Source organism: Amycolatopsis sp. MtRt-6 (assembly GCF_017308975.1).
Lineage (GTDB): Bacteria > Actinomycetota > Actinomycetes > Mycobacteriales > Pseudonocardiaceae > Amycolatopsis.
The window spans coordinates 1-51,485 of record NZ_JADWPD010000012.1; the positions used below are offsets into that span (position 1 = coordinate 1).

The 51,485-nt window shown below is 72.8% G+C and carries 45 protein-coding genes and 1 pseudogene; 30 read left to right on the forward strand and 16 right to left on the reverse strand.

The genetic code is table 11. The annotated features are described in order from the left end of the window. The 8 genes and pseudogenes from I4Q55_RS21065 to I4Q55_RS21100 all read left to right on the forward strand — a co-directional run. Positions 1 to 2,684 (forward strand): annotated as a pseudogene (locus I4Q55_RS21065) (hypothetical protein); the annotation flags it as partial. Positions 2,685 to 2,687: 3 nt separating this feature from the next. Further along, positions 2,688 to 3,452 (forward strand): hypothetical protein, encoded by a 765-nt coding sequence (locus I4Q55_RS21070; protein ID WP_206789945.1) that lies wholly within the window; start codon positions 2,688 to 2,690, stop codon positions 3,450 to 3,452. 39 nt (positions 3,453 to 3,491) lie between these two features. Continuing rightward, positions 3,492 to 3,812, forward strand: a complete 321-nt coding sequence (locus I4Q55_RS21075; protein WP_091317901.1) for a helix-turn-helix transcriptional regulator — start codon at positions 3,492 to 3,494, stop codon at positions 3,810 to 3,812. Then, positions 3,794 to 4,447, forward strand: coding sequence for a cation transporter (locus I4Q55_RS21080; RefSeq protein ID WP_206789947.1), 654 nt, complete (start codon positions 3,794 to 3,796; stop codon positions 4,445 to 4,447). The genes I4Q55_RS21075 and I4Q55_RS21080 overlap by 19 nt, the downstream gene beginning before the upstream one ends. Positions 4,448 to 4,488: 41 nt before the next feature. Continuing rightward, positions 4,489 to 5,208 (forward strand): ArsR family transcriptional regulator, encoded by a 720-nt coding sequence (locus tag I4Q55_RS21085; RefSeq protein ID WP_206789949.1) that lies wholly within the window; start codon positions 4,489 to 4,491, stop codon positions 5,206 to 5,208. Continuing rightward, positions 5,205 to 6,389 (forward strand): chromate efflux transporter, encoded by a 1,185-nt coding sequence (gene chrA / locus I4Q55_RS21090; RefSeq protein ID WP_206789951.1) that lies wholly within the window; start codon positions 5,205 to 5,207, stop codon positions 6,387 to 6,389. The genes I4Q55_RS21085 and chrA overlap by 4 nt, the downstream gene beginning before the upstream one ends. Positions 6,390 to 6,424: 35 nt before the next feature. Continuing rightward, positions 6,425 to 7,975, forward strand: coding sequence for an HD domain-containing phosphohydrolase (locus I4Q55_RS21095; RefSeq protein ID WP_307793273.1), 1,551 nt, complete (start codon positions 6,425 to 6,427; stop codon positions 7,973 to 7,975). Positions 7,976 to 8,051: 76 nt separating this feature from the next. Next, the gene (locus I4Q55_RS21100) at positions 8,052 to 8,417 is read left to right on the forward strand and encodes a DsrE family protein (RefSeq protein ID WP_206789952.1); all 366 of its coding nucleotides are present in this window, start codon (positions 8,052 to 8,054) and stop codon (positions 8,415 to 8,417) included. 45 nt (positions 8,418 to 8,462) lie between these two features. Here the strand turns inward: I4Q55_RS21100 and I4Q55_RS21105 are convergent, their stop codons facing one another. The 4 genes from I4Q55_RS21105 to I4Q55_RS21120 form a co-directional block, all read right to left on the reverse strand. After that, on the reverse strand, positions 8,463 to 8,804 hold the full coding sequence (locus I4Q55_RS21105) for a hypothetical protein (RefSeq protein WP_206789953.1): 342 nt from the start codon (positions 8,802 to 8,804) through the stop codon (positions 8,463 to 8,465). Next, positions 8,801 to 9,079 (reverse strand): hypothetical protein, encoded by a 279-nt coding sequence (locus I4Q55_RS21110; protein WP_206789954.1) that lies wholly within the window; start codon positions 9,077 to 9,079, stop codon positions 8,801 to 8,803. The genes I4Q55_RS21105 and I4Q55_RS21110 overlap by 4 nt, the downstream gene beginning before the upstream one ends. 225 nt (positions 9,080 to 9,304) lie before the next feature. Further along, complete coding sequence (gene eno, locus I4Q55_RS21115; protein ID WP_206789955.1) at positions 9,305 to 10,588, reverse strand: phosphopyruvate hydratase; 1,284 nt, start codon at positions 10,586 to 10,588, stop codon at positions 9,305 to 9,307. 75 nt (positions 10,589 to 10,663) lie between these two features. Then, positions 10,664 to 11,767 (reverse strand): HAMP domain-containing sensor histidine kinase, encoded by a 1,104-nt coding sequence (locus I4Q55_RS21120; protein ID WP_206789956.1) that lies wholly within the window; start codon positions 11,765 to 11,767, stop codon positions 10,664 to 10,666. Positions 11,768 to 11,820: 53 nt separating this feature from the next. Between I4Q55_RS21120 and I4Q55_RS21125 the strand changes: the two genes are divergently transcribed. The 7 genes from I4Q55_RS21125 (at position 11,821) to I4Q55_RS21155 (ending at position 19,555) form a co-directional block, all read left to right on the forward strand. Next, entirely contained in the window at positions 11,821 to 12,726 is a 906-nt protein-coding gene (locus I4Q55_RS21125; protein WP_206789957.1) for an aminoglycoside phosphotransferase family protein, read from the forward strand. Positions 12,727 to 12,908: 182 nt separating this feature from the next. Next, a complete protein-coding gene (locus I4Q55_RS21130) occupies positions 12,909 to 14,429 on the forward strand; it encodes a cellulase family glycosylhydrolase (RefSeq protein ID WP_206789958.1) in 1,521 nt (506 codons plus the stop codon). Positions 14,430 to 14,614: 185 nt separating this feature from the next. Further along, positions 14,615 to 15,442 carry a serine hydrolase gene (locus I4Q55_RS21135; protein ID WP_206789959.1) on the forward strand — a complete coding sequence of 276 codons (828 nt, stop codon included), beginning with the start codon at positions 14,615 to 14,617 and terminating at the stop codon, positions 15,440 to 15,442. A 196-nt stretch (positions 15,443 to 15,638) separates the two neighbouring features. Then, on the forward strand, positions 15,639 to 16,787 hold the full coding sequence (locus I4Q55_RS21140; RefSeq protein WP_206789960.1) for a Cys-Gln thioester bond-forming surface protein: 1,149 nt from the start codon (positions 15,639 to 15,641) through the stop codon (positions 16,785 to 16,787). A gap of 195 nt (positions 16,788 to 16,982) precedes the next feature. Beyond that, complete coding sequence (locus I4Q55_RS21145) at positions 16,983 to 17,810, forward strand: AraC family transcriptional regulator (RefSeq protein WP_206790223.1); 828 nt, start codon at positions 16,983 to 16,985, stop codon at positions 17,808 to 17,810. 80 nt (positions 17,811 to 17,890) lie between these two features. After that, on the forward strand, positions 17,891 to 18,712 hold the full coding sequence (locus tag I4Q55_RS21150; protein ID WP_206789962.1) for a carbohydrate-binding protein: 822 nt from the start codon (positions 17,891 to 17,893) through the stop codon (positions 18,710 to 18,712). Between the two features lie 96 nt (positions 18,713 to 18,808). Then, complete coding sequence (locus I4Q55_RS21155) at positions 18,809 to 19,555, forward strand: thioesterase II family protein (protein WP_206789964.1); 747 nt, start codon at positions 18,809 to 18,811, stop codon at positions 19,553 to 19,555. A gap of 37 nt (positions 19,556 to 19,592) precedes the next feature. Here the strand turns inward: I4Q55_RS21155 and I4Q55_RS21160 are convergent, their stop codons facing one another. Together I4Q55_RS21160 and I4Q55_RS21165 are read right to left on the reverse strand one after the other, a co-directional pair. After that, positions 19,593 to 20,609: a glycoside hydrolase family 19 protein gene (locus I4Q55_RS21160; RefSeq protein WP_206790224.1), complete on the reverse strand. Its 1,017-nt coding sequence runs from the start codon at positions 20,607 to 20,609 to the stop codon at positions 19,593 to 19,595. A 295-nt stretch (positions 20,610 to 20,904) separates the two neighbouring features. Further along, complete coding sequence (locus I4Q55_RS21165) at positions 20,905 to 21,153, reverse strand: hypothetical protein (protein WP_003080179.1); 249 nt, start codon at positions 21,151 to 21,153, stop codon at positions 20,905 to 20,907. 313 nt (positions 21,154 to 21,466) lie between these two features. Here I4Q55_RS21165 and I4Q55_RS21170 point away from each other — a divergent pair, with 313 nt between their 5' ends. Then, positions 21,467 to 21,643: a zf-HC2 domain-containing protein gene (locus I4Q55_RS21170; protein WP_206789967.1), complete on the forward strand. Its 177-nt coding sequence runs from the start codon at positions 21,467 to 21,469 to the stop codon at positions 21,641 to 21,643. Between the two features lie 51 nt (positions 21,644 to 21,694). Here I4Q55_RS21170 and I4Q55_RS21175 read toward each other — a convergent pair whose 3' ends face one another. Continuing rightward, positions 21,695 to 22,642: an Lrp/AsnC family transcriptional regulator gene (locus I4Q55_RS21175; protein ID WP_206789969.1), complete on the reverse strand. Its 948-nt coding sequence runs from the start codon at positions 22,640 to 22,642 to the stop codon at positions 21,695 to 21,697. A 107-nt stretch (positions 22,643 to 22,749) separates the two neighbouring features. Between I4Q55_RS21175 and I4Q55_RS21180 the strand changes: the two genes are divergently transcribed. Beyond that, a complete protein-coding gene (locus I4Q55_RS21180; RefSeq protein WP_206789971.1) occupies positions 22,750 to 24,066 on the forward strand; it encodes an MFS transporter in 1,317 nt (438 codons plus the stop codon). Here I4Q55_RS21180 and I4Q55_RS21185 read toward each other — a convergent pair. From I4Q55_RS21185 to I4Q55_RS21195, 3 genes are read right to left on the reverse strand one after another with little or no spacing between them, the layout of a single operon-like run. After that, the gene (locus tag I4Q55_RS21185; RefSeq protein ID WP_206789973.1) at positions 24,044 to 24,451 is read right to left on the reverse strand and encodes a hypothetical protein; all 408 of its coding nucleotides are present in this window, start codon (positions 24,449 to 24,451) and stop codon (positions 24,044 to 24,046) included. The two genes, I4Q55_RS21180 and I4Q55_RS21185, sit on opposite strands and share 23 nt — an antisense overlap. 43 nt (positions 24,452 to 24,494) lie before the next feature. Then, positions 24,495 to 25,364, reverse strand: a complete 870-nt coding sequence (locus tag I4Q55_RS21190) for an oxidoreductase (RefSeq protein WP_206789974.1) — start codon at positions 25,362 to 25,364, stop codon at positions 24,495 to 24,497. 54 nt (positions 25,365 to 25,418) lie between these two features. Next, complete coding sequence (locus I4Q55_RS21195; protein WP_242546437.1) at positions 25,419 to 26,597, reverse strand: glycoside hydrolase family 3 N-terminal domain-containing protein; 1,179 nt, start codon at positions 26,595 to 26,597, stop codon at positions 25,419 to 25,421. Positions 26,598 to 26,749: 152 nt separating this feature from the next. Here I4Q55_RS21195 and I4Q55_RS21200 point away from each other — a divergent pair, with 152 nt between their 5' ends. The 6 genes from I4Q55_RS21200 to I4Q55_RS21225 all read left to right on the forward strand — a co-directional run bounded on the left by I4Q55_RS21200 (position 26,750) and on the right by I4Q55_RS21225 (position 32,210). Further along, positions 26,750 to 27,328: a LuxR C-terminal-related transcriptional regulator gene (locus I4Q55_RS21200; protein WP_206789976.1), complete on the forward strand. Its 579-nt coding sequence runs from the start codon at positions 26,750 to 26,752 to the stop codon at positions 27,326 to 27,328. A 9-nt stretch (positions 27,329 to 27,337) separates the two neighbouring features. Beyond that, complete coding sequence (locus tag I4Q55_RS21205; RefSeq protein ID WP_206789978.1) at positions 27,338 to 28,594, forward strand: ABC transporter substrate-binding protein; 1,257 nt, start codon at positions 27,338 to 27,340, stop codon at positions 28,592 to 28,594. A gap of 6 nt (positions 28,595 to 28,600) precedes the next feature. Further along, positions 28,601 to 29,497 carry a carbohydrate ABC transporter permease gene (locus I4Q55_RS21210; protein ID WP_206789980.1) on the forward strand — a complete coding sequence of 299 codons (897 nt, stop codon included), beginning with the start codon at positions 28,601 to 28,603 and terminating at the stop codon, positions 29,495 to 29,497. Beyond that, the gene (locus tag I4Q55_RS21215; protein ID WP_206789982.1) at positions 29,494 to 30,318 is read left to right on the forward strand and encodes a carbohydrate ABC transporter permease; all 825 of its coding nucleotides are present in this window, start codon (positions 29,494 to 29,496) and stop codon (positions 30,316 to 30,318) included. The genes I4Q55_RS21210 and I4Q55_RS21215 overlap by 4 nt, the downstream gene beginning before the upstream one ends. Beyond that, on the forward strand, positions 30,315 to 31,655 hold the full coding sequence (locus tag I4Q55_RS21220; RefSeq protein ID WP_206789984.1) for a GH1 family beta-glucosidase: 1,341 nt from the start codon (positions 30,315 to 30,317) through the stop codon (positions 31,653 to 31,655). The genes I4Q55_RS21215 and I4Q55_RS21220 overlap by 4 nt, the downstream gene beginning before the upstream one ends. 114 nt (positions 31,656 to 31,769) lie before the next feature. Next, positions 31,770 to 32,210: a hypothetical protein gene (locus tag I4Q55_RS21225; protein ID WP_206789987.1), complete on the forward strand. Its 441-nt coding sequence runs from the start codon at positions 31,770 to 31,772 to the stop codon at positions 32,208 to 32,210. A gap of 82 nt (positions 32,211 to 32,292) precedes the next feature. Here I4Q55_RS21225 and I4Q55_RS21230 read toward each other — a convergent pair whose 3' ends face one another. After that, positions 32,293 to 35,925, reverse strand: coding sequence for a BTAD domain-containing putative transcriptional regulator (locus I4Q55_RS21230; RefSeq protein WP_206789988.1), 3,633 nt, complete (start codon positions 35,923 to 35,925; stop codon positions 32,293 to 32,295). A 198-nt stretch (positions 35,926 to 36,123) separates the two neighbouring features. Then, complete coding sequence (locus I4Q55_RS21235; RefSeq protein ID WP_206789989.1) at positions 36,124 to 39,369, reverse strand: BTAD domain-containing putative transcriptional regulator; 3,246 nt, start codon at positions 39,367 to 39,369, stop codon at positions 36,124 to 36,126. A gap of 172 nt (positions 39,370 to 39,541) precedes the next feature. Between I4Q55_RS21235 and I4Q55_RS21240 the strand changes: the two genes are divergently transcribed. Genes I4Q55_RS21240 through I4Q55_RS21255 form a run of 4 tightly spaced genes read left to right on the forward strand, consistent with a single transcriptional unit; the run spans position 39,542 to position 42,051 of the window. Next, on the forward strand, positions 39,542 to 39,787 hold the full coding sequence (locus tag I4Q55_RS21240; protein WP_206789990.1) for a WXG100 family type VII secretion target: 246 nt from the start codon (positions 39,542 to 39,544) through the stop codon (positions 39,785 to 39,787). Then, positions 39,784 to 40,029: a WXG100 family type VII secretion target gene (locus tag I4Q55_RS21245; protein ID WP_206789991.1), complete on the forward strand. Its 246-nt coding sequence runs from the start codon at positions 39,784 to 39,786 to the stop codon at positions 40,027 to 40,029. The genes I4Q55_RS21240 and I4Q55_RS21245 overlap by 4 nt, the downstream gene beginning before the upstream one ends. 46 nt (positions 40,030 to 40,075) lie before the next feature. Next, on the forward strand, positions 40,076 to 40,678 hold the full coding sequence (locus I4Q55_RS21250; protein ID WP_091317867.1) for a response regulator transcription factor: 603 nt from the start codon (positions 40,076 to 40,078) through the stop codon (positions 40,676 to 40,678). A 47-nt stretch (positions 40,679 to 40,725) separates the two neighbouring features. Then, a complete protein-coding gene (locus tag I4Q55_RS21255; RefSeq protein ID WP_206789992.1) occupies positions 40,726 to 42,051 on the forward strand; it encodes an amidase family protein in 1,326 nt (441 codons plus the stop codon). Positions 42,052 to 42,235: 184 nt separating this feature from the next. Here I4Q55_RS21255 and I4Q55_RS21260 read toward each other — a convergent pair whose 3' ends face one another. The 4 genes from I4Q55_RS21260 to I4Q55_RS21275 all read right to left on the reverse strand — a co-directional run bounded on the left by I4Q55_RS21260 (position 42,236) and on the right by I4Q55_RS21275 (position 47,913). Beyond that, positions 42,236 to 43,429, reverse strand: coding sequence for a cell division protein DivIVA (locus I4Q55_RS21260; RefSeq protein ID WP_206789993.1), 1,194 nt, complete (start codon positions 43,427 to 43,429; stop codon positions 42,236 to 42,238). Positions 43,430 to 43,534: 105 nt separating this feature from the next. After that, the gene (locus I4Q55_RS21265; protein WP_206789994.1) at positions 43,535 to 45,529 is read right to left on the reverse strand and encodes an SDR family oxidoreductase; all 1,995 of its coding nucleotides are present in this window, start codon (positions 45,527 to 45,529) and stop codon (positions 43,535 to 43,537) included. A 103-nt stretch (positions 45,530 to 45,632) separates the two neighbouring features. Continuing rightward, complete coding sequence (locus I4Q55_RS21270; RefSeq protein ID WP_206789995.1) at positions 45,633 to 46,448, reverse strand: class F sortase; 816 nt, start codon at positions 46,446 to 46,448, stop codon at positions 45,633 to 45,635. A 4-nt stretch (positions 46,449 to 46,452) separates the two neighbouring features. Next, complete coding sequence (locus I4Q55_RS21275; protein ID WP_206789997.1) at positions 46,453 to 47,913, reverse strand: collagen binding domain-containing protein; 1,461 nt, start codon at positions 47,911 to 47,913, stop codon at positions 46,453 to 46,455. Between the two features lie 317 nt (positions 47,914 to 48,230). Between I4Q55_RS21275 and I4Q55_RS21280 the strand changes: the two genes are divergently transcribed. The 3 genes from I4Q55_RS21280 (at position 48,231) to I4Q55_RS21290 (ending at position 51,368) form a co-directional block, all read left to right on the forward strand. Beyond that, a complete protein-coding gene (locus tag I4Q55_RS21280; protein ID WP_206789998.1) occupies positions 48,231 to 49,064 on the forward strand; it encodes a Bax inhibitor-1/YccA family protein in 834 nt (277 codons plus the stop codon). Positions 49,065 to 49,258: 194 nt separating this feature from the next. Continuing rightward, positions 49,259 to 49,954 (forward strand): hypothetical protein, encoded by a 696-nt coding sequence (locus tag I4Q55_RS21285; protein WP_206790226.1) that lies wholly within the window; start codon positions 49,259 to 49,261, stop codon positions 49,952 to 49,954. A gap of 154 nt (positions 49,955 to 50,108) precedes the next feature. Further along, the gene (locus tag I4Q55_RS21290) at positions 50,109 to 51,368 is read left to right on the forward strand and encodes a YeeE/YedE family protein (protein WP_206789999.1); all 1,260 of its coding nucleotides are present in this window, start codon (positions 50,109 to 50,111) and stop codon (positions 51,366 to 51,368) included. Positions 51,369 to 51,485: the final 117 nt, after the last annotated feature.

Genomic DNA, 51,485 nt, shown 5'->3' on the forward strand with positions numbered 1-51,485 from the left:
CCGCGAAGCAGGCCGCCGACCAGGCGCACGCGGCGGCCGCGGCCGCCGCGACCCAGGCCGCGCAGGCCGCCGCCGCGGCGGCACGGGCCCGCCAGGACCGGGCGACCGCCGAACGCGCGCAGCAGACCGCCCAGGTCGCCGCCGCCGACGCGCACACCCAGCGCGGGATCGCGGAAGCCGAGCGGGCCAAGGCCGGCGCGGCCAGGACCGAGGCCGAGACCCAGCGCGCCAAGGCACGGCAAGCCGATGCCGACGCGCAGGCCCAGGCCCAGACGGCGGCCGCCAGGCGGGCCGACGCCGAAGCGGCCGCCGGCACCGCGGCGCAGAAGCGCCAGGCCGCGGAAAACGCCGAGTCCCGGGCGACGCTGGCGCGCAACAACGCGGTGGCCGCGGCCTACGCGCGGGATGCCGCGCAGTCCCGCGCGGCCGCGTGCGAGGCCTGGGCCGCGGCAGCCGAAGGCACCGATGCCGCGCAGGGCGCGCGGACCGCCGCCACCCAGGCCAGGTCGGCCGCCGACCAGGCCGCCGGTGCGGCGACGAGCGCGCAGGCGGCCGCGGACCAGGCGGGTGCGGCCGCGGTGGCGGCGCGGGCCGCGGCCACGGAGGCCGACGGGGCAGCGTCACGGGCCGAGGCGGCCGCGGACTCCGCCACGTCGTCGGCCACCACCAGCCGGGCCGCCATGATGGCCGCGCACGCCGCGGCGGCCGACGCGATCGTGGCCGCGGACCAGGCCGCGCGCAACGTCGAGGCGGCCAAGGCCGAGGCCGCGAAGGCCGACGCCGCGTCGGCGCAGGCCAAGGCCGACGCCGCCACCGCGCGCGCCGAAGCCGACCAGGCCAAGGCGGACGCGGCCACGACGGCCGGGCACGCCTTCGCCGCGGCCGAGGCGGCCACCGCCGCGCGGGACTCCGCCGCGGCGACCGCGACGGCGGCCAACGCGTCGATCCGCCTGGGCAGGCCGTTCCAGCTGACCGACTCCTCCGCCGGCATGGCGGTGCTGGTCGGCCAGACCGCGGAAACCCTTGCCCAGCAACAAGCCAACGCGGCCAAGGCACGCTCGGACGAAGCCGCCCGCGCGGCCCGTGCCGCCGCCGACGCCGCCCTGCGCGCCGACGTGTCGGCCAAGGCTGCGGCGCAGTCCGCGGCCACCGCCGCCGCCGACTCCGAATCGGCGCAGCGGTCGGTCGCGGCCGCGCAGGCGTCCGCCGCCGCCGCTGCCGAGGACGCCCAGGCGACGCAACGGGCCGCCGACGCCACCAAGGCGATCGACCAGCAGGCCCAGGACGACGCCTTCCTGGCGGGCGTGGCCGCGCGGGACGCCCGTGCCGACGCGGACGCGGCGGCGAGCGCCGCGACGGAGGCCGAAAAGGACGCGGTCTCGGCCCGCAAGGCCGCCGACGCCGCCGCGGCCGACGCCGACGCCGCGAAGAACGCCGCGGACCGGGCCGAGCGGGACGCGGCCGCCGCCGAGGCGGCCGCGGCCAACGCCCGGAACCTCGCGCAGGAAGCCGAAGACGCGGCCAAGCGCGCCGAGCAGGAGCAGCGCAACCGGGACGAGACCGCCGCGCTCGGCGAGGCCGGTCCGGGCGGGATCGACGGTGTCAACGTCCGGGTCGACCTCAGCGGGCTGTCCCGGACGTCCTACGAGCAGCTCGACCAGTGCGCGATGGACCTGAGCGATCCGAACGCGTCGTGTGACGTGCGGATGCGGGTGCACTTCTCCGGGGTCGTCTTCTACTGGGCGGTCACCTGCAAGCTGCCCGGCGTCGCGGTGCGGGACTGCGCGGGGAACGTCGACGAGGACCAGATCGATCGCCGGGAGATCGCCGACTTCCCGGTCGAGCGCACCATCCACATCACCCGTGCGGACGTCGCCCGGTACCTGTTCACCAGCGCCAAGGAGTTCATCGAGAACTTCATCCCCAACCTGGTGTTCCAGATCCTGTCCGACATGCGGGACTGCGGCAACCTCAAGGTGTCCGGCTGCCTGTGGACGGCGTCGCTGTTCATCGGGGGCGAGGAACTCCGGGCGGCCGCGCAGACCATCCGCGAACTCCGGATGGCGATCGCCGCCGGCCGGGACGTCAAGCCCGCCCTCGCCGCCCTCCAGTCGGCCCACCTCGCCCCCGAGGTGAAGGCGGTGCTGACGGAGGAAGCGGAAATCCTGGCGGCGGCTTCCGGCTGCGTGGTGGGCGGCGCCGTCCCCAACGGGGCCCGGGTGTCGGCCTTCGCCGCCGCCCCCAGCGATCGTGACTGCGCCAGGGCGCTGAAGCAGGCGCTGCGGACAAGCGAGCAGGCGAAGGCCGGGGTCATGAAATACGCCACGGGTAAGACGGGAAGGGACGGCAGGGGCTATCACGGCCGAATTCCCCCTGAAGTCGAGATCGAAATCCTGGCCAATCCGGACGCGATCTACCTGTCGACGGGCCGAGAAGGGTTTTTCCTGTTCAGGAAGGGCGGCGACCTCGTCGTCACGACCGGCATCGGGTCCGACCGCGGACGGGTGTTCACCAGTTACGGGCCGTCCGGGCCGCAAGGCAAGAGCGGGAAAGAGATCTTCGGTGGGAAGGAGTCGGACCCCGGTCCGGCGATCACCCATGACATGCTGGTGAAGGGCCAGGTCCGCGACACCAATGGCGGGTTCCTGCCTGTCGCCATAACGTTGTGGGAAAAAGGGAAGTGACCGGTGCTGTACCTCGCCGAGGGCGCTAGGGCCGAAGTGGTTCCCGGCAGCCGGCTGCGCGAGCCGGTCAGGCTGGCCCTGGACGGGCTCGTCGTCTCCGCCTGGGCGGGCGAAGGCCCAGGCGGATACGAGAACTACCTGATGCGGACGCACGGCAATGCGTGGGGGCTGTGGACCGAGGGGGACGAGTTCCGCTTCGACACCGCGACCGGGCTCCTGGAAAGCTTGTCGATGCGGCTGCCCGAGGACAACCTCGCCGACCCCGGCGTCCTCGCTCCGTGGCTGGCGGTGACGCCCGTGGCGGGTCTGCCACGCCGCGCGGACAAGAAGGCGTTCGGCACCGACGTGGCCGCCGTCCGGTGGTGTGCCGAGGACGGCAGCGTGCTCGCGGGTCTGTACGGCTCGGCCGCGGGGCCGGTGGCCGAGCCCCTGCGGCTTCGGGTGACCGGCGAGTTCGACCTGTTGTTCGCCGGCGGCCGGCTGGCCGGCTGGTTGCTCGAAAACCCGGAGCGGCACCTCGTCGGCCCGGCGGACGAGACGCTCGACGCCCACCCGCCCGATCCCGAATTCGCCGTGCTGCTCAAGCAGTACTTCGACCTCATCGACCACCCGCACATGGCGGAGCTGTTCGAGGAGGAGGCCCCCGAGGGACGGCAGCTGCTGGCAAGCCTGCGGGAGCGCATCGCCCTCGACCGCGGTGCCGTCCACCGCCGGTCGGTGCTGGTGGAGAAGATCAAGGATCTCGATACCCAGTGGTACTGCGCCTGATCGCCGAAACGGTTCAGTTGGTGCTGTACTATTCCCTGCATGCTGACCTGTGAGACCCGCGAATCGGCCCTCGCCCGGCTGGGGCGCGCGCTGGCGGATCCGACGCGCTGCCGCATCCTGGTGGCGCTGCTGGACGGCGTCCAGTACCCCGCCCGGCTCGCCGAGCAGCTCGGCCTGACGCGGTCGAACGTGTCGAACCACCTGTCCTGCCTGCGAGGCTGCGGCCTGGTCGTCGCGACCTACGAAGGCCGTCAGGTGCGGTACGCGCTGGCCGATCCGCACCTCGCCCGCGCCCTCGGCGAGCTCGTGCAGGTCGTCCTGGCCGTCGAGCCCCGCGAGGAATGCGAGGTGCCGCGGTGACCTGCGCGGACGGCTGCTGCGCGGCTCCCGCCGAGGTCGAGCCGCGACGGCGTGCGGTGCTCACGCGCCGGGTGCGGTGGCTGGTCGCCGCCACCATCACCTACAACGTCGTCGAAGCCGTCATCGCCATCTCCGCGGGCACGGTCGCGGATTCCACCGCGCTGATCGGCTTCGGGCTCGACTCGGTGATCGAGGTCGCGTCCGCGGCGGCCGTGGCGTGGCAGTTCTCCGGGAAGGACCCCGAAGCGCGCGAGCGGACGGCGCTGAAGGTCATCGCGGTGTCGTTCTTCGCCTTGGCCGCCTACGTGACGGTCGAGTCGGTCCGCGCGCTGTTCGGTGGCGCGCCGGCCGAAGAATCCACCATTGGGATCGTGCTGGCCGCCGTGTCCCTGCTGGTGATGCCACTGCTGTCCCACCTCCAGCGGCGGACCGGGCGCGAACTCGGCTCGGCGAGCGCGGTCGCCGACTCGAAGCAGACGCTGCTGTGCACCTACCTGTCCGGCGTGCTGCTGGCCGGGCTGCTGCTCAACGCCTGGTTCGGCTGGTCGTGGGCCGACCCGGTGGTCGCGCTGGTCATCGCGGCCGTGGCGGTCAAGGAGGGGCGCGAAGCCTGGTGGGGCGAGCACTGCTGCTGACACGTAGGTACATCAAGGTGAGTTGATGTATCGTTCGGCGCGTGCCCGACTCCGACGCCTCCGCCCCGCCGCCGTTCGTGCGGCTGGCCAGTGACCCGCTGCGCTGGCGGCTGATGTGCGAGCTCGCGCGCAGCGACCGCCGGGTGCGGGAGCTGGTCGACGCGGTCGGCCAGCCGCAGAACCTGGTCTCCTACCACCTGCGGAAGCTGCGGACCGCCGAGCTGGTCACCGCCCGGCGCAGCAGCTTCGACGGCCGTGACACCTACTACCACCTCGATCTGCGGCGCTGCGCCGACGCGCTGGCCGAGGCCGGCACCGCGCTGCACCCCGCGCTCGGAACCGGTGGTGCCGAACGGAAACCGGGCCGGCCGCGCGTGTTGTTCCTCTGCACCGGGAACAGCGGCCGGTCCCCGATGGCCGCGGCCCTGCTGCGGCACCGCACCGGCGCGGAGGCGGCCAGCGCGGGCAGTCACCCGAAGCCGCTGAACCCGCACGCCGTGCGCGCGCTGGCCGAGTACGGCATCACCCTCACGCACGAGCCGACGCACCTGGATTCCGTGCGGCAGCGCCGGTTCGAGTGGGTGATCAGCCTGTGCGACCGGGTGCGCGAGGTCGCGCCGGAGTTCCCCGGCCATCCCCGGGTGGTGCACTGGAGCATCCCGGACCCGGCACGGGACCCCGACGGCTTCCCGGCGTTCCGGCGCGTGGCCGCGGAGCTGGACACGCGGATCGGCTTCCTGGCGACGGACGCCGTCCGATGACGGCGGACCCCGAGCCGTCGCTGTCCACAAAGGACAACCGGCCCGGCCTGGGTACCGTGCTCCGGGAGTGGGGCCGGATCGGGTGCATCGGCTTCGGCGGCCCGCCCACGCACATCGCCCTCCTGCGCGTGTTGTGCGTCGAGAAGCGCAAGTGGTTGTCGGAGCAGGAGTTCGAGGACGCGATCGCCGCCTGCAACCTGCTGCCCGGGCCGGCGTCGACGCAGCTGGCGATCTTCGCCGCCTGGCGCGTCCGCGGCCGGGCCGGCGCGCTGGCCGGCGGCGCGGCGTTCATCGTGCCCGGCCTGGTCGTCATCCTCGCGCTGGCCGCGCTGTTCCTGGCCGGGTCCCCGCCGACGTGGGTGCGTGGCGCGGGAGCCGGCGCGGGGGCCGCGGTGGCGGCCGTCGCGGTGCACGCCGGAGTCGGGCTCGTCCCGGCGGGCTGGCGGCGCGCGGCCACGACGAGCCGGGTCCGCTGGGTGCTGTACGTCGTCGCCGGCGCCGTCGCGGCGGCCACGGTCGGGCCGTGGCTGGTGCTCGTGCTGCTCGGCTGCGGCGCCGTCGAGCTCACCGTGCACCGGGGTGGCCGGGGCCCGGCGCTGCTGGCCGTGCCGGTCAAGTCGCTGGCCGCCGGGGTCGCGGGTGCCGGGGTGTTCCTGTCGATCGCGTGGGTGGCGCTGAAGGTCGGCGCGCTGTCCTACGGCGGCGGGTTCGTGATCATCCCGCTGATGCGGACCGACGCCGTCGACACCTACCACTGGATGTCCGCCGGGCAGTTCCTCAACGCGGTCGCGCTCGGGCAGATCACCCCGGGGCCGGTGGTGCAGACCGTCGCGGTCGTGGGCTACGCCGCCGCCGGGCTCGCCGGGGGTGTCCTCGCTTCGCTGGTGGCGTTCACACCGTCGTTCGCCTTCATCCTGTTCGGGGCGCGCCATTTCGACCGCTTGCGCGGCAACCCGAACGTCCGGGCCTTCCTCGACGGCGCCGGCCCGGCGGCGGTCGGCGCGATCTTCGGCTCGGCCGTCCCGCTGGCCCTCGCCCTCACCCAGCTCTGGCAATACCTCGTGCTGGCCGGCGCCGCCGTGGTGCTGCTGGCCCTGCGGCGGGGCGTGGTGACGACGCTGCTCGCCGCGGCGGCCGTGGGCACGGTGCTCGCGCTGCTCGGGGTCGCCGTCCCGAGCTGACCGGCGCCGCCGCCGATCGGGGCTACGCTGCGCGGGTGGAGCTCGCCGATCGGGATGCCGGGATCGGCCTGGCCGAGCTGCTGGCGGCGTTCTCGCTGGCCACGGACCTCGGGCTGGGCCAGCCGATGGAGCACGTCCTCCGGTCGTGGCGCATCGCCGACCGGCTCGCTGTCCACACCGGTCTGCCCGCGGAGCAGCGGCAGGCGTTGTTCCCCGTCTCGATGCTCGCCTGGGTCGGCTGCGTCGCGGACTCCCCGGAGGTGGCCGCGACGTTCGGCGACGACATCGCCTTCCGCGCGGACAGCTACGACGTCGACCTCGCGGGACTGGCCGGGTTCGGGTTCTTCCTGAGCCACGCCGGCCGCGGCGGGCCGGCCTGGCACCGGCTGCGGGTGGTGACCACGATCCTGCGCAGCGGCGGCCACCGCATCGTGCGGGGCATGCAGTCGCACTGCCTGACGACGTCGGTGCTGGCCGAGCGGCTCGGGCTCGGCCCGGACGTGGTGACGGCGCTGCGGCAGTTCTTCACCCGCTGGGACGGGCGCGGGGTGCCGGCGGGCGTGGGCGGCGCGGACATCGCGCCGGTCGTCCGGCTGCTGCACCTGGCCGACGTCGTCGAGGTCCGGCACCGGCTCGGCGGGATCGACGGCGCGCTCGAGGTCGCGCGCGCCCGGCGTGGCCGTCAGTTCGCCCCCGACGTCGTCGACGCGTTCCTCGCGCACGCCCCCGACGTGCTGGCCGCCGCCGGCGACGAACACCGCGACCGGCTCGCCGCCGATCGGCGCCCGTTGACGGAGGGTGAGCTCGACACGGCACTGGAAGCGCTGGCCGACTTCACCGACCTGCGCTGCAGCTCGCGGGCCGGGCACTCCCGCGGGGTCGCCGAGCTGGCCGGCGCGGCGGCCCGGAAGCTGGGGCTGCCCGCCGCCGACGTCGTCACCACCCGGCGCGCGGGCCTGCTGCACGACGTCGGGCTGCACGGGGTGCCGACGCCCGTCCTCGACCGGCCCGGGCCGCTGTCGGCGACCGACTGGGAACGCGTGCGGCTCAGCTCGTACTACACCGAGCGCGTCCTCGCCCGGCCCGCGGCGCTGGCCCGGCCAGGCGCGATCGCGGCGCTGGCGCACGAACGCATGGACGGCAGCGGCTACCACCGCGGCCTGGCGGGCGCGGGCCTGCCGATGACCGGCCGCGTGCTGGCCGCGGCGTGCGCGTACCGGGCGATGCTGGAGCCGCGGGCACACCGGGCGGCACTGACGGACAAGCAGGCCGCCGCGGCGGTGCGCGCCGAAGTCCGGGCGGGCAGGTTCGACGGCGACGCGGCGGAGGCCGTGCTCGCCGCCGCGGGCAACGGCGGCCGGCGCCGGGTGTCGGGCCCGGCCGGGCTGACCCCGCGCGAGGTCGAGGTGCTGATCCTGATCTCGCGCGGCGCGCAGACCGGCGAAGTCGCCGAGCGGCTGGGGGTCTCGCGCCGGACCGCCGGCACGCACATCGAGCGGATCTACACGAAGACCGGGGCGTCGTCGCGCGCGACCGCGACGCTGTTCGCGCTGCGCAACGGCCTGCTCGACCCGCTCGATCTGTAGATCTGTCGGGCGAACACCCGACGACACGGGCGTCGTCCGCTCCTAACGTCCAGGTTTCCGACGAAGGGAGCGGATCATGTCGAACAAAGCCGTCATCAGCCTGTCGACGGGCCTCGAGGACGCGGAGAAGGTGACCGTCGCGTTCCTGGTCGCGGTGGGTGCCGCCGAGACCGGGCGCGAAACGCTGATGTTCCTGACCAAGGAGGCCGTCCGGCTCTCGCTGCCCGGCACCGCGGTGGGGGCCGCGTGTGACGGCTGCCCGCCGCTGGCGGACCTGTTCAAGCGCTACGAGGCGGCCGGTGGGCGCTACTACGTCTGCCCGATCTGCTTCAACGCCAAGCACCTCGACGACGGCGAGCTGATCCCGGGCGCGGAGCTGAACGGCACGATCCCGCTGTGGAAGTGGATCGGCGACGAGCCCGCGACGACGTTCAGCTACTGACGGTCACCGGACGCGGCGGCTGCCCGGCGCGCACCGAGCAGCTGGTCAGCCGGCGAACCGCTTCGCCAGGTCCCGGAGCCGGTCCACCGCCGCGGCGATCTGCTCCGCGGACACGGCCCCGCCCGGCAGCGGACCCCGGCCCAGGCGCTCGAACTGCTCGGCGAACCGCGTGTACTCCCGGTGCGCGTGCTCCCGGCAGGCGAGGCAGGTGACGCTTTCCGGCCGGGGCGACGTCATCGCGAACGGCACCTGGCGGCCGCAGCCGGTGGTGACGACGCTCGGGGCGTCCGTCGTGCGGCCCAGCATCGACGAGATCAGGTTGCGGACCTCCGGGCCCGCTTCCAGCACCTTCCGCTCGACGTGGATGTGCGGGCCGGGCTCGCTCATCCGGCCGGGACCTCGGTGGCCCAGCGGTGTGCGGTCGCGCAGACCTCCGCTTCGGTGCCGCGCACGTGCTCGACCACCTCGCCGCCGGACCACAGCATCAGGGCCACCGCGCCGGGGCGGATCGGGGTCAGGCCGATGAGCCGGCGGTGCCCGTTGTGCTCGACGACCCGCTCGGCCGTGAGCCACTGGCCGGTCGTCCCGGTGCGGGTGACCGTCCACGCCGGATCGGCGGCCAGCTCCGCCACCGACCGCGGTACCTGCTGTTCGCCGGGCATGGACACCGCTACCCCCGTCCGATGGTCGTGAAGGTGAATCCCAGGTTAACAACGTCCGGGCCCGGACGCGGGGAACGCCTTGCCGGAAACGGGCCGCCGAGCGCCCCAGCCGTGGTGTACCCGGTTCGGCGAGGGCGGCGGGGCCGCGGGCGGGCGACCTCCTCGGCGGCCCGCCACCCGCACCGCCGGCCCGGAGCCGCCGGACGCGCCTCCGGGCCGCGGTGGTCAGCGGCGGCCGCTGATCGTGCTCGCGCCCGCGTAACGGGCCTCGGCGCCGAGCTCCTCCTCGATGCGGATGAGCTGGTTGTACTTCGCCGTGCGGTCGGCGCGGGACAGCGAACCGGTCTTGATCTGGCCGCAGTTGGTGGCCACCGCGAGGTCGGCGATCGTCGTGTCCTCGGTTTCGCCGGAGCGGTGCGACATCACCACGGAGTAACCCGCCTTGTGCGCGGTTTCCACGGTGGTCAGCGTCTCGGTGAGCGTCCCGATCTGGTTGACCTTGACCAGGATCGAGTTCCCGATGCCGCGCTCGATGCCGTCGTTCAGCAGGTTCACGTTGGTGCAGAAGACGTCGTCGCCGACGAGCTGGACGCGCTCGCCGATCGTGTCGGTCAGCTGCTTCCAGCCGGTGAAGTCGTCCTGGGCGACACCGTCCTCAATGGACACGATGGGGTAGCGGGCAGTGAGGTCGGCCAGGTAGGCGACGTGCTCCTCGACGCTGCGCTTGCGGCCTTCGCCCGTGTAGTCGTAGACCTCGCCGGTGTAGAACTCCGACGCGGCCGGGTCGAGCAGCAGCGCGACGTCTTCGCCGGGCGTGTAGCCGGACTGCTCGATGGCGCGCAGCACGAACTCCAGCGCCTCGTCGGCCGAGCTGAGGTTCGGCGCGAAGCCGCCTTCGTCGCCGACGTTGGTGCTGTGGCCGGCGTCGTGGAGGGACTTGCGCAGCGTGTGGAACACCTCGGAGCCCATCCGCACCGCCTCGGCGAACGTCGTCGCCCCGACCGGGCCGATCATGAACTCCTGGAAGTCGATCGGGTTGTCCGCGTGCGCGCCGCCGTTGATGATGTTCATCATCGGCATCGGCAGCAGGTGCGCGAACACGCCGCCGGCGTAGCGGTACAGCGGCAGCCCGTTGGCGGCCGCGGCCGCCTTGACCACGGCGAGGGACACGCCCAGGGTGGCGTTCGCGCCGAGCCGGGCCTTGTTCGCGGTGCCGTCCAGCTCGATCAGCGCGCGGTCGACCGCCGCCTGCGCTTCGGCGTCCATGCCCACGATCGCCTCGGCGATCTCGGTGTTGACCGCGTCGACGGCCTTGCGCACGCCCTTGCCGTGGAACCGCGCCTTGTCGCCGTCGCGCAGCTCGACCGCTTCCTTCGTGCCGGTGGACGCGCCCGAGGGCACCGCGGCCCGGCCGAGCGAGCCGTCCGCCAGCACGACGTCGACCTCGACGGTCGGGTTGCCCCGGCTGTCCAGCACTTCGCGGCCCTTGACTCCGGCGATGGCAGTCATTGCACTCCTCGATGAGTTCGTCGAGCGGGAGCGGCGCCACGCTGAGCCGCGAGACGTTGGCGAGGCTAGCAGAACTTACTGAATCGATCCCGAACTTTTTCCGGCCGCTCCTGGGAGACGGACGGTGGCGACGAGGCCGCCGCCGGTACGGGGTGCCAGTTCCAGCATCCCGTCGTGGGCCCGGACGATGCTGTGCACGATCGCCAGCCCGAGGCCGACGCCGTCGTGCCCCTCGGTGCGCGTGCGCCCGGTCCCGCGTTCGAAGGGCTCGGTCAGGGTCGGCACCAGCTCCGGCGGCAGCGGCCGCCCGGTGTTCTCGACGCGCAGCACGCTCGCGTAGCGCCGTCGTTCGGTGTGGACCGTGACCGTGCCGCCCGCCGGGAGGTTGTGCACGATCGCGTTCTGGACGAGGTTCTCGGCCATGCGCAGCAGCAGCGCCGCGGAGCCGGTCGTGTGAGCGGGCCCGCCGGTGACGGCGAGCGTGACCCCGCGCCGTTCGGCCGGTGACAGCAGCGTTTCGGCGGCTTCTTCGGCGATGAGGGACAGGTCGACGGGCTCGCGGGTGAACTGCCGCCGGTCGCTGCGGCCGAGCAGCAGGAGGGCCTCGGTGAGGTCGATCGCCCGCGTGTTCACCGTGCGGAGGCGGTCGATGAGCGCGTCCCGCGGGTAGGTCGGGTCCTGGCCGGCGACGTCGAGGATGGCCTGCGAAATGGCCAGCGGGGTGCGCAGCTCGTGCGACGCGTTGGCGGCGAACCGCTGCTGCTCGCCGACCTGCGATTCGAGGCGGGCGAGCATCGTGTCGAAGACGTCGGCGAGCTCGCGGAACTCGTCGGCGGGGCCGGCCAGCCGGACGCGGTGCGCCAGCGACCCGTGCGCGGCCAGCCGGGCGGCGTCCGCGATCCGGGTCAGCGGGGCGAGCATCCGGCCGGCCAGGAGCCAGCCGCCGAGGACGCCGAACACGAGGAGGAAGCCGAGCGCGGTCGCCGCGGCGGGCGCGAAGGTGCGCACGAGGAGGAACCGGTTGGGGGCGATCCCGAGCAGGCCCTGGTCGTTGTCGGGCACGTACCGCAGCAGGTACCCCCGGACCACGGCGAGCATGACGACGCCGGCGAGCACGAGGAAACCGGCGTAGCTGATGGTCAGCTTCAGCCGCGCGCTGAGCCCGGGGCGTCTGTCCACGGGCCGGAGCGTAAACAGCGTGACATATCGCGGGCATATGCGAGGATGGCGCCTTGACCAGCACACCCGATCTCGGTCCCGTTCCCCGCCGCATCGATGTCGACGCCGAGCAGGCACGCCGGCTGATCGGCGAACAGTTCCCGCAGTGGGCCGATCTTCCGGTCCGGCCGGTGGCCCACGGCGGCTGGGACAACTTCACGTTCCACGTCGGCGACGGAATGGTGGCGCGGCTGCCCAGCGCGGCCGAATACGCGCTGGCCGTCGAGAAGGAGCACCGGTGGCTTCCGGTGCTGGCGCCGGCGCTGCCGCTGCCCGTCCCGGTTCCGCTGGCGAAAGGGAATCCCGCGGCGGACTACCCGTTCTCGTGGTCGGTGTATCCGTGGCTCGACGGCGAAACCGCGCGCCAGGGCCGGATTTCCGACCCCGTTCGCTTCGCCCTCGACCTGGCCGGGTTCCTGGCTGCCCTGCAGGACGTCGACGCCGCGGACGGGCCCCGGCCGGGCAAGCACAACTGGTTCCGGGGTGCCACCCTGCGCACCTACGAAGGCTCGGCCGAGCGGGCGCTGACGGCGCTGGACGGCGAGATCGACGTCGATCTCGCCCGCGAAATCTGGCAGACCGCGCTGGCCGCGCGCTGGGACGGCCGGGAGGTCTGGTTCCACGGTGACGTGGCCCCGGGCAACCTCCTGCTGGCCGGCGGCGAGCTGGCCGCCGTGATCGACTTCGGGACCTGCGGTGTCGGCGACCCGTCCTGTGACACGGCCATCGCGTGGACGCTGCTGACCGCCGAGGGCCGCCGGGCGTTCCGGTCGCGCCTGCGCGTCGACGAGGGCACCTGGGCGCGCGGCCGCGGCTGGGCGCTGTGGAAGACGCTCGTCGCCTGCACGCGGACCGGCGCGGAAGCCGCGGAAGGACATCGGGTACTCGGCGAGATCTTCGCCGAGTACCCGACCGCTTGAGGCCGCGGCCGGCCGGGGGAAACGGCTGCGTTCGATGGGGGAACCCGCCGGACGCTGTTCGCTTGAATCGAGCGCGTTGCCGACGTTGGTGATTGACAACCCGGGGACCGGGCAGCGAACGTGTGGACGGCGGCTGGGAACGCTCCCAGAAGCTTCACCCGAGTGTGCACAAGGGAGTGCCGATGTGGGGAAGAGGCGGAAAACGTCCTGCCGTACCGGCGGTCGCGGGGCTCGCGGCCGCCGTCGCGGTCGTCGTCACCTCGACGACGGCCGTGTCGGCGCCTTATGAGACCAGTGCGGCGTTCGCCTGCCGCGTCACCTACTCGGCCAACGACTGGGGAAGCGGTTTCGGCGTCACCGTCGGCATCGCCAACGCCGGCGCCGTGGCGGTCGACGGCTGGACGCTGACCTACTCCTACGCCGGGAACCAGACCCTCCAGAACGGCTGGATGGGCACGTGGTCGCAGTCCGGCAAGCGGATCACCGTGACCAACGCGAGCTGGAACGGCACCATCCCGGCCGGCGGTTCCGTCAGCGCCGGTGCGAACTTCTCCTACAGCGGCACCAACACCGCGCCCACCGACTTCGCGGTCAACGGCGCCGCGTGCACCGGAACGCCGCCGCCCACGGAAACGACCCCGATCACCAAACCGACGACCACGACCAGCACGCCACCGCCGCCCGGGCCGGCCCCCGCGTTGCACGTCTCGGGCAACAAGCTGCTCACCGCCGACGGCAAGCCCCACCGGCTGCTCGGGGTCAACCGCGCCAGCGGCGAGTTCGCCTGCGTGCAGGGCAAGGGCATGTGGGACAGCGGCCCGGTCGACCAGGCGTCGGTCGACGCGATGAAGGCGTGGAACATCCACGCCGTGCGGATCCCGCTGAACGAGGACTGCTGGCTCGGCCTGTCCGGCTCACCCAGTGGCGCTCCCTACCAGCAGGCGGTCAAGGACTACGCGAAACTGCTGGTGGCCAACGGGATCAACCCGATCCTCGACCTGCACTGGACACACGGCCAGTACACCGGGACCAGCTCGGCCTGCGCCGACGTCAACGCGACCTGCCAGAAACCGATGCCCGGCCGGCAGTACACGCCGACGTTCTGGAGCCAGGTGGCCACCGCGTTCAAGGGTGACAACGCCGTGGTGTTCGACTTGTTCAACGAGCCCTACCCGGACGCGGCCGCCAACTGGTCCGACGCGGCCGCCGCGTGGCGGTGCCTGCGCGACGGCGGCACGTGCACGGGCATCGGCTATCCCGTGGCGGGCATGCAGGAACTCGTCGACGCCGTCCGCGCGACCGGCGCGGAGAACGTGGTCATGACCGGCGGCCTGACGTGGACCAACGACCTCACCCAGTGGCTGGCGTACAAGCCGGTGGACCCGGCGGGCAACCTGGTGGCGTCCTGGCACTCGTACAACTTCAACGCGTGCGTCACGGTGTCCTGCTGGGACAGCCAGATCGGGGCGGTCGCCGCGCAGGTTCCGGTGCAGGCCGGGGAAATCGGGCAGAACAGCTGCGCCCACGACTACATCGACCAGGTCATGGCCTGGCTGGACGCGCACAACCTCGGGTACACCGCCTGGACGTGGAACCCGTGGGGCTGCAGTGGCGGCAACGTGCTGATCGAGGACTACAACGGCACGCCGACCAAGACCTACGGCGAGGGCTACCGGGCCCACCTCCTGACGGTCAATCCATAAGCTCGCCCAAGCGCCCCAATGTGGCCTTGGTTGCGTCCAACGCACCGAAGGCCACATTGGGTGCGTTGAGCGCACCGAAGGCCACATTGGGGCGCTCGGCGCCGGCGGTGCTCGCCTCGCCCGCCCGCGCTGTCCGTGCGAGTCTTCAGGGCGCAAGCACCCGCTCCGGCACCCGGGGGACCTCCATGGGCAAGCTCCTGCTGACCGCGCTGCTGGTGGCCTTCGCGCTGGCGCCGTCGCCGGGGCCCGCCGACCGGAACGGCCGGCACGATCCGCCCGTGAGCGACCCCTTCGGCCCCGATCTGCGGGCGCGCATCGCCCGGGCGCAGGCCTACGCCGACAGCCGGCCCGGCGTGACCGGCATCGTCCTCCGGGACCGCTCGACCGGTGCCGTCTACCGCAGTCCGGCCGCCGGCACGCTGATCTGGGCCTGCTCGACGCCGAAGCTCGCCATGGCCGTCGATCTGCTGCTGCGCGAAGACGCCCACGCCGGCACGCTGACCGCCGAAGACCGCGACCTCATCCACCGGATGCTCCATTCGAGTGATGACGATGCCGCCCACACGTTGTGGACCCGTTATGGCGGCGAAGCCGAATTCGGCAGGCGGTTCCCGGCCTACGGAATGACCGACATGCGGTTCAGCGACCGCCACCCCCACCACTGGGGCTGGATCCGCACCACGGCCAACGACCTGGACCGGCTGATCGAGTACGTCCTGGCCGGCCGGCACCGCGATTACCTCGTCCGGGAACTGCGGACCGTGGACCCCAACCAGCAGTGGGGTGTCTGGGGTGCCGGGGCGGCCGCCCAACCCGGTAACAAGAACGGCTGGTCGGATGACAACGACGACGGTTCGTGGATCATCAACTCCGTCGGTTTCGCGGGCCCGGACGAGCGGTACACCCTGGCCCTGATGAACGACACTCGAGTCGTCTCCGGCGGCGACGCGGCCGGCCGGGAGACCACCACGAAGATCGCCGAAATCCTGTTCGGCGGGTATTTCGGCGCCTGAAAGATGTGCCCCATTCAGGGGTTTTCCGAGTGGAATCGTGTTTATGGGGGCACCGTGAGTAGCCCCTGTGAGGTCTGTGTATGCTCCGGTATCGCTTGACCGGGTGATCAACTCACCCGAATCAGTGGCCGCCGTGGTCGGGGATTGTGATCCCACGGGGCCCTACCGGCGTGGTTCGGGCTCGGATAGGAGATTTATGCAGGTCAGGTCAGCTCTGGTGCGTGGCGGGATCGCGGTGCTCGCCGCGGCCGCCGCGGTCATGGTCGGCGCCCCCGCCGCCCTCGCGGACGACGGCGCCGCGCGCGGCCGCGTCATCGAAGAGGCAGGCACGGTCGGCTACCGGATCAACCTCGAAGGTGGCGACGACTACATCACCAAGCTGTTCGGCTTCAAGCTGTCGGACGGCAAGTCGCTCAAGCTCTACTGCGTGCAGATCACCGTCGGCATGCGCACCGACGTCGACATGGTCGAGCGGCCCTGGAACCAGTACCCGGCCGCCAACTCGCCGTTCAGCAAGAACAGCGACAAGCTCAACTGGGTGCTGCACCACGGCTACCCGGGCGTCAAGCTCGCCGACGTGGAAGCCGCTCTCGCCAAGCAGGGCGTCAAGGTCAACGGTGGCATTTCCGAGCGCGAGGCGATCGCCGCGACGCAGGCCGCGGTGTGGCACTTCAGCGACGGCGTGAACCTCGACCTCAAGAAGCCGCTGGCCGAGGCCAACCCGGCCGAGGACAACGCCGACGTCGCCGCGCTGTACAGCTACCTGGTCGGCGACCAGAACAAGGGCATCGGCGCGCAGCCGAAGCCGACGCTGAACATCGCGGGACCGAAGACCGACGGCAAGGCCGGCACGAAGATCGGCCCGTTCGACGTCGCCACCTCGGGTGACATCACGTCGCTGACCACCGACCTGCCCGAGGGCGTCAAGGTCACTGACAAGGACGGCAAGGAGCTGAAGACCGCCGACGTCAAGGACGGCAGCAAGCTGTTCGTCGACGTCCCGGCCGGCACCAAGCCGGGCAACGGCTCGTTCTCCCTGAAGGTCACCGGCGAGCTGGAAACCGGCCGTCTGTTCGTCGCGGACAACTACGCGAAGAAGCCGGCGCAGTCGCTGATCGTCGCCGACTCGGAGAAGACCCAGGTCGCCGCGAAGGCGTCCGCCAGCTGGACCGAGGCCGGTGCCCCGGCCACCACCGCGCCGAGCACGCCCGGTGGTGCCCCCTCCGGTGGCGGCGACCTCGCCAACACCGGTGTCGACGCCGCGGTTCCGTTCGCCATCGGCGGGCTGCTGCTCGGCGGCGGCGCGCTGATGCTGCTGGTGAACCGCCGCCGCAGCCGCGCGTAATCCAGTACCACCGAACGGGGCCGGTCCACTGTGGACCGGCCCCGTTTTTTGTGTCCGGCACCCGACGATCGGATTGCGATCATCGGGGCAAAAACGGCGAACCGCCCGCGAACCGATCTAGAATTCCGGGCCATGCGCGGTACGACCGTTCCGCCCGGGACGCCCTGCCGGCCCTCGCGACCGGGGGAGCTGCCGCTGCACCGCCTCGAGGTGCCCGCGCCGCCCGCACCACCGTTCGCCGTCGGCACGTTCGACGCGATCGGGCCGCTGTCCCGCGCGGATTTCCCGCACCGGCACACGTTCTACGAGCTCGTCCACGTCACCGGCGGCACCGGCGCGCACGTCGTCGACGCCGCGCGCTGGCCGCTGCGGCCGCCGCACCTCGGCGTCATCGCGCCGGGCCAGGTGCACCAGTGGGCCGGCGTCCGCGGCCTCACCGGGCACGTCGTGCTGTTCACCGACGACTTCCTCCTCGACCACCCGGCCGACCGCGAGCTCCTGCGGCGGCTGGGCGAACGGCCGTGGCTGCACCTGGACGAGCACGCCGACGCGGGAGTCACGCGGCTGATCGCCGACCTGGAGGACGAGCACCGCCGCGGTGGCGAGGGCACCGAGTCGGTGCTGCGGGCGCTGGTGCACGTCCTGGTGGTGCGCGCGGGACGGCTGCTGGGCACGCCGGCACCGGCGCCCGCGGGCGCGGTGGCGGCGGAGTTCGTCCGGCTCGCCGGCCGCCCCGAACCGGGCCTGTGGTCGGTGCGCGCGCACGCCGAGCGCCTCGGCGTCACGCCCGGCCACCTCACCGAAGCGGTGAAGGCGGCGACCGGCCGCACGGCCGCGCAGCTGTTGCGGGAGGCGCGGATCCGGGAGGCGCAACGGTTCCTGCTCCGGACGGATCTGACGGTCCGGCAGGTGGCGAGCCGGGTGGGGTTCGCCGATCCCGCCTACTTCTGCCGGTTCTTCCGCCGCGAGACCGGGCTGAGCCCGGGCGGATTCCGGCGCGGCGGGGAGAAGCACCACGACTGACTGGTCCAGTCCATCGCCGTCCGCCCGGTGCGCTGCCTACGTTCGAGGTGATCCCCGACCGCACCCCACCAGGAGCAGGCATGGACGAAGAGAACAAGCTCAGCCGCAAAACCGTGCTGAAGGCCGCGCTCGCCGCGGGCGTCGCCGCGCCGGTCGCGCTGATCGGCGGCCCCGCTCTCGCCCGCACCAGCGCCGCCGGCGGTGCGGCGCCGGAGCTGACCCCGGCGTGCCACGACGACGACGATCCGACGATCGCGCAGACCGAGGGGCCGTACTTCAAGCCGAACTCGCCCGAACGGACCAGCCTCGTCACCCCGGGGACGCCGGGTACCCGGCTGACCGTGACCGGGTACGTCTTCGGCCGCGCGTGCCTGCCGATCGGCCGCGCGCTGCTCGACTTCTGGCAGGCGGACGTCAACGGCGCCTACGACAACACCGGCTACACCTTCCGCGGGCACCAGTACACCAACGCCCAGGGCGCGTTCACGCTGTCCACGATCGTGCCGGGCCTCTACCCGGGCCGGACCCGGCACATCCACGTGAAGGTGCAGGCACCCGGCCGGCCGGTGCTGACCACGCAGCTCTACTTCCCCGGCGAGCCGCGCAACAACACCGACACGATCTTCGACGCGCGGCTGCTGATGACCGTGCGGGACAACGGCTCCGCGAAGGAAGCCGCGTTCGACTTCGTGCTCGACGTCCCGCAGACCCCGACGTCGACGCGGCCGACGTCCACATCAACATCCACCCCGCCCGGGGGCACCTCCTGGGCCGTGGGCACCGCGTACGCGGCGGGCACGCGGGTCACCTACGGCGGCCGTGGGTACGTCTGCCTGCAGCCGCACACCGCCCAGCCGGGCTGGGAACCGCCGGCCGTCCCGGCGCTCTGGCGGGCGGAGTGACGGTTCCGGCGGGCCTCGCTCCGGGGCCCGCCGGGCCCCCGTCCTGCGCACGTTAGGGGGTCGACGGCGGCCCAACGGCCTGCCAGATTGGGGGCCATGACGATTTCGCTCGACGCTTCGCAGTGGGTCCGGCGCTTCCACCCGGCGCCGGCCGCGGCGACGCGGCTCGTGTGCTTCCCACACGCCGGGGGCTCGGCGAGCTACTTCCACCCCGTGTCGGCGGCGCTGGCGCCCGCGGTGGAGGTGCTGGCCGTGCAGTACCCGGGCCGCCAGGACCGGCACACCGAAGCCCCCGTGGACGACCTGTTCGTGCTCGCCGACCGGCTGGCGGACGTGCTCGCCCCCGAGATCACCGGGCCGGTGGCGTTCTTCGGCCACAGCATGGGCGCCAGCCTGGCGTTCGAGGTCGCCCGGCGGCTCGACGCGCGGGGCACGCGGCTGCATTCGCTGTTCGTCTCCGGGCGCCGGGCGCCCTCGGCGTTCCGCGACGAGCGGATCCACGAAAAGGGCGACGAAGCGCTGCTGGCCGAGGTCAAGCGGCTCGGCGGCACCGACACGGCGGTGCTGGACGACGTGGACATCCGCAACCTGGTGATGCCGGCGCTGCGCAGCGACTACAAGGCCGCGGAGCTGTACCACTACCGGCCGGGCCCGGACGTCGGCTGCCCGATCGTGGCGCTGATCGGCGACAGCGACCCGAAGGTCACCGAGGCCGAGGCGCGCCCGTGGGCGGAGCGGACGTCGGCGGGGTTCGAGCTGAAGACGTACCCGGGCGGCCACTTCTACCTCAACGACCACGCCGCGGCGGTCATCAGGCTGATCGCGGACCGGCTGGCCGGCTGAACGGGCGGGCGGGGCGCCGGCCCCGCCCGCCCCCGGCTCAGCAGTACAGGTTGGCGCCGGGGTCGACGCCGAGGACCGCCGTGATCTGGCGGTACTTCGAAACGCGGCTCTCGACCTGGGCGGGGTTGCCGCCGTTGCATTCGATGGAGCCGTTGATGCTGCGGATGGTCTCGCCGAAGCCGCGCTGGTTCACCATCGCGTTGTGCGGCGTCATGGTGCCGGGGCCGCTTTGGGTGTTCCAGTACCAGAGCCCGGTCTTCCACGCGACGGCCGAGTTCTGCTCCACCTGCCACGGGTTGCCGAGCAGGTCGATGCCGAGCGCGTCGCCGGCGGCCTTGTAGTTGAAGTTCCAGCTGAGCTGGATCGGGCCGCGGCCGTAGTAGGCGGCCTGGCCGGCGGGGCAGCCGTAGGGCTGGTTCCAGTCGCAGTAGTGCGGGTAGTTCGCGGTGTTCTGCTCGACGATGTGGACCAGGCCGCCGGTCTCGTGGTTGACGTTGGCGAGGAAGGCCGCGGCTTCCTGCTTCTTCACCGTGTCGCTACCGGTGTTCGCGAAACCGGGGTACGCCGAGAGCGCCGCGGTGAGGCCGCTGTAGGTGTAGAAGGAGTTCCGGCCGGGGAAGATCTGGTTGAACTGCGCTTCGCTCACCACGAACGCGCCCGGGTTGCCGGGGTCGGTGCCGCCGCCGCAGCTGTAGGGCTCCCAGTACCAGGTGCTGATGACGGGGTCGTAGCCCGGGTTGGCGTTCTTGGCGCGGTAGTAGCCGCCGTTGGTGTAGCGGACGATCGCGCCGACGTCGTACCACTGGCCCGCCACCCAGTTCGGGTGGCTGCAGGTGGTGCCACCCCCGCCGTCACAGCTGTAAGGCTCCCAGTACCAGGTGCTGATGACCGGGTCGTAGCCCGGATTCGCGTTCTTGGCCCGGTAGTAGCCGCCGTTGGTGTAGCGCACGACCGCGCCGACGTCGTACCACTGGCCCGCGACCCAGTTCGGCGCACTGCACGCGGCGGCGGCCGCCTGGGCGGCGTGCCCGGTGACGGCGGGCACGCCGAACACGAGCCCGGCAACGGCGGCGACAGCGGACAGGACCGCGACAAGACGTCTTCTCAAGACTCGCTCACTCCTTCGGCCACGACAGAACCCGGGCGCGCAGGCGCCCGGCGTCGAAGGTGGGTGTGCTCATCCGGCCGAGACGAACGTGACACCGGTCACTAGAGCAGATTGGTCTAGTCCAGTCAAGATTGCCGGGGGGCGCGGGCAAGGGTTGTGCGCGAACGTCCCTGTCCGCGGGCGCCCCGGCGTGCCGCGGGCGGGCGACGCGGCACCGGGAGCCGCGTGCCCGCCCGGCACGTCACCGCGCTTGCGGGATCCGCACCTGCGCGGCCGGCGCGAGGTGCAGGATGCGCTGCAGCCTGGCCCGGCCCAGCCGGTGGAGCATCTCCCCGAGCTCCTCCGGCGCGATGCTCCCTTCGAGGTCGATCCGCGTCGTCCGGACGACGCGGTCGATCTCCGAGGCGGGGAGCCGCCCCGCGAACTCCCCGGCCAGCCACACCCCGACCTCGTCCACGACGTCGTCCGCCCGGTGGCTCCGTACGGTCATCGCTCTCCTCGTTTCGGATCGCCTTCTTGCCCAGGTCGAGCCCGGGAAATCCCGGTCCGACGCCAGTCCGACGGGTGAGCCCGGGGGCCATGACGCGGAATCGGCGAAGTTGGTGGCACAAAAGCTTTCCGTGTTCGGACGGGTGAAATCCGTGACCACGGCTGTCACTCACATGGGCTGTTCGCCTTCCGAAGTTGTCGGCCGTTCGGGTAGAAATCCGCGGAACTTCGCCGGTGGCGCGTCCGTCTCAGGACTCTGGAGGCATCGGGTAGTGCGGGCGTTCCTCGCGGGACGCGGAACGGAGACGCGATCCATGGGCCGGTACGACCGGACCGACCTCGGGGCGTACAGCCTGGGGTTGCTCGACGCCGCCGAGACGGCACGGGTGGAGCGGCACCTTTCGGCGTGTCCGGACTGCCGTCAGGAGGTCCGGGAGTTCGAGGCTGTCCGGGGCATGCTCGACCACCTGGTCCGGGTGAAGTCCACTTAGGACACGGCGGGCGCGGTCGGCTCGGCCTGACCTGCGGGGACGGTGTGGCCCTCAGCGCGAGGCGGCAGCTTTCACCGTGCGCAGCACCGGCGCCGTCTCCAGCGTCCGGATCGCGTCCAGCGCCCCCAGTCGCTGGGTCAGGTACCGGTGCAGCGCGGCCGCGTCCGGGCACAGGGCCTGCGCCACCAGGTTCGCCGGCCCGGTCGTCGCGGCCACCAGGGCCAGCTCCGGGTGGGTGGCCAGCGTCCGGGCCACCCGGTCCAGCCGGGCCGGCGCCACCGCCATCCACAGCAGTGCCTGCGTGGTCGCGCCGAACAGCTCCGGGTCGATCTCCAGGTCGAAGAACACCGTTCCGCCCGCCTGGAGGTCGGCCAGCCGGCGCGCGACCGTCGCCGGCGACCAGCCCGTGGCCGCTGCCAGCTCGGCCAGGCCAGCGCGGCCGTCGCGCTGCAGCGCGGTCAGCAACGCCGAGTCGTCGCTGGTCAGCGGCTTGCCCGGGCCCGAACGAACCGGCGTGAGCGCCGCGATCTGGGCCGCGTCCAGCGCGTTCGCCCGGCCGCGCCACCCCGTCGGGCCGCCGAAGTAGCGGTGCAGCAGCTGGTGCGCCGAGACCGCCGTGATGCTCGCCGTGCGCGGGATGTCGCGCAGCAGCAACGCGTGGTCGCTCGCCGCCGGGGTGTGGACGTTCACGCAGATCTCCGTGCCGCCCGACGTCAGCTTGATCCACGCCGTGTCCGCCCGGCGGGCCAGCGCCTGCGCGAGGTCCTGCGCCGTGTGCGGTGTCGCCGTCAGGCGGACCATCCACTCCGCCTGCCCCGCCCGCTGCGGATCCGGCAGGCCCACGACGCGAAGCCCCGCCTCCTCCCGAAGCCGGCGGTAGCGGCGCGCCACCGTCTGGGTCGAGACGCCGAGGACGTCGCCGATCTTCGTGAACGGGGCCCGGCCGTCGAGGTGCAGCGCGTGGACCACCGCGCGGTCGACGGCGTCCAGGGTGGTCATACCCCTCATTGAACACCAGGGGATGGAAGAAATCTGCCAAGCGGCGGAGATATCTGGAACGAAAAGCGATCATCGATGCAGGGTGGGCGCGAACGAAAGGAGACCCCGTGCCCACCCAGACGCGTTACCGGCGGCGCTGGGCCGCACTCGCCGTGCTGCTCGTCGCCGAGGCCATGAACCTGCTCGACGCCACCATCGTGCAGGTCGCCGGCCCGGCCATCCACGCCGAGCTGCCCGGCCCGGCCGCCGACATCCCCTGGTTCAGCGCGGCCTACACGCTGCCCTTCGCCGCCTTCCTCATCACCGGCGGCCGGCTCGGCGACATCCTCGGCCGGGCCAAGGTGTTCAAGCTCGGCGTGGCCGGCTTCGTGCTCGCGTCGCTCGCCTGCGCGGCCGCCCCGCACGCCGGGCTGCTGATCGGCGCCCGGGCCGTCCAGGGCGCGGCGGCCGCGCTGATCATCCCGCAGACCATCGGCCTCATCCGCGCCCTCTTCGACGGCGACGAGCTCGCGAAGGCCCTGGGCGGCATCGGGCCGGTGATGGGCCTGTCCGCCGTCACCGGGCCGCTGCTCGGTGGGCTGCTGACGCAGGCGATCTCGTGGCGGGCGGCGTTCCTCGTGAACGTCCCGCTCGGGCTCGCGGTGTTGCTCGCGGCGCGGCTGCTGCGGGAAGACCGGGCGGCCACCCGGCCCCGGCTCGACCTCGCCGGCACCGCGCTCGTCGTCGCCGGCGCCGGGCTGCTCGTCTACCCGCTGATCGACCCGGCGGGGACGGACTGGGGCCTGCTCGCCGCCGGGGCGGTGCTGCTGGCCGGCTTCGGCTTCCAGCAGCGCCGGGCGGCCGCGCCGCTGGTCGAGCCGAGCCTGTTCGCCAACCGCGGCTTCCCGGCCGCGCTCGCCGGGTCGCTGCTGTTCTTCGCGGTGATGACCGGCCTGATGCAGGTCGTCCCGATGCAGCTGCAGCTCGGCCTCGGCGCCGACGTCCGCACCGCGGGCCTGACGCTGCTGCCGCTCTCGGCCGGGCTCGCGGTGTCGTCGTACGTCGCCGGCACCCGGCTGGTGCCGAAGTTCGGCTCCCGCGTGATGTTCGCCGGGCTGGCCCTCCTGCTCACGGGGGTCCTCGCCGCCCTCACGGCGGGGGCGGGTGCGTATCCGTGGGCGCTGGCGCTGTGCGGGCTCGGGATGGGGACGTTCACGGTGCCGTTCTTCACCGCGGCCCTGCACCGCGTCCGCCCGCACGAGACAGGCTCGGCGGCCGGACTGCTCAACGCGGTGCAGCAGCTCGGCGGCACCCTCGGTGTGGCCCTGCTCGGCGGGCTCTACCTCGGCACGGGCACGGTGACGGCGGCGCTCGGCCTGGGTGCGGCGCTGGTCGTGGCCGCCGCCGTGGCGGTGGTGCCGCTCAGTAATCGTCGCGGCCGGTGAACTGCTGCTCCAGCAGCTCGGCCGCGCCGGCGACCAGCTCCAGCGGATCGGTGAACTCGTTGATGTCGAGGTGGACCAGCGGCAGCGAGTGGCGGAGGACGAGGTGCTCGCCCATCACCGCGAGGCCGCCGACCACGATCGCGTCGCCGACCTCGGTCAGCACCTCGAGCAGGTCGACCTGCTCGTGCCGGGCGAACGGCGTGGCGATCTGGACCCAGTCTTCGCGCTGGTCGAGGATCTCGTGGGCGATCACCACGATCTGCGCGCGCTGTTCGGTGTCGGGGTCGTCGCCGAACACGAGCCGGATGCGGATTTCGTCGGGTTCGTCGCGCACCACCCGGTACGACTCCCTGATGTACGCGACCAGATCGCCCCACTCCGCCACGGTCTCTCCGTTCTCGTGCCTGTCCGGGCGCTCAGCGTAGCGATCAGGCGGTGCCGATCCGGTCCAGATCCGCGAGAACGTCCGCGGGCAGCTCGAGCGAAGCGGCGGCCAGGTTCTCCCGCAGGTGCGCGGGCGACGACGTCCCGGGGATCAGCAGCATCGACGGCGACCGCTGCAGCAGCCACGCGAGCGCGACCTGCATCGGCGTGGCACCCACCCGGGCGGCGCAGTCGTCGAGCAGCCCCGACTGCAGCGGGCTGAACCCGCCGAGCGGGAAGTACGGCACGAAGGCGATGCCCTCCGCGGCGCACTTGTCGACGAGGGCATCGCTCTCCCGGTGGGCGAGGTTGTACTGGTTCTGCACGCAGACGACGGGCGCGATCGCCTTCGCTTCGTCGAGCTGCTCGGCGCTGACGTGGCTGACGCCGAGGTGCCGGATCAGCCCCTGCTCCCGCAGCTCGGCGAGCACCCCGAAGGGTTCGGCGAGCGACATCGGCACGGGGTAGTCGAAAGCGGCGTTGCTGAGCCGCAGGTTGACGACGTCGAGCGCGTCGACGCCGAGGTTCCGCAGGTTGTCGTGCACGGCCTCGGTGAGGTCCGCGGCCGACAGCGCGGCGGGCCAGCCCTTGTCCGCGCTCCGCCGCGCCCCCACCTTCGTCACGATGACGAGTGATTCGGGATACGGGTGCAGGGCTTCCTTGATCAGGGCGTTCACGGTGTGGGGGCCGTAGTAGTCGCTGGTGTCGAGGTGGGTGACCCCGCGCTCGACGGCCTCCCGCAGCACGGCGACGGCGGTGTCGTGGTCCTTCGGCGGTCCCCAGACGCCGGGTCCGGCCAGCTGCATGGCGCCGTAACCCATGCGGGTCACGGGAAGTTCGCCGCCGAGGTGGTAGGTGCCGCCGAGGTCCGCCATGCCGCTCCTTGGTCCGGGTGCCGTCGCGGGAAAGTCTAGGCCCGGCAGCGGAAATCAGCAGAGGCCCTTGCCCCGCAGCACGCGCGTCACCGACTCCTGCACCCGTGCCTTCGGCAGCTCACCGGTCTGCACGGCCTTCACCAGCCGGTCCAGCACCTCGTCCACGCGGCCCCCGGACGACCACAGCGCCTGGTCCGCGCCGGCCTGCAGCGCCTTGAGCACCGCCTCCGGCAGCGGATACTGCGCGGTGATCGCCTTCATCGCGCCGAGGTCGTCGGTCACCACCGGCCCGCCGAACGCGAATTCGCCGCGCAGCAACCGGTACGCGGCCGACGACAGGGACGCCGGGACGCCGTCGGTCAGGTCCGGCACGTCGAGGTGGCCGACCATCACCGCGACCGGGCCGTAGTCGGCGATGCCCCGGTACGGCACCAGGTCGACCGCGCGCAGCTTGTCGAGCGGCGGCGTGACGACGGTGCCCTTGTGGGAGTCGCCCGAGCCGTGGCCGTGGCCGGGGAAGTGCTTCAGCACCGGCTGGATCCCGGCGTCGCGCAGGCCGGCCGCAAACGCTTTCGCGTACGTCTTCACCCGGGCCGGGTCGGGGCTGAACGACCGGTCGCCGATCACGTCGTCGTCCGGGGCGTCCGTGACGTCGGTGTCCGGGGCGAAGTCCACGGTCACCCCGCGGGCGCGCAGCTGGCGGCCCCGCTCGGCGGCCAGCTGGCGCACCTGGTCCGGGGACTTCGTCGCGGCCATCGTCCGCGCCGAGGGCAGGTCGCCGTCGAGATCGTCGATGCGCTGGACGCGGCCGCCTTCTTCGTCGACCGACACCGCCACCGGCACCTTGGCCACCGCCTGGACGGCGGCCAGCGAGCGGTCTTTCAACAACGCTGTTGCGTTACCCCCGACGAAGATCCCGCCGACCTGGTGGTCGCGCACCAGGGACACCGTGGCTCCCGGGTTGTTGCCGGAGACACCCACGACGACCAGCTGCGCGACCTGCGCGCGGTCGTCGAGCCCGCCCACCAGCGACGCGCAGTCGCCCGGCCGCGCGAGCCGCGACGTGGGCGTGGCGGGAGCGGGCGGGGGAGCGGCCGGAACGGGAACCGGCCGATCGGACGTCCGGGGGACCGCCAGCCCGGACACGATCCGCGGTTGCAGCCCCGCGACCAGCGAACACCCGGCTACGACGGCGAACGCCACCCCGGAGGCGGCGAGAAATCGGCGGTTCATCGGTCCCTTCACTCGGTCGTGTGTGCCACGACCGTAGTCGACGCCCCAACTTCACGGCGTGAAGAATGGCGTCACGCGCCTTAGAGAATTCATGAAGGCGTCCTCAGCAGACTGGAGCCAGTCAGGAATCGTCGTGGGCGGAGGAGGGTTCGATGGACCAGGTGCGAGTGGCGGCGTGGGCGTCCGACCCGATCGCCCTGACCGGGCTGATCAACCACCTGAAGTCCCGTCCCGAGCTGCTGGTCCTGCCGCGCGCCCGCCGGGGTGAGGCCGCCGTGCTGGTGTTCGCCGTCGGGGAGGTCGACCGCGAGGCCGTCGCCGCGCTGCGGGCCGCGGCCGCCGAGTCGCCGGCCGCGATCGTGCTGGTGGCCGGGCACGTCGACCCCGCGCACGTCGGCCTGCTCGCCGACTGCCACGTCTCCGCCGTGCTGCCGCGGACCGCGCTCGACCGGCTGACCGCGAACGTGCTCGCCGCGGCGCGGGGCCGCACGTCTCCCCTGCGTGAGCAGGTCGAGGCCCTTGCCGGCGAGCACGGCGGCGCGGCACTCACGCCGCGCGAGGTGGATGTGCTTCGCCTGATGGCCGAAGGCTGGGACACTGCGGAGATCGCGGGCAAGCTCTGCTACTCGGAGCGGACCGTGAAGAACGTCATCTACGCCATGACCAACCGGCTCAACCTGCGCAACCGGCCGCACGCGGTCGCGTACGCCGTGCGGGCCGGTGTGATCTGAGGAAGCCTGTTGCGAACGATCGTCCGCCGGACCGCGCTCGTGGTCGCCGCGCTGATCCCGCTCGCCGCCTGCAGTCCGGGTGACGCCGAGGGGAAGACGAAGCTCACCATCGCGACCTTCGGCGAGTTCGGCTACGCGCCGCTGATCGCCGAGTACGAGAAGCTGCACCCGGACATCACGGTGCAGAACCGCGTCACCGACTTCGACACCCACCACAAGGGCCTCGCGACGCAGCTGGCCACCGGGCACGGCGCCGCCGACGTCGTCGCGATCGAAGAGCAGTACATGCCGCAGTACCGGAAGGCGAAGGACAAGTTCGCCGACCTGGCCGGCTACGGCGCCCGCGACCTGGAAAAGCAGTGGGTGCCGTGGAAGTGGGCGCAGGGCACCGACGGCGCCTTCGTGCTGGGCCTCGGCACGGACATGGGCAGCCTCGCCCTCTGCTACCGGCGCGACCTGTTCCAGGCCGCGGGCCTGCCTGCCGACCGCGACGAGGTCGCGAAGCTGATGCCCGACTGGAACGCCTACGCGGCCACGGCCGAACGGTTCACCGCCAAGTCGCCGGGTGTCAAGTTCGCCGACTCCGCCGGCACCGTCTACACGGCGATGCTCAACCAGTCGCCGGAGAACTACTTCTCCCAGCGGGACGACTCCTTCATCGCCGACCGCAACCCCAGCGTGCGTAACGCCTTCTTCCTCTCCGGCGGCCTCGCCGCGAAGGGGCAGACCGCGGCGGCGACGACGTTCACCCAGGCGTGGAACGTGGCGATCAAGCAGGGTTCCTTCGCCACCGTCGCCTGTCCCGCGTGGATGCTCAGCCAGATCAAGGAAGCCGGCGGGGACGCCAACCGCGGGAAGTGGGACGTCACCACCGTGCCCGGCAAGAGCGGCAACCAGGGCGGTTCGTTCCTGACCGTGCCGAAGCAGGGTGAGCACCAGAAGCAGGCCTACGAGCTCGCCCGCTGGCTGACCGCCCCGGAACAGCAGAAAAAGCTCTTCCTCTCCGACGGAATCCTGCCTAGCGAGCCCGCGGTCTACGAAGATCCGCAGGTCATCGCGCACACCGACAGTTATTTCGGTGACGCGCCGATCGGGCGGATCTTCGCCGCTTCCGCCGACCAGCTGCGCCCGAACTACCGCGGCCTGCGCGACGCCGACGTCCGGCCCGAGTTCGGCCGCGCGCTCGGCCGCGTCGAGGAAGGCACCAACACCGTCGAGCAGGCCTGGGCGGAAGCCGTCCAGCAGGCCCAAGCCGCCCTGAAGTAGCCGCGCGTGCAGCACCGCCTCGACCGCACGGTCACGCCGCTGCTGTTCGTCGCGCCCTTCTTCGCCCTGTTCGTCGTCTTCGGCGCCTTTCCGCTCCTGTACACGGCGTGGGTTTCGCTGCACGACTGGAACCTGCTCGAAGGCGACCAGGGCCGCTTCGGCCTCGCCAACTACGGCGACCTGCTCACCGATCCGCACTTCTACAACGCGCTCGCCAACACGGTCTCGATCTTCCTGCTCGCCGCCGTCCCGGAATTCCTGCTGGCGCTGGGCATCGCGGCGCTGCTCGACCGGCCGCTGCGGGCCGCGACCTGGTGGCGCACCGGTGTCCTGCTGCCGAACGTCGTGTCCGTCGTCGCCGTCGGGCTGGTGTTCGGGCAGCTGTTCAGCCGCGACTACGGCGTCGTCAACGAGGTCCTCGGCTGGTTCGGCGCCGGGCCGGTCAACTGGCGGGCGTCGACCTGGACGTCGCACTTCGCCGTGGCGAGCATGGTGCTCTGGCGCTGGACCGGCTACAACGCCCTGATCTACCTGGCCGCGATGCAGGCCGTCCCCCGCGACCTGTACGAGGCGGCGGAGCTCGACGGCGCTTCGCGGTGGCGGACGTTCTGGTCGGTCACCGTGCCGGGCATCCGGCCCGCGCTCGCCTTCACCGCGATCGCCGGCACGGTCAACGGCCTGCAGCTGTTCGCCGAGCCGCAGCTGTTCGACGCCGGCGGCTCGGCCGGCACCGGCGGCAACGACCGTCAGTTCCAGACGCTGGTGATGTACCTGTACGAGCAGGGGTTCACGCACCTCGACGCCGGTTACGCGGCCGCGTTGACCTGGGTGATGTTCGTGATCTGCGCGCTGTTCGCGCTGGTCAACTACCGGCTGGTGCGCCGGTTCGTGAGGTCGGCGTGACGGCGCGGCGGCGGCCGGGCGGCTGGGTCTACGCCGTGCTGACCGGGGTGCTCGGCGCGTCGGTGTTCCCGCTGTACTGGTCGTTCGTCGTGGCCACGCGGGACAACTCGGCGATCGGGGAGACGTCGCCGCTGCTGCTGCCGGGCGGGAACCTGGCCGGGAACGTGCGGCGCGTCTTCGGCACCGTCGACTTCTGGCTGGCCATCGGCAACTCGCTGATCGTCGCGAGCACGGTCATGGTGTCCAACGTCGTGCTGGCGAGCCTCGCCGGATTCGCCTTCGCGCGGCTGCGCTTCCCGGGCCGCAACACGCTGTTCCTGCTGGTCGTCGGCTCGGCGATGGTGCCGGCGCAGCTCGGCGTCATCCCGCTGTACCTCGTCGTCGGCGACCTCGGCTGGTACGGGCGGCTCGAAGCGGTGATCGTGCCGGCGCTGGTCAGCGCCTTCAGCGTGTTCTGGATGCGCCAGGCCTGCGAGAATGCGATCAGCCCGGACCTCGTCGATGCCGCGACCGTCGACGGCTGCTCGATCCTGCGCACCTACTGGCACGTGGCCGTGCCCGCGCTGCGCTCGCCGGCCGCGGTGCTCGCGATGCTGACGTTCATGGCCACCTGGAACGACTACTTCTGGCCGCTGGTCGTCCTCGACCCCAACGAGACGCCGACCGTGCAGGTCGCGCTGTCCCAGCTGGCCAGCGGCTACTACACCGACTACGCGCTGATGCTCACCGGCGCGACCGTCGCCGTCGTGCCCGTCATCGCGCTGTTCCTGCTGCTGGGCCGTCACCTCGTGCGGGGCATCCTGAAAGGGGCACCGGTATGACCTTCCCGGCGGGCTTCCTGTGGGGCGCGGCCACCGCGTCCTACCAGGTCGAGGGCGCGGTGTCCGAGGGCGGCCGCGGACCGTCCATCTGGGACACGTTCGCGGCGGCCGACGGCAAGGTGCTCGGCGGCGCGACCGGCGACGTCGCCTGCGACCACTACCACCGCTATCCCGAGGACATCGGCCTGCTGGCGGACCTGGGCCTGAACGCCTACCGGTTTTCGGTGGCGTGGCCGCGGGTGATGCCGGACGGCCGGACGACGTCCGCGGCCGGGCTCGCCTTCTACGACCGGCTGGTCGACGAGCTGCTGAGCCGTGGCGTCCTGCCGGTGCTGACGCTCTACCACTGGGACCTGCCGCAGGCGCTCGAAGACGCGGGCGGCTGGCCGTCGCGTGACACGGCTTCGCGGTTCGCCGACTACGCGGCGGTGGTGCACGCCGCGCTCGGCGACCGCGTGCGGCAGTGGACGACGGTCAACGAGCCGTTCTGCGCGGCGTTCCTCGGCTACGGCAGCGGCGTGCACGCACCCGGCGGCCAGGACCACGCCACGGCGCTGGTCGCGGCCCACCACCTGCTGCTGGCGCACGGCCTGGCGGCGCGGGCGCTGACCGGGCCGGGTCACGAGGTCTCCCTGGCGCTGAACTTCGCCCCGGCGATCCCGGACGGCTCGTCACCGGCCCACGCGGAGGCGGCCCGGAAGTTCGACGGCATCCACAACCGGTTCTTCCTGGACCCGGTGCTGGGCCGCGGCTACCCAGCGGACGTGGTGGCGGCCGCGGGCCGGTTCGCGGAGTGCGTCCGCGACGGCGACACGGACGTCATCGCGGCCCCGATCGACTGGCTGGGCGTGAACTACTACGCCCCGGCCCGGGTGACGCCGCTCGACGACCCGCAGGCGCCGAGCAACTGCCCGCTGCCGACGCTGCGCGGCTTGGACGTCCTGCCGGCCCCGCCGCCGCTGACGGCGTTCGGCTGGGAGCAGTCACCTGCGACGCTCACTTCGCTGCTCACGTGGATTTCCGCTCGGTCCGGTGGTCTGCCGCTGGTGGTGGCGGAGAACGGGGCATCCTTTGTGGACAAGGTGGTGGACGGCCGCGTGTACGACGCGGCCCGGGTCAACTACTTCATGGAGCACCTGCGCGCGGTCCACGACGCGCTGGGGCTCGGCGTCGACGTCCGCGGGTACTTCGCCTGGTCGCTGCTGGACAACTTCGAGTGGGCCATGGGGTACACGCAGCGGTTCGGCCTGATCCACGTCGACTTCGAGACCCAGCGGCGGACGGTCAAGGAGTCGGGCCGCTTCCTCGGCCGGGTCGCGAAGGCCAACTCGCTGTGATTCGTGATCCCGATCGCGTCTCGCCGGCGAACTTGATCTTCGTCCGGAATGCCGGTACGGTCCGGTTCACACTGACCTAGGGGGATAATGGTGAGGATTCGACAGCGCCGGATCGTGGCGGTCATCGGAATCGTGATGGGCTTCCTGGCAGCAGGTGTCCTGCCCGCGCAGGCCGCGCCTGCCGGCACCGTGGGAGGTGGCGCCGCCCGATCCGCGTCGGTCGCGGCCGCCGAGCCGTCGACGTCGCCGGCTCCGGCCCGGCGCGTCTGGGTCTCGGTCGGCGAGGTGCACGACTGCCCGACCGGCTACGCCTGTGCCACTCCGAGCTGGGGATCCAACGGTGGCTGGGAATTCCAGTTCTACAACTACGGCACGTATTCGCTGAACAACTTCACCGGCAACTCGGGCTCCGTCGTCAACAGTCAGACCGGGAACGCGGGCATGCGGCTTCTCGACCAGAACGGCAGGCTGATCCGTTGCCAGTGGGCGGGGACAGGCGACTCCGTCAACTGGGATCCGGTCTGGTACATCCAGCTGTCGGCCACGCCCTGCTGAGGCTGGCCACGGCACTCGCAGCAGTTCGGTGAGCACCGACCCGGCCGGGTCGGTGCTCACCGCGTTTTCCGGCAATTCCAGGTCAGCCGGACACGCGCCGGCGGACGGCGTCGGCGACGCCCGAGCGTGACGGCGTTTCGAGCTTGCCCAGCAGCCGCGCGACGTGGGCCTGGACCGTCCGCCGCGGCAGCGACAGCTCGGCCGCGATGTCCGGGTTCGACCGGCCCTCCGCGACCAGCCCCGCGATGCGGACCTCGATCGGCGTCAGCGACTCCCAGCCGTGGCCCGGGCGGATCGGGGAGAACAGCGCGCCCCGGCGGACACCCAGGCGGCGCAGGCGGGTCTCCGCGCGCCGCAGGTCCCACCGGGCCGCCAACGCCGTGTACAGCTCGGCCGCCTCCTCGAACGCCGCGTGTGCCGCGTCCAGGCGGCCTGCGCGCGCCAGCAGTACCGCCGCGTCCTCCAGTGCCGAGGCCAGCTCCGGGCGGCGACCGACCGCGCGGAAGTGCTCGGCCGTGGCCAGCACCGGGGCCGGGTCCTCCTCGATCAGCCCGCGGCACCACGACGCCGCCGCGTGCGCCCGTGCCGGACGTCGCTCCTTCGCCGCCTCCTCCTCGCACACCGCCAGGGCGCGGCGGGCGCGGGCGACGTCGTCCTGCTCCATCGCCAGCCGCACGAACGCCGGCAGCCACTGGTGGCGCAGCATCATCTGCGCGTATGTCGGGTTCAGGATCGGCTCCAAGACCGCCAGCGCGCGGACCCGGTCACCGCGCTGCTCGGCCGCCAGCGCGTCGGCGACCAGCAGGAAGTCGAAGCTCTCGCGCTCGGCGCTGGTGGCCGGCGCGTACTCCTCCGCCGCGTCGAGGTGGGCCGCCGCCTGGGCCCGGTCGTCGCGGCGGCCCGCGATCAGCGCCGCGACGCCGTGCAGCAGCAGCGCCGCCGGGCCCGGCTCGCGCAGGCCGTAGAACGTGATCGCCGGGCCGTCCTCGATGACCGTGTCCAGCTCGACCAGCGCCTCGTCCCAGCGGCCTTCCCAGTACCGGTGCACCGCGGCGGACACCTGCAACCCGACCGGCAACGCGTGCCGTGCCGCGACTTCGCCCGCCGCGCGCAGGGCGTCGCCCGCCTCGGCCAGCCGGTCGAGGTTCTGCAGCGTGAAGACGCGGTTGTCGAGCAGGTCCAGGTGCAGGTCGGCCAGCTCGTGCTCGTCGCCGACGGCCTCGATCGCCGCGTCGATGTGGGCGAGCGCGCGGTCGTGCTCGCGGCGCACCGAATCGACCAGCCACAACGACTGCAGGGCGTGCGCGGTCAGGTAGCGGTCGCCGCCGGCGAGCGATCTGGTCTCGTGCGCGGTCCGCTCCGCGGCGTCCAAATCGGACAGGCTGCCGCGGCGGAAGTTCGCCAGCAGCTGCCGGTGCTTGACCCGCCAGAGCTCGGGCACGGCCGGGTCGTCGATCCACGCGGCGAGCGTCGCGACGGCGCCTTCGGTGTCGCCGCGGCGGTGCAGCAGCGCCGCGAGCACGTGCCGCATCTCCTCGACGGCGTCCGGCTCGGTGGCGACGTCGAGTGCCTGCCGCGTCAGGGCTTCCGGGCTGCGTTCGAGCCGGAACAGCACCTTGACCAGCGCCACCAGCAGCGTCTCCCGGCGCGGGTCGGTGCCGGGGCACGCGGCCAGCGCGCGTTCCAGCAGCTCGACGGCGATGAGCGGCGCCCGGGTGGACACGGCGGCGTGGTGCGCGGCGAGCCAGTCCAGCACCCATTCGTCCACTGTGGCCGGTGCTGCCACCAGCTGCTCGGCCACGCGCTTGACCGGCGCGCCGATCCCGGCGAGCGCCTCGGCGGCCTGCCGGTGCAACGCGGCCCGCGTCCCGGCCAGCAGCCGGTCGTACAACGCCTGGCGCAGCAGCGGGTGCCGGAACGCCAGCTGCGTCCCGGTGTCGATGAGCACGTTCGCCGCGACGGCTTCTTCCAGCGGCGCCAGCAGGTCGGACGGCCGGCTGCCGAGCACCGCGGCGACGTCGCCGACGGCGAACTCCATGCCCAGCAACGCACCCCAGCGCAGCACTTCCTGCGTCCGCGCGGTGAGAAAATCCAGCCGCCGGTCGACCGCGGCGACCAGGGACCGCGGGGCCTCGAACTCCGCCGGGTCGTCGACGTCGGCCTGGCCGCCGCTCACCTCCACCGCACCGGCCCGCTTCAGGACGTCGACCATTTCCTTGACGTACAACGGGTTTCCGGCACCACGGGCGGCCAGCTCGCGCAGCCCCGGCCCGGGCGGTGCCCCGAGCTGGTCTTCGATCAGCCTGCCGACGTCCTCGCCGGTCAGCGGCGCGAGGTCGAGGACGACGCCGTCCCGCGCCTGGACGCCGCGACGCAGCTGGGCGAGCTCGGCGCGGTCGGGCGCGGGGCGGGTCGCGGCCACGAGCAGCAGCGGCAGCTGGCGGGTCGCCGCGCAGAGCCGGTGCCAGACCAGCACGGAAGCTTCGTCCGCCCACTGGAGGTCGTCGATCACCAGCACCTGCGGCGACTGCGCGCACAGCTCGTCGACCAGGGCCAGCAGCCGGTCGACGGCGCCGAGCACCGGGTCGGCCGGGCCCCAGCTGCGCCGCGCCGGGCCTTCGCCCGCGAGTTCCTTGGCCACCCGCGCGCGCCGCGGGTCGGGCGAGTGCGCGTCGATCGCCAGGCACTCCAGCACGACCTGCAGCGGGAACCGGGTGCTCAGCTCGTCGGCGGCCGCCCAGAGCCGCTGGAACCCGAGGCCGTCCGGCAGCGCGGAGGTGAGCAGCGCGGACTTGCCGATCCCGGCGTCCCCTTCGATCCAGACGGCCCGCCCCCGGCCGGCGCGGACGCCGGCGACGAGCTCGGCGAGCTTCGCCTGTTCGGTTTCGCGGCCGAAGAGCCGGTGCCCGGTGACCACGACCGGTGGCGCGGGCGCGTCGAGCGCGGGGTCCTGGGCGAGGATCTGCCGCTGGAGCCGCTGCAGCGCGGGGCCGGGTTCGACGCCGAGTTCCGCGACGAGCGTGGCACGGGCGTCGCGGAAGACGTCGAGCGCGTCGGCGGGCCGCCCGCTGCGGTAGAGGGCGAGCATGAGCGACTCCCGCAGCGACTCCCGCAGGGGGTGTTCGCCGGCCAGCACGGCGAGCTCCGGCGCGAGGTCGAGGTGCCCGCCGAGGGCGAGCACGGCTTCGGCACGCCGTTCGAGGGTGTCCAGCCGCAGCTCGGCGAGGTATTCGCGGTGCCGTTCGGCGAACCCGCCGGGCACCCCGGAGAGGGCTTCGCCCTGCCAGAGCGCGAGAGCGTCGTCCAGTTCGGTGACGGCGGCCCCGGGATCGCCCTGTTCGAGGTGCCGTCGCGCGCGTTCGCGGTGCCGTTCGAAGAGGGCCGCGTCGAGCGCGTCTTCGCCGAGCACGAGGGAGTACCCGGCGGGATCCGAGACGAGGACGCTGGCGGCCGACCAGCGTGACCGGCCGGGTTCGAGGGCCCGCCGCAGCCCGGAGACGTAGGTGTGGACGCTGCCTTCGACGCTGGCCGGGGCGGCGTCGCCCCACACGCCGGCGATCAGTTCGGCCCGCGGAACGGGCCGGCCGGCGTTGACGGCGAGCACCGCGAAGATGGCACGCTGACGAGCGGGGCCGAGGCCGATTTCGGCCGCCCCGCGCCAGGCCCGCAGCGGGCCGAGCACACCGACCCGCAGGCCGGGGTCTTCCCCTGGCATGTCGTTGCCGTCCCCTCTGGGACTCGCGCCCAGACCCCATCCCCCAGGGACCACTACTCAGCTGACCTTACCGACGTGACAACCCCTCCCGAGGTTGCGCGCCCAAGCGCCCCAAGGCCACATTGGGTGCGTTCAACGCACCGAAGGCCGCCTTGGGTGCGTTGAACGCACCGAAGGCCACATTGGGGCGCTCGGGGTTCAGCTTCCGGCGGCCGCCCGGGGCCGGGCCGCGGGGGCGCGCCGGATGCCGAACGGCCCCATGCGGGCCTCCGCCCGCCGCACGTCCCACACCGCGCCCATCTCCGTGTACGCCGTCAACGCGCCGCGGAACGCCGTCCGTGCTTCCGCCAGCTCGCCCGCCTCCGCCAGCAGGATCGCCGCGTCCTCGGTCGCCTTGGCCTGCTTCAGCACGCGGCCGGCCGCGCGGTAGTGCCCGGCCGCCGTCAGGACCGGCCCGGCGTCCCCCGTCGCGAGACCCCGGCAGTGCGCGGCCGCCGCCGCGTGTGCGGGCGGGACCTCTCCCTCCGGCTCGAGCAGGCGCAACGCCGAACGCACCCGGTCCCGATCGCCGAGCAGCACCGCGAGCCGCACCAGGTCGGGCAGCCACTGGTGGCGGGCCGCGGGCGGGTAGTTGTCCTCCAGCAACGGCAGCAACGCCGTCAGCGCGGCCTCCGGACGGTCTTCCTGCTCGGCCAGCAACGCCCGCGCCGCCAGCAGGAAGTCGCCGCCGTCGGGCTCCAGGCCCGGTGGCCACCGCTGCCGGTCGGCCGCGTCGAGGTGCGTGCGCGCCTGGCCCGGTTCGCCGCGGTGCCCGGCGATCAGCGCGCCGACGCCGTGCACCAGCAGCGCCGAACCCGGGCTGCGCAGCACGTACGACGCCGTCTCGGCGCCGTCGCGGATCACCGCGTCCAGCTCGGCCAGCGCCTCCGGCCAGCGGCCCAGCCAGTAGTAGTGCACCGCGCCGGCCAGGTGCATCTCGCCCGGCACCGCGCGCGTCGCGGCGATCCGGCGGGCGGCGTCGAGCGGCTCGGCGGCGTCGTCGAGGCTGTCGAGGTTCGGCACGGCCAGCGCGGCGTCGTCGAGCGGGTGCAGCCCCGCCGGCGCCAGCGCCGTCTCCGCGCCGAGCTTCTCCAGCGTGGCCAGCAGCGACTCGTGCCGCCCCCGCCACATCTCCGGGACGTCGGCGTCGGCGAGCGTCCGCTTGAGCTCGGCGGTCGCCTCCGCGAAGTCACCGCGGCGGTAGTAGACGTACGCCAGGATCCAGCGCATCTCGGCCGCGCGCCTGCTGTCGGACGTCCGCGCGACGACCGAGCGCGCCTCGGCTTCCGGCTCCCGGCCGAGCCAGAACAGCAGCCGGGCCAGGGTCGCGGTCAGCGTCTCCCGCGCGTCCGGCGGCAGCGTGCCCTGCGTGACGGCGTGGCGCAGCAGGTCCACCGCGACCCGCGGGGTCGCGGTGGCGACCGTCCCGATGTGCTCCAGCAGCCACCCGGTGACCCACGGGTCGACCTGCGCGGGCGCGGCGGCCAGCTGCTCGGCGACGCGCTCGGCGGGGGCGCCCGCGGCCGCGAAGGCCTCGGCCAGCTGCCGGTGCAGCGCGACCCGCATCGCCGCAGGCGACTTCTCGTAGAGCACGCGGCGCACGAGCGGGTGCCGGAACGCCAGCCGGTCGCCCGATTCGACGAGCACCCCGGACGTGATCGCCTCGTCGACCGCGCCGACCAGCGCCGTCGGCGGCCGCTCGGTGGCGACCGCGATGTCCGAAGGCGAGAACTCGCGGCCCAGCAGCGCCGCCCACCGCAGCGCGTCGCGCGTGCCGCTGGACAGGAAGCTCAGGTACTGCGTGATCCGCGAGCCCAGCGGCGCCGGGACCGTCTGGCACGAGTTGCCGTCCAGGTGCGCGTGGACGCCGTCGAGCACGATCATCGACTGCGCGAGCAGTGTCTCGACGATTTCCCGGACGTAGCGCGGATTGCCGGCCCCGTAGGAGACCAGCCGCTGCAGCCCGGGCCCGGGTGGCGCGCCGGCCAGCTCGGTCGCCAGCTCGTGCGTGGCGTCCTCGGCCAGCGGCGGCAGGGTCAGGACGGCGATGTCATCGTTGTCAAGCAGCTCGTCCAGCGCGGCCGGCCGCGGTACCGGACGGCAGGCGCCGACCAGCAGCAACGGCAGCTGCCGCGTCTCCCGGCTCAGGTAGCGCCAGACGCGCAGCGTCGTGTCGTCGGCCCACTGCAGGTCGTCGACGACGAGCACGAGCGGGGCTTCCGCGCACAGCTCGCGGACCAGCCCGAGCACGCCGTCGACCGGGTCCTCGCCGGACTGCTCGGCGAGCCGCGCGGCCAGTGCGGCCCGGCGCGGGTCGGTGGCGCGCGGGTGCACGCCCAGCGCGTCGAGCAGCGGCCGGAGGGCGAACCGCTGGTCCAGCGCGTCCGCGGCGGCGAACGCCGGGTGGAAATCCCGCGCCGCGGCGAGGACTTCGGCGAGCAGCGCGGTCCGCCCGCTGCCGGGCTCGCCTTCCAGCCACACCGACCGCCCTGTCCCGGCACCGAGGCCGGCGACGGCTTCGTGCAGCCGGTCGAGTTCGGCCTCCCGGCCGACGAAGATCTCCGCCCGCTCGGGCAGCGCCGCGGCCGGCACCCGCGACACGGCCGCGACCGGCGCCGGCTCCGGTGCCGCGGCGGGTTTCGCCAGCAGCTCGTCGTGCAGCCGCCGCAGGGCCGGGCCGGGTTCGGTGCCCGAGGACTCGACGAGCCGGTCGCGGACGTCGGCGTAGACCGCGATCGCCTCGGTCCGCCGTCCCGCCCGGACCAGGGCGCGCATGAGCAGCCCGCGCAACGTCTCGCGGTACGGGTGTTCACGGGTCAGCGCGGTCAGCTCGGCGACGAGCTCGGTGTGCCCGCCCGAGTCCAGCACGACCTCGGCGCGCCGCTCGACGGTCGCCAGCCGCAGCTCGGTGAGCCGGGCGCGCTGCGCGGCGGCGAACGGCCCGGGCAGCCCGGACAGCGGGACGCCGTGCCAGAGCGCCAAAGCTTCGTCGAAGGCTTCGCGGGCCCCGCGGAGGTCACCGGCGGCGTGCTTGCGGTGCGCCTGCTCGCGCAGGGCTTCGAACCGGTGGACGTCGATCGCGTCGGCGGCCAGGCGCAGCGAATAGCCGGACCCGATCGACGCGAGCAGCTGCGGGCCTTCGCCCTTGGCCCGGCCGGGTTCGAGCGCGCGCCGCAGCCCGGAGACGTAGGTGTAGATGGAGCCCTGCGCGCTCTGCGGCGGCGCGTCGCCCCAGACGGCGTCGATCAGCTCCTCGCGCGAAACCGTGCGGTCCGGGTGCATCGCCAGTGCGGCGAGCACCGTACGGCGGTGCGCGGAACCGAGGTCGAGCTCCGTGTCGCCTTGCCAGGCCTTCATGGGGCCCAGCAGCTGGAGTCTCGGTGCGGAGCCGTCCGCGGCCGACATCGGTCTCCCTTCGTGCGCGACGAATCGTCACGCGCCGGATGCCTGCCGTGAGCATACGCGGACGTCGTGAACCGGCAGGCAATGATGGCGGACATTCGGGCAAGGGCACGCGGGCGGGGTTCCGCGCCGCCGCTCCGGTGCGTCACGCTCGCGGAGCCCGAGAGGAGCCGCGATGCCGACCGAAGACATGCAGCGGGCCGCAGCCTGCTTCGCGCACGCCCTCGAGGCGGCCCGGTCGGGCCTTCGCGACGTCAACAGCGAGATGGCGATGGTGCAGGCGTCGTGGCGCGGTGAGGCGTCGGTGCGGTTCGGCCAGGCGATGAGCGACTGGGAGCAGGAGTTCGACGTCATCCTGTCGCGGCTGGCGCAGCTGCTGGAGGCGACCGGCGGCCCGATGCCGCGGCCGCGCCTGCCGTGACGCGGCTCGACTTCAGCTTCGCCGATCTGGTGCTCGACCGGATGGGCGCCATCACCGGGGACCTGGGCGAACTGCTGGCGGACCTGGAGGCGCGGGTCGAGCCGGGGCTGGCCGGCTGGACGCCGGAAGCGCGGGAGGAATACCTGCGGGCCAAGCGCGACTGGGCCCGCGCGGCCGAGCGGATGCCCGGGTGCCTGGAGCGGGCGCGGGCGGCGTTCGGCGAGCTGTCTTCACGCGCGTGAAGGCGGAATAGGGACGGCGTGAAGACACGCCGTCCACACTGCCCCCATGAAGCCCGTCGAAGTGAGTGTCCTGGCCTCGGACCCGATCACGCACGCCGGCGCGGTGAGCCTGCTGGACAACCATCCCGACGTCCGGCTGACCGACCTCGTGCCGGACGTGCTGCTGGTGATGGAGGACCACGTCACCGAGGCCGTCCTGGGCGAGATCCGCGCGGCCAAGGCGTCCCACGTGGTGCTGGTCGTCGAGCACTTCCGCGAAAGCGACCTGATGGCGGCGCTGGAGTGCGGCGTGGTGGCGATCCTGCCGCGCCGCGAGACGGGCGGCGCCGAGCTGGTGACGGCGGTGCTCGCGGCGGGCGACGGCACGGCCAACCTGCCGCCGCGGCTGCAGGGCGCGCTGCTGGCCCAGGTGCAGCGGATGCGCAAGGACGTCCTGGAGCCGAACGGCCTCACGCTCTCCGGGCTGGCGGCGCGCGAGTGCGACGTGCTGCGGCTGGTCGCCGAGGGGTTCGGGACCGAGGAGATCGCGGCGAAGCTGTGCTACTCGGAGCGGACCGTGAAGAACGTCCTCTACGGACTGATGACGCGCTGCGGGCTCAACAATCGTGCGCACGCCGTCGCCTACGCCTTGCGAGCCGGCGCAATCTGAGACGTTTTCTTTGCCGCTGTCACCTTTCCGTGGGCTAGGGTCCGATCATGGTGCGCACGGCAGTGGAGATCGCGGCTTCCGTCCGGGCCGGGCAGCTCGATCCGGTGCAGGTCACCGAGGAGGCTCTCGACCGGATCGCGGCGGCGGACGGCGTCGTCGGCGCCTTCCGGCGGGTGCGTGCCGAGGAGGCGCTGAAGGAAGCCGCGGAGGTCGCGGCACGGCCGGACCTCGCGTCGCTGCCGCTGGCCGGGGTGCCGGTCGCGCTCAAGGACGTCACGGAAATGGCCGGTGAGTACGCGTCGCACGGCTCGCTGGCGGGATCGTCGGCGCGGGTGGCCGCGGACGGCGTGATCGCGACCCGGCTGCGGGCGGCGGGCGCGGTGATCGTCGGGCTGACGCGGGTGCCGGAGCTGTGCATCTGGCCGATGAGCGACACCCCGGACGGCATCGCGCGCAACCCCTGGGACCCGACGTATGCGGCGGGCGGCTCGTCCGGCGGCAGCGCGGCGGCGGTGGCGGCGGGGCTGGTCCCGCTGGCCCACGGTTCGGACGGCATGGGCTCGGTCCGCCTCCCGGCGGCGATGTGCGGCCTGGTGGGCCTGAAGCCGGGCGCGGACCTGCTGGCCGAAGGCGGCTGGTTCGGCATGTCGGTGCACGGGCCGCTGGCGACGACGGTCGCGGACACGGCGTTGCTGCTGTCGGTGCTGGCTGCTCGTCCGGAGCTGGCTGCGGTGTCTTCGCCGGCGCCGGTCCGTATCGGCATGTCGACAACGGTGCCGCTGCTGCACAGTCCGGTCCCTCGCGAGCTGGTGGCGGCGGTCTCGACGGCGGCGGGCCTGCTGGCGGCGGACGGCCACGAGGTGTCCCCGGCGGCCCCGCGGTATCCGGCGATGATGGTCCTGGGCATGACGGCCCGCTGGCTGGCGGGCCCGGCGGAGCAGGCCCGTGCGTTCGACGTCTCGCGGTTGCAGCGCCGCACACGAGCCCACATCCGCGCGGGCCGGCTGGTTTCCCGGGCGGGCCTGCTCCGCCCGGCCACGCGTGACCGGTGGGTGGCCCGCGCGGAGGAGTTCTTCGCGACACATGAGGTGCTGATGACGCCGACGCTGTCGCACTGGCCGGTGAAGGCGGGCCGCTGGCACGAGAAGGGCTGGCTGGCGAACGTACTGCCGTCGACCCGCCTGGCGGGCTTCACGGGCCAGTGGAACTTCGCGGGCTACCCGGCGATCACGGTCCCGATGGGACGGTCGGCGGTGTCAGGGCTGCCGACGTCGGTGCAGCTGGTGGCACGTCCGGGCGGGGAGCCGCTGCTGCTGGGCCTGGCGGCCCAGCTGGAGGCGGCCAACCCCTGGCCCCGAACGGCGCGCAGCTGAAGAAGCGCCCCAATGTGGCCCTCGGTGCGTCCAACGCACCCAATGTGGCCTTCGGTGCGTTGGACGCACCCAAGGCGGCCTTCGGTGCGTTGAGCGCAACCAAGGCCACATTGGGGCGCTTGAGTGGCCTGCCGGCGGGCCGGAACTGTCGGTGGTCGCCGGTAGCGTGGGAAACGGGGGCTGCTCAGTTGCCCGGCTTGCTCCCGGTCGGCGACAGCGGCTTCGCGCCATTGCCGTTCGTGCCGTTGCCGTTCGCCGGCTTGGTCGCCGGGCCGTTCGAGTTCGCCGGCGTGTTTCCCGGCTTGGCCGCCTGAGGCGCGGGCTTGGGCGCCGGAGCCGGCTTGGGCGCGGGCTTCGGTGCCGACACCGCCGCCTTCGGGATCGGCGGCTGCACCACCGGGACCACCGGTGCGGCCGGCGTGGTCGCCGACTCCACGTCCGTGTCGCCGCCGACCAGCTTCGACGCCTGCGGGATCACCGCTTCCTCCGGCAGGGTCGCCAGCTGCGTCTCGCTGCGGTTGAGGATGTCCTCCGCCATCGCCAGGCTCTTGCGCGCCTGCTCGCGGATCTCCGCCAGCCGCTCGACCTTGCGGTTCGCCGCCGTCGTGCGCTGGGCCGCCTGGGTCGTCGCCTCGTCCAGGCGCCGCTTGGCCTCCGCCGTCGCCTCGTCGAGACGCCGCTTGGCCTCCGCCGTCGCCTCCGCGATGCGGCGCTCCGCCTGGTTCTTGCTCGCCGTGCGCTGGTCGGCGATGTGCTTCTCCAGCGCCGCCTTCTGGGCGGCCTGGGCCGCCTCGAACTCGCGCTCGAGCTTCCGGCGCTTCCGCTCCGCCTCGTTGTCCAGCAGCTCGCGCCGCTGGGCCGCCTCGACCGTCAGCCGCTGGACCTCGGCGCGGGTTTCCGCCAGCGCGTTCTCGTGCTCGGAGTGCAGCAGGTCGGCCTGCTTGTCGAGCTCCGCGACCAGCTTCGAGTACCGCTCGCGCAGCTTCGTCGACGCCTCCGTCGAGGACGCCCACGTCTTCTCCGCGGCGACCTCGGCGCGCTTGATGATCTCGTCGGCGCGGGCCTGCGCGAGCGTCACCGTCCGCTGCATCCGCTCGTCGAGGTCCTCGAGCCGCTCCGGCGGCTTCTTGAGCTCTTCGATGCGCGCTTCCAGCGCCGCCACCTGCTGCCGGACGGACTCGGCTTCGCGGGTCGCGGCGGCGGCCTGCGCCGCGGCCGCGTCGCGTTCGCTCAGCACCCGGCGCAGCTGGGCCTCGACGTGGTCGAGGTACTGCCGGACCTCGTTGCGGTCGAAGCCGTGCCAGGCCTGCGTGTACTCACGCCGGAGGGGGAGAAGGCCGTTGAGGGCGGTTGCGGCGGGGTCGCGCTCAGGAACCATGCGCCCGACCGTACCCGGGCACCCGCCGCCTCCGCCTTCCGGCTTAACGAATCACTGACAAGTGTCGCCGTGTCGCCGGAACGGCCTCACCCACGAAACGCAGCGTCACCAGTGGAAGCCGCGGGAAAGCCGCGCCAACGCCATCGCCGCGCGCGAGAGGTGTTTCTCGCCACGTCCGATCTTGAGTTCGCCCGAACCCCCCGCCGCGGTCGAATCCGGGAAGATCCGGAAACCCTGGTACGCGACGGCGTCGGTGAGGCCCGGCGTGAGCGTGTACGCCAGCCCGATCGCCTGCCCGGCCGGCGTCCCGATGTGCTTCGGCCGCTCGACGAGCGCCTTCATCACCATGTCCGCGGCCTGCTCCGGCGACTTCGTCGGGAACGCGTCGTAGATCTTCGTCGGCCGGATCATCGGGGTGCGCACCAGCGGCATGTGGATGGTGGTGAACGTGATCCCGTCGCCGTGTGTCTCGGTCGCCGCGATGCGCGAGAAGTAGTCCAGCGCCGCCTTCGACGCCGCGTACGCCGAGAAGCGCGGCGCAATGCCCTGGACGCCGATCGACGACACGTTCACGATGTGCCCGAACTTCCGCTCCGACATGTGCGGCAGCACCGCGAGGATCAGCCGCACCGCGCCGAAGTAGTTGATCGCCATCGCGCGCTCGTAGTCGTGCATCCGGTCGTAGGACAGCTTGATCGAGCGGCGGATCGAGCGGCCGGCGTTGTTCACCAGCATGTCGATCCGGCCGTGCTCGGCCAGCATCGCGTCGACGGCCTTGTGCACCGAGTCCTCGTCGGTCAGGTCGGCCGGGTACACCGACGCCGTGCCGCCGGCGGCGACGATCTCGTCGCGGACCTCCTCCAGCTCGTGCTGGCGGCGCGCGACGAGCAGCGGGACACCGCCCGCGGCCGCCACCTTCAACGCGGTCGCGCGCCCGATGCCCGACGACGCGCCGGTGATGATCACGCGGCGGCCGTCCAGTTCGCCGCGCGGGCCGTGCTTGCGGGCACGGAACGGGTCGAGGTGCTCGCGCCAGTAGCGCCACAGCGTCGGCGCGTACTCCTCCAGCCGCGGGACCTCGACCGTGCCGGCCAGCGCCTTGCGCGTCTCGGCCGAGGAGAACACCGACGGGAACGCCATTGTGTCCAGCAGCACCGGCGGGATGCCGAACCGCTCCATGACGGCGTCGCGCGCGATGGTGACGCCGGGAATGTGCTCGGTCAGCTTGACCAGCCCGACGATCCGCTTGGAGATCCCTTCGCCCAGCTGGACGGTGATCGTCGGCGCGCCCGCGGCCCGCGCGAAGGCGTTGTAGACCGAGACGACCGGCTGCGGCTCGGGGTTGACCAGGTGGAAGGCGTGGCCGTCGAGGCCCGGCTTGACCACCAGCTCCAGCAGCGCCTTGGCGACGTAGTCGACCGGCACGATGTTCGTGTCGCCGAGGTCGGGGCCGACGATCGGCAGCACGTCGGGCAGCCCGGCGAGCCGGTTGATCGCCGGGAAGAGGTAGTACGGGCCGTCGATCTTGTCCATTTCGCCGGTCTCGGAGTGCCCGACGACGACGGCGGGCCGGTACACCCGCCACGGCACCTGGTCCTGTTCGCGGACGATCTTCTCGGCTTCGAACTTGGTCCGGTGGTACGGCGTGATGAGCCGCTGCCCGGCGTCGAACATCTCCTCGGTGAAAACGCCTTCGTGGTCGCCCGCGACGGCCACCGAAGAGACGTGGTGCAGGCAGCCCGCGCGCAGGTCCGCGGCGAGGTCGACGACGGCCCGCGTACCGTCCACATTGGCCTTGATGCTGGCTTCGTCGTCGGCGGTGAGGTCGTAGAGCGCGGCGAGGTGGACGATGTGGTCGACGCTCCCGCGCAGCTGCTCCCGGTCGGCTTCGGACACGCCGAGCAGCGGCTCGCCGAGGTCGCCGGTGACGAGCGTGACGCGGTCGGAGTGCGGCCACTGGTCGACCAGCGCGGCCAGCTTGGCCCGCGAGGACGCGCGCACCACGAGGGCGACGCGGTCGTCGTCGGGGCGGGAGAGCAGCAGCCGGGTGAAGTGGCGCCCGATCAGTCCGGTCGCCCCGGTCACCAAGAACGTCGCCATTGTCTTCACACCTTCCGCGCTCCACAGCCCTGACCCTGGGCATTCTGCTGCATGGCGAGGCCCGCGACCACCATTTCGAAACGTGATGTTACCCACGAGTAACTTAGGCCGGGTCCGCGATGACGACGCGGTTCTCCTCGTAGCCGTCCGAGCCGCCGACCCAGCGGCCGCCGCACGTCACCAGCACCACGCGGTGCGGGCCGGACGGGCCGAACAGGTAGTCCGCGCGGGCCGGCAGATCGCTCTTGTGCACCGTGACCAGCTGCGCAATGCGGTACCGCCACGTCTTGCCCGCACTGTCCACAATGGTCACTTCGGCGCCGATCCTGGCGGTCCACAGCTCGGCGAACGGCCCGGTCGCGCCGCGCCAGTTCACGTGGCCGGCGAACACGCTCGCGCCGCCCGCCGCGTCGAGTGACGCGCCCCACCACGTCGCCTGCCCGAGGTCGGTGGGCACCGGCAGCTCGCCGTTCGGGCCGAGGTCCGCGCGCACCAGCGTCGCCGTCCCGCCGCCGGGCAGCCGGACGGTGCCCGGCCGCTGCCGCGCCGGCGGCACGGACGACGACGGCGGCGGCCCCGGTGACGACGGCGTCTGCGCGGCCGGTGCCGCGGGTGTGGTGGCGGCCGGCGGCGGGGATGGCGCCGCCGGTGCCGCGGCCGCACCCGCGGCGGGCAGCGCCGTGCCGGTCACGACGGCCGCGGGCGCCGCGGCGAGCACGGCGGGGCCGTACTGCACCGCGAGCACCGTCGCCGCACCGAGCGCGAAGCCGGCGAGCAGCCGGCCCCGCCCGGGCTTCGGCGCGGGCCGATCCCGGTGATCATCGGACGGCTCGTCGTCGACGGCCGCCCAGCCGACGCCGCGGTGCCATTCATCGACGAACCAGTCCTCGCCCTGCCGGTCGCCGCCGTGCCGCGCCACGCCGTTACCGCCGGGACGCCCGCCGCGCGGCGACGCCGAACAGCCCGGCCGCCAGCAGCACGAGCAGGCCGAGCCCGGCCAGGCCCGGCACCGAGTAGCTCGTCTCGACGACACCCTGCGCCCGCGCGACCGGCTGGTCTCCGGCCGGGATCGCGCGCGGGACGTCGTTCGGCTTGTTCGTGACGGTCAGCGCGAGGGTGTCGCCCGGCTTGACGGTGCCACAGGCCGACGGCGGGTTCTGCGGGTCGAACGCGTTCGTGTAGCCCGGCGGCGGGCTCGCCTCGACGACGCAGATCTCCTGCGGCGCGCGGAGGTTCTCGACCGTCACGCCGCCGGTCTTGCCGTCGGTGGTGACGACCGCGGGCTTGCCGTCGGCCCCGGTGAGCGGCTTGCCGTCCTGGCCGAGCGCGGGCGACGTCCGATCCTTGCCGGTGATCCGCAGGACCGCGCCGCCGACGCCCTGGCCGGTCTTCGCGTCCGTCTTGGTCACCTGGACCTTGCCGGGCTTGGCCACGCTGACGGCGCCCTGGGCGGTCAGCTCCCGCTCGCCGCCGGTGGAGACCACGCGCTGCACCTTCGTGTCGACCGGCACCCGTACGTAGGGCCGGTCGGCCGGGGCGGACAGCGCGGCCACGAGCTTCGGCCGGTCGCCGGTCGGCGTCAGCTTCACCGTCACGGTGCCGTCGGCGTCCGTCTTGAGCGTGACGTCCTTCGCGGCAGCTTGCGGGCTCGAGTTCCCGGCCGCGTTGCCGGTCTTCTCGCCGCCGATGGTGGCGTCGGTCGCCGTCAGCTTCACCGGGACGTCCGGGACGCCCTTGTCCTTGGCGTTCTTCACGGTGACCGTCCACTCGGCGGCCTCGCCGGGGTGCTGGTCGCCCTTCGGCGTGGTCACCGACGCGGTCCATGGGCCACGGTCGGTCTCGGCCTCGGCGCGCAGCCGCTCGACGGCCGCCTTGGCGTCCGCGGGGAGCCGGTCGAGGTGGTACGGCGCGTCGTAGCCGATCTTGTCGGAGGTGAGCGACGGGGCCAGGTCGGCCGCCGTGCGCGGAGCGGCGGTCCACGAGTGCAGCAGGTGGGCGAGCGCCGCGGCTTCGGCCGGCTTCTTCGTGTCGCCGTAGCGCAGCAGCAGGTAGGAGATGTTCGCCGCCTGGTCGGCGGGCAGCTTCGTGCCCCACTTCGTGAGCAGCTCGTCACCCGGCTCGTACCGCTCGTCGGTGTCGGGGGCCTTGAGCTGGAAGCTCACGCAGAAGACCTGCTCCCCGCCGACGACGTACGAGCCGAGCCAATTGCGGCTCGGCCGCGGGGTCATGTCCTGGCCGGGCTTGACCTCGTAGCCGATGCCTTCCTGGCCGGCCGCGGCGGCCGGCGCGGCGCCGACCGTCACGGAGAGCGTGCCGAGCAGGGCCGCGGCGACGAGTCCGGTGAGCGCGCGAGTACCCGCGCGCGGGTGTGTCGACCACCCCATGGTGTCCATGCTCCTTCGTTCGACGCGCGGCAGCGCCCGGCGTCTCTGCAGGTCACACGACTGATCAAGGCCCCGACGCGCGTTCGGTGAAGATCCGAGCACGCGAAGTGAGCGTTGCGTCAAGGGGCGAAACTGTGTACCGCTCTTCGGGTGGCTGTCGCCGAACGGTCGTGACATCCGTCGCTTACCGTGTCGTCCGAGGCAGACGGGCTGCCGTCGAGTAAAGTCGTCTTTACTCGACGGGAACCGCGCGCCCGCGGCGGTCGTTGAACCCGATGCAGCGATGATTCACAAAGCAGCAGATCCAGGAGGATCAGGTGCGTTCCAGTAGCAACCCGGCGTTCCGCAACCTGCCCGGCGGCGGAACCCAGACTTACGGGCAGTACGGGCCCCCCGTGGGCTTCAATCAACCCCAGGGCGGCGTGCCCGGGTACGACCCGGGCCGGGCCACTGCCGGCGAGGGCGACCGCCCGATGACCGTCGACGACGTCGTCCTCAAGACGGGCATGTCCCTCGGCGTCGCGCTGCTCGTCGGGGTGGTCACGGCGATCTGGGCCCAGGTCCAGCTGGCCGAGACCGGCCGGCTCTCCGGCGCCCTCGTCGGCGCGATGATCGGCGGCCTCATCGTCGGGCTCGTCATCTCGCTGGTGATCATCTTCCGGCAGAAGCCCAGTGGCGCGCTGACGCTGACGTACTCGGCGGCCGAAGGTCTGTTCCTCGGTGCGCTGAGCGGCGTGTTCGAGGCGATCTACCCCGGCATCGCGCTGCAGGCGATCATCGGCACCGCCGGTGTGTTCATCGGCATGCTGGTGGTCTACAAGACCGGCGCCGTGAAGGTCACGCCGAAGCTGACCAAGTGGATCGTCGGTGCCGTCGTCGGTGTCGCGATCCTGATGCTGTTCAACCTGATCAGCTCGCTGGCGTTCGGCTTCAACCCGCTGCGCGACGGTGGCCCGCTGGCCATCATCTTCAGCCTCGTCTGCATCGGTATCGCGGCGTTCAGCTTCCTGCTCGACTTCGACCAGGCCGACCGGATGATCCGCGAGGGCATGCCGTCGAAGTGGGCCTGGTACACCGCGTTCGGCCTGATGACGACGCTGGTGTGGCTGTACCTCGAGATCCTGCGGTTGCTCTCGTACTTCCGTGAGTAACCTGGCTCACAGTTCCGCAGTGAAGGCGCTCCGTAATCGGCGGGGCGCCTTTTCTGTGGGTATTTAGTGCATTTGGGGACCCCGCTGCGGCCCGCCCTCACCCTGCGTGTTTGATGTCCGGGTCGGTTCTTCATTTCACATGTGTGAGGTTCACAGTGAGCGTTCCCCCTCCGGCCCCCGGGGGCCAGCAGCCGGTGGGTCAGCCCGATCCTTACGGACCGCCTCCGGGCGGCCAGTCGCAGCAGCAGTACGGCCAGCCCGGCCAGTACGGTCAGCCGCAGGGCCAGCCGGGTCAGTACGGCCCGCCGCCCGGCCAGTTCCCGCCCGGCGGCCAGCCCGGGTTCCCGCCCGCGCCGCCGGCTCCGCCGAAGCGCTCGAAGGCCAAGGGCCTGATCATGGGTGGCCTCGGCGCCATCGTGGTGGTCGTGCTGGTCATCGTCGGGATCGTCTCGTTCATGAAGTCGCCGGCCACTTCCCAGGCCGGTGACTGCCTCACGATCACCGAGTTCACCCAGGGCGGCGACGACCCGGCGAAGGCCGACTGCAACGACCCGAAGGCGAACGTCAAGATCGCCAAGAAGCTGGACAAGGCGTCCGAGGACTGCCCCGGCGGCACCGGCGCGGGCTACGACACGTACTCGGTGAGCGGCCGCAGCTCGTACAAGCTGTGCCTGATGATCAACGCGAAGCAGGGCGACTGCCTGGCGAACTTCACGTCCCAGACCAAGGGCTACCTGAAGGTCCCCTGCACCGACCCGACCAAGGACGGCGAGCTGGTCAAGGTCGTGACCGGCCAGGCGGACAAGAGCGTCTGCGAGGACACCGACGCCACGCGCGTCGCGGTCTACCCGGAGCCGGCGACGACGATGTGCGTCAAGACGAACGAATAGCTGTCGCTGCACGAAGGCCCTCTCGCCGCCTCGGCGAGGGGGCCTTTCGCGTACCCGGATTGCTCCGTTCGTCCCACACTGTGCGACGGGCTGCAACCGCCCGGTCACGCGTCCTAACTTGGGTCGTCCTGCCCGCCCGAGCCTGGAGTAGCCGGTGGCGACGACCCAATCCCCGATCGGTGACAAGTACTTCCCCACCTCCTGCGCCGCGCCCGCACCGCGGCCGGAGGAGCCCGTCAGGATCGTCCCGCTGGCCGTTGCCGGGGTGCTCGCGGCCGGCCTGACCTGGTACGTCTGGGCGAGCCAAGGCGCCAAGTTCGGCGTCCTGCTGCTGCTCGGCCTCGGGCTGGGGCTCGCGCTCTTCCACTCGCGGTTCGGCTTCACCTCGGCGTGGCGGCAGCTCATCGCCGTCGGCAACGGGCAGGGCCTGCGGGCCCACACCGTGCTGCTCGGCACCGCCGCGACGCTCATCGCGCTGATCGCCGGCACCGGCAGCGGTCTCTTCGGCAGCAAGCCCGCGCCGACGGCCGGCGCCCTCGGCCTCGCCCTCTTCGCCGGCGCGTTGCTCTTCGCGATCGGCATGCAGCTCGGCGGCGCGTGCGCGTCCGGGACGCTGTTCGCCGTCGGGTCCGGCCAGTCCGCCATCGTGCTGACGCTGGGCGGGTTCGTCGCCGGCTCGGTGCTCTACACCTGGGCGTACCCGGTGCTGTCCGGCTGGCCCGAGCTGAAGGGCGTGCTGCTCGCCGACCACGTCGGCTGGTTCGGCTCGTGGGCGATCACGATCGCCGTGCTCGCCGGGATCGTGCTCGCGACCCGGACGGTGCAGCGCCGCCGGACGCCGCCGCCGGTCGACGTCGTGCCGACCGCGCGGGGCTTCGCCCGGGTCTTCCGCGGCTCCTGGCCGATGCTCGCCGGCGCCGTCGTGCTGGGCGTGCTGGCCGCCGCGGTTTTCCTCGTCTCCGGCGGGATCTGGGGCATTACCAGCGCGTTCGCCTTGTGGGGCGCCAAGATCCTGCAGGTGTTCGGCCTGCACCCGGAGACGTGGGAGTTCTGGCGGCAGAAGGCGAACGCGACGTCGCTGGCCGCCCCGATCTGGCGCGACAAGACCAGCCTCACCGACATCGGCATCATGATCGGCGCCGCGGTGGCCGCCGCGGCCGCGGGCGCGTGGAAGATCCACAGCTCGATCCCGTGGCGCACGGCCGTCGCCGCGCTCCTCGGCGGCGTCCTCATGGGCGTCGGCGCGCGGATGGCCGGCGGCTGCAACATCGGCGCGTACCTCGGCGGCATCTCCACCGGCAGCCTGCACGGCTGGCTGTGGGGCGTGTTCGCCCTCGGCGGCACCTGGATCGGCCTCAAGCTGCGCCCGCTGTTCGGGCTGGCGAACCCGGAACCCACCGACAGCGTCTGCTGACCCCGGCGGATGGTCTGCCGCGGCTTGTCGTGAGTGGTAATTAGGGTTAGAACCCGAATTACCACTCACGACCGGGGCCGCTGGCAGCCTCAGGAAAGGCGCGCGATGATCAGCGCC

Excerpts from the sequence above, each read along its gene's own strand:
- I4Q55_RS21075 (WP_091317901.1), top strand. The coding sequence starts at position 3,492 with ATGCTGACCTGTGAGACCCGCGAATCGGCCCTCGCCCGGCTGGGGCGC.
- I4Q55_RS21080 (WP_206789947.1), top strand. The coding sequence starts at position 3,794 with ATGCGAGGTGCCGCGGTGACCTGCGCGGACGGCTGCTGCGCGGCTCCC.
- chrA (WP_206789951.1), top strand. The coding sequence starts at position 5,205 with ATGACGGCGGACCCCGAGCCGTCGCTGTCCACAAAGGACAACCGGCCC.
- I4Q55_RS21100 (WP_206789952.1), top strand. The coding sequence starts at position 8,052 with ATGTCGAACAAAGCCGTCATCAGCCTGTCGACGGGCCTCGAGGACGCG.
- I4Q55_RS21105 (WP_206789953.1), bottom strand. The coding sequence starts at position 8,804 with ATGAGCGAGCCCGGCCCGCACATCCACGTCGAGCGGAAGGTGCTGGAA.
- I4Q55_RS21110 (WP_206789954.1), bottom strand. The coding sequence starts at position 9,079 with ATGCCCGGCGAACAGCAGGTACCGCGGTCGGTGGCGGAGCTGGCCGCC.
- eno (WP_206789955.1), bottom strand. The coding sequence starts at position 10,588 with ATGACTGCCATCGCCGGAGTCAAGGGCCGCGAAGTGCTGGACAGCCGG.
- I4Q55_RS21130 (WP_206789958.1), top strand. The coding sequence starts at position 12,909 with ATGTGGGGAAGAGGCGGAAAACGTCCTGCCGTACCGGCGGTCGCGGGG.
- I4Q55_RS21135 (WP_206789959.1), top strand. The coding sequence starts at position 14,615 with ATGGGCAAGCTCCTGCTGACCGCGCTGCTGGTGGCCTTCGCGCTGGCG.
- I4Q55_RS21140 (WP_206789960.1), top strand. The coding sequence starts at position 15,639 with ATGCAGGTCAGGTCAGCTCTGGTGCGTGGCGGGATCGCGGTGCTCGCC.
- I4Q55_RS21150 (WP_206789962.1), top strand. The coding sequence starts at position 17,891 with ATGGACGAAGAGAACAAGCTCAGCCGCAAAACCGTGCTGAAGGCCGCG.
- I4Q55_RS21155 (WP_206789964.1), top strand. The coding sequence starts at position 18,809 with ATGACGATTTCGCTCGACGCTTCGCAGTGGGTCCGGCGCTTCCACCCG.
- I4Q55_RS21165 (WP_003080179.1), bottom strand. The coding sequence starts at position 21,153 with ATGACCGTACGGAGCCACCGGGCGGACGACGTCGTGGACGAGGTCGGG.
- I4Q55_RS21170 (WP_206789967.1), top strand. The coding sequence starts at position 21,467 with ATGGGCCGGTACGACCGGACCGACCTCGGGGCGTACAGCCTGGGGTTG.
- I4Q55_RS21175 (WP_206789969.1), bottom strand. The coding sequence starts at position 22,642 with ATGACCACCCTGGACGCCGTCGACCGCGCGGTGGTCCACGCGCTGCAC.
- I4Q55_RS21190 (WP_206789974.1), bottom strand. The coding sequence starts at position 25,364 with ATGGCGGACCTCGGCGGCACCTACCACCTCGGCGGCGAACTTCCCGTG.
- I4Q55_RS21195 (WP_242546437.1), bottom strand. The coding sequence starts at position 26,597 with ATGAACCGCCGATTTCTCGCCGCCTCCGGGGTGGCGTTCGCCGTCGTA.
- I4Q55_RS21200 (WP_206789976.1), top strand. The coding sequence starts at position 26,750 with ATGGACCAGGTGCGAGTGGCGGCGTGGGCGTCCGACCCGATCGCCCTG.
- I4Q55_RS21220 (WP_206789984.1), top strand. The coding sequence starts at position 30,315 with ATGACCTTCCCGGCGGGCTTCCTGTGGGGCGCGGCCACCGCGTCCTAC.
- I4Q55_RS21230 (WP_206789988.1), bottom strand. The coding sequence starts at position 35,925 with ATGCCAGGGGAAGACCCCGGCCTGCGGGTCGGTGTGCTCGGCCCGCTG.
- I4Q55_RS21235 (WP_206789989.1), bottom strand. The coding sequence starts at position 39,369 with ATGTCGGCCGCGGACGGCTCCGCACCGAGACTCCAGCTGCTGGGCCCC.
- I4Q55_RS21240 (WP_206789990.1), top strand. The coding sequence starts at position 39,542 with ATGCCGACCGAAGACATGCAGCGGGCCGCAGCCTGCTTCGCGCACGCC.
- I4Q55_RS21250 (WP_091317867.1), top strand. The coding sequence starts at position 40,076 with ATGAAGCCCGTCGAAGTGAGTGTCCTGGCCTCGGACCCGATCACGCAC.
- I4Q55_RS21255 (WP_206789992.1), top strand. The coding sequence starts at position 40,726 with ATGGTGCGCACGGCAGTGGAGATCGCGGCTTCCGTCCGGGCCGGGCAG.
- I4Q55_RS21260 (WP_206789993.1), bottom strand. The coding sequence starts at position 43,429 with ATGGTTCCTGAGCGCGACCCCGCCGCAACCGCCCTCAACGGCCTTCTC.
- I4Q55_RS21265 (WP_206789994.1), bottom strand. The coding sequence starts at position 45,529 with ATGGCGACGTTCTTGGTGACCGGGGCGACCGGACTGATCGGGCGCCAC.
- I4Q55_RS21275 (WP_206789997.1), bottom strand. The coding sequence starts at position 47,913 with ATGGGGTGGTCGACACACCCGCGCGCGGGTACTCGCGCGCTCACCGGA.